General features: G+C 47.5%; 33 protein-coding genes and 1 pseudogene. 20 read left to right on the forward strand and 14 right to left on the reverse strand.

The window, feature by feature from the left end:
- Window positions 1-276: hypothetical protein (locus P8O70_01020; GenBank protein ID MDG2195465.1), on the forward strand; the 276-nt coding region annotated here is incomplete at its 5' end.
- A 134-nt stretch (window positions 277-410) separates the two neighbouring features.
- Here P8O70_01020 and P8O70_01025 read toward each other — a convergent pair.
- The 10 genes and pseudogenes from P8O70_01025 to P8O70_01070 all read right to left on the reverse strand — a co-directional run bounded on the left by P8O70_01025 (window position 411) and on the right by P8O70_01070 (window position 7093).
- Window positions 411-800, reverse strand: a complete 390-nt coding sequence (locus P8O70_01025; GenBank protein ID MDG2195466.1) for a carboxymuconolactone decarboxylase family protein — start codon at window positions 798-800, stop codon at window positions 411-413.
- Between the two features lie 321 nt (window positions 801-1121).
- The gene (locus tag P8O70_01030; protein ID MDG2195467.1) at window positions 1122-1286 is read right to left on the reverse strand and encodes a hypothetical protein; all 165 of its coding nucleotides are present in this window, start codon (window positions 1284-1286) and stop codon (window positions 1122-1124) included.
- A gap of 24 nt (window positions 1287-1310) precedes the next feature.
- Window positions 1311-1454 (reverse strand): hypothetical protein, encoded by a 144-nt coding sequence (locus tag P8O70_01035; GenBank protein MDG2195468.1) that lies wholly within the window; start codon window positions 1452-1454, stop codon window positions 1311-1313.
- Window positions 1455-1747: 293 nt separating this feature from the next.
- Window positions 1748-2338 (reverse strand): hypothetical protein, encoded by a 591-nt coding sequence (locus P8O70_01040; protein ID MDG2195469.1) that lies wholly within the window; start codon window positions 2336-2338, stop codon window positions 1748-1750.
- Between the two features lie 396 nt (window positions 2339-2734).
- Window positions 2735-3238, reverse strand: coding sequence for a hypothetical protein (locus P8O70_01045; GenBank protein MDG2195470.1), 504 nt, complete (start codon window positions 3236-3238; stop codon window positions 2735-2737).
- 56 nt (window positions 3239-3294) lie between these two features.
- Window positions 3295-3624 (reverse strand): hypothetical protein, encoded by a 330-nt coding sequence (locus P8O70_01050; protein ID MDG2195471.1) that lies wholly within the window; start codon window positions 3622-3624, stop codon window positions 3295-3297.
- Between the two features lie 423 nt (window positions 3625-4047).
- Window positions 4048-4503 carry a GFA family protein gene (locus P8O70_01055; protein MDG2195472.1) on the reverse strand — a complete coding sequence of 152 codons (456 nt, stop codon included), beginning with the start codon at window positions 4501-4503 and terminating at the stop codon, window positions 4048-4050.
- A gap of 205 nt (window positions 4504-4708) precedes the next feature.
- Window positions 4709-5011: an NIPSNAP family protein gene (locus P8O70_01060; GenBank protein ID MDG2195473.1), complete on the reverse strand. Its 303-nt coding sequence runs from the start codon at window positions 5009-5011 to the stop codon at window positions 4709-4711.
- Between the two features lie 328 nt (window positions 5012-5339).
- A pseudogene (locus tag P8O70_01065) lies at window positions 5340-5672 on the reverse strand (GFA family protein).
- A 506-nt stretch (window positions 5673-6178) separates the two neighbouring features.
- On the reverse strand, window positions 6179-7093 hold the full coding sequence (locus tag P8O70_01070; protein ID MDG2195474.1) for an aldose 1-epimerase: 915 nt from the start codon (window positions 7091-7093) through the stop codon (window positions 6179-6181).
- 341 nt (window positions 7094-7434) lie between these two features.
- Between P8O70_01070 and P8O70_01075 the strand changes: the two genes are divergently transcribed.
- The 4 genes from P8O70_01075 (at window position 7435) to P8O70_01090 (ending at window position 16213) form a co-directional block, all read left to right on the forward strand.
- Complete coding sequence (locus P8O70_01075; GenBank protein ID MDG2195475.1) at window positions 7435-7596, forward strand: hypothetical protein; 162 nt, start codon at window positions 7435-7437, stop codon at window positions 7594-7596.
- A 118-nt stretch (window positions 7597-7714) separates the two neighbouring features.
- Window positions 7715-7990 (forward strand): hypothetical protein, encoded by a 276-nt coding sequence (locus tag P8O70_01080; GenBank protein MDG2195476.1) that lies wholly within the window; start codon window positions 7715-7717, stop codon window positions 7988-7990.
- 2746 nt (window positions 7991-10736) lie between these two features.
- Window positions 10737-11603, forward strand: coding sequence for a bestrophin family protein (locus P8O70_01085; GenBank protein ID MDG2195477.1), 867 nt, complete (start codon window positions 10737-10739; stop codon window positions 11601-11603).
- A gap of 563 nt (window positions 11604-12166) precedes the next feature.
- Window positions 12167-16213 (forward strand): Calx-beta domain-containing protein, encoded by a 4047-nt coding sequence (locus tag P8O70_01090; protein ID MDG2195478.1) that lies wholly within the window; start codon window positions 12167-12169, stop codon window positions 16211-16213.
- A gap of 12 nt (window positions 16214-16225) precedes the next feature.
- Here P8O70_01090 and P8O70_01095 read toward each other — a convergent pair whose 3' ends face one another.
- Window positions 16226-16636 carry a fibronectin type III domain-containing protein gene (locus P8O70_01095; GenBank protein ID MDG2195479.1) on the reverse strand — a complete coding sequence of 137 codons (411 nt, stop codon included), beginning with the start codon at window positions 16634-16636 and terminating at the stop codon, window positions 16226-16228.
- 587 nt (window positions 16637-17223) lie between these two features.
- Between P8O70_01095 and P8O70_01100 the strand changes: the two genes are divergently transcribed.
- From P8O70_01100 to P8O70_01120, 5 genes are all read left to right on the forward strand, one after another.
- The gene (locus tag P8O70_01100; protein ID MDG2195480.1) at window positions 17224-18027 is read left to right on the forward strand and encodes a hypothetical protein; all 804 of its coding nucleotides are present in this window, start codon (window positions 17224-17226) and stop codon (window positions 18025-18027) included.
- Between the two features lie 99 nt (window positions 18028-18126).
- Entirely contained in the window at window positions 18127-19458 is a 1332-nt protein-coding gene (locus P8O70_01105) for an MFS transporter (GenBank protein MDG2195481.1), read from the forward strand.
- 221 nt (window positions 19459-19679) lie between these two features.
- Window positions 19680-20756, forward strand: a complete 1077-nt coding sequence (locus tag P8O70_01110) for a DUF1611 domain-containing protein (protein MDG2195482.1) — start codon at window positions 19680-19682, stop codon at window positions 20754-20756.
- Complete coding sequence (locus P8O70_01115) at window positions 20753-21814, forward strand: enolase C-terminal domain-like protein (GenBank protein ID MDG2195483.1); 1062 nt, start codon at window positions 20753-20755, stop codon at window positions 21812-21814. Before P8O70_01110 ends, P8O70_01115 begins: the two co-directional genes overlap by 4 nt.
- Before the next feature lie 297 nt (window positions 21815-22111).
- Entirely contained in the window at window positions 22112-23950 is a 1839-nt protein-coding gene (locus tag P8O70_01120; GenBank protein MDG2195484.1) for a DCC1-like thiol-disulfide oxidoreductase family protein, read from the forward strand.
- Window positions 23951-23968: 18 nt separating this feature from the next.
- Here P8O70_01120 and P8O70_01125 read toward each other — a convergent pair whose 3' ends face one another.
- Window positions 23969-24400, reverse strand: a complete 432-nt coding sequence (locus P8O70_01125; GenBank protein ID MDG2195485.1) for a hypothetical protein — start codon at window positions 24398-24400, stop codon at window positions 23969-23971.
- A gap of 94 nt (window positions 24401-24494) precedes the next feature.
- On the opposite strand from P8O70_01125, the gene ykgO reads away from it, so the two are divergent.
- Window positions 24495-24620: a type B 50S ribosomal protein L36 gene (ykgO, locus tag P8O70_01130; GenBank protein MDG2195486.1), complete on the forward strand. Its 126-nt coding sequence runs from the start codon at window positions 24495-24497 to the stop codon at window positions 24618-24620.
- A 64-nt stretch (window positions 24621-24684) separates the two neighbouring features.
- On the opposite strand, the gene P8O70_01135 is transcribed toward ykgO, so the two are convergent.
- Both P8O70_01135 and lptE read right to left on the reverse strand, forming a co-directional pair.
- A complete protein-coding gene (locus P8O70_01135; GenBank protein MDG2195487.1) occupies window positions 24685-25425 on the reverse strand; it encodes an ATP-binding cassette domain-containing protein in 741 nt (246 codons plus the stop codon).
- 5 nt (window positions 25426-25430) lie between these two features.
- Window positions 25431-25916: an LPS assembly lipoprotein LptE gene (gene lptE / locus P8O70_01140; protein ID MDG2195488.1), complete on the reverse strand. Its 486-nt coding sequence runs from the start codon at window positions 25914-25916 to the stop codon at window positions 25431-25433.
- Window positions 25917-26144: 228 nt separating this feature from the next.
- Here lptE and P8O70_01145 point away from each other — a divergent pair, with 228 nt between their 5' ends.
- The 9 genes from P8O70_01145 to P8O70_01185 form a co-directional block, all read left to right on the forward strand.
- Entirely contained in the window at window positions 26145-26642 is a 498-nt protein-coding gene (locus tag P8O70_01145) for an NAD(P)H-dependent oxidoreductase subunit E (GenBank protein ID MDG2195489.1), read from the forward strand.
- Entirely contained in the window at window positions 26635-27894 is a 1260-nt protein-coding gene (gene nuoF, locus P8O70_01150) for an NADH-quinone oxidoreductase subunit NuoF (GenBank protein MDG2195490.1), read from the forward strand. Before P8O70_01145 ends, nuoF begins: the two co-directional genes overlap by 8 nt.
- A 9-nt stretch (window positions 27895-27903) precedes the next feature.
- Window positions 27904-29532, forward strand: coding sequence for a molybdopterin-dependent oxidoreductase (locus P8O70_01155; GenBank protein ID MDG2195491.1), 1629 nt, complete (start codon window positions 27904-27906; stop codon window positions 29530-29532).
- Between the two features lie 22 nt (window positions 29533-29554).
- Window positions 29555-30070 (forward strand): NADH-quinone oxidoreductase subunit J, encoded by a 516-nt coding sequence (locus P8O70_01160; protein MDG2195492.1) that lies wholly within the window; start codon window positions 29555-29557, stop codon window positions 30068-30070.
- Entirely contained in the window at window positions 30070-30375 is a 306-nt protein-coding gene (gene nuoK, locus P8O70_01165; GenBank protein ID MDG2195493.1) for an NADH-quinone oxidoreductase subunit NuoK, read from the forward strand. The genes P8O70_01160 and nuoK overlap by 1 nt, the downstream gene beginning before the upstream one ends.
- Before the next feature lie 39 nt (window positions 30376-30414).
- Window positions 30415-32310, forward strand: a complete 1896-nt coding sequence (nuoL, locus tag P8O70_01170; GenBank protein ID MDG2195494.1) for an NADH-quinone oxidoreductase subunit L — start codon at window positions 30415-30417, stop codon at window positions 32308-32310.
- Between the two features lie 324 nt (window positions 32311-32634).
- Window positions 32635-36861 carry a DNA-directed RNA polymerase subunit beta gene (gene rpoB / locus P8O70_01175; GenBank protein MDG2195495.1) on the forward strand — a complete coding sequence of 1409 codons (4227 nt, stop codon included), beginning with the start codon at window positions 32635-32637 and terminating at the stop codon, window positions 36859-36861.
- Window positions 36862-36913: 52 nt separating this feature from the next.
- Window positions 36914-41020: a DNA-directed RNA polymerase subunit beta' gene (gene rpoC, locus P8O70_01180; protein ID MDG2195496.1), complete on the forward strand. Its 4107-nt coding sequence runs from the start codon at window positions 36914-36916 to the stop codon at window positions 41018-41020.
- 54 nt (window positions 41021-41074) lie between these two features.
- Window positions 41075-42664 (forward strand): transketolase (locus P8O70_01185; protein ID MDG2195497.1); only part of this gene is annotated, 1590 nt, incomplete at its 3' end.

Genomic DNA, 42664 nt, shown 5'->3' on the forward strand with positions numbered 1-42664 from the left:
CAGGATGAGCACAGTGATGACATTGCATCCTTAGATCTCCAAATCTTGGAGATTACTTCATTTGTCTTAACGACGCAACTGCGCCAACCCCAAAATGATGGTGTTTGTGTATTCAGAGTTTTTTCGAAGCACAATGATAGCCCAGTTAAACGCATTACAGCAATGGTTACAGGTCATCTTGAGGGTGGAAAACTTGCTCGTCATAAAATTGTCAGAGAAGTTTTGGACTACGATCCTGCAGAAAATCAGGACTGGGACTGGGAAGATTACGAGTGAACGAGACAGGGGACTCCCTTACCTTCCCAAAATTCTGCTGGTGGGGCGTAGTGGTTTGAGGAGTGCTGGGATGGAGTGTCGCATCACAGGAGCTTTGCACAGGGTGATGCGACCATGTGTGAGGAAAGAACTGGCTACTTGGAAAACATTTTTTTCAATTCTTCGATATCGTATTGGTTCGCGTAAAGCATCGTACTGTTGATGGCAATGAGTCCAGCCATCATCGCAACACTCTTGATCTCCTCATCGGTAGCGCCAGCCGCTTTTGCCATTGCTGTGTGAGCCAGAATACAATACTCACATTTCATCCCTGCAGATGCAGCCAAACTAATCAACTGGAACGTTTTTGCATCAAATCCAGAGCCTTTCTGGAAGTTTGCTTCATTCATCAACATTTCAGTGTATTTTCCCTCCATAGCCTTAGGCTCCAAGGGTGTCAGAATGGGGTGACCTTTAGAGTGTCCTCCCCCAAAAGCTACAGAAATTGGAAACAGCAGAAATAGAATGATTGTTAGCTTCTTCATGATGAATCTCCATGGATATTCAACTAGCACTATTGCCCTGTAGATCAAGGGATCTGTCAAACCTACCAATCGGCATATTCTTGTTAGTTTGCATAAGTATCAAGAAAAATCGCGAGTTGGTAAGACCATATCGTCTTACCTCTTGGATTAAATGGATACAGTTTTATTAGGCTTGAAGAATCTGAGTGGAATCAGGAAGTCTCATCACTGAGTCTGTGGTAATGGTGATGCGATCTTTTCAAGTTTGTAAAGATATGGGGAAAAGATTTAGCAGACAAAGATTTGCAATCTATTTTTCAGAAAGAGGCTCTTCCTAAAGTATTAGATAACGTGCTTTGCACCAATATTTTTTTCCATTTCCTTCATTTGAGGATGACTGGTGAAGAAATTCTTCATCTTATCCATATCAAAAACTTTACCGGTGACCACTGCTGTCTTGTCATCAATTTTTCCAACGGTGAAATCATTTCCATATGTTGAGCGCATTTCTGCACCCTCATTATGAGCTTTTTACCATTCATCGAAATTTAGCTTCCCCATCAAGACAACTACCATAACGTTGAACGACTCTAGTTTAGACACTTGACCACCGCTCAATGCTACAGATGGAAGCAGCAGACTACCTAGCAACAAAGGTAAGAGACTTTTTCTCATGGATTCTCCTGTTAGGATAGGGATTAAGATTTACTGAAAAAAAGATACAAAAATACCATTAAGTAGGAAACTAAAGATTATTTCTTAGCAATGTCTATGTAGAAAATTCACCTAGGCCTGTATGTCTGTGAAACCTAAGCATGAACTGACTGAAGTCCTCCTGGCAGAGGTTGTGAGACAAATTCTAAGTACATAGACAAGGGTAGGGATATCCGGTGTGGTGTTGTGTGAGGTCAGTGTTGAGGAATCACATCATGGAGGCTCTGCTCTTGGTAGTGCAGATTATTCAGAATTTAGAAGGCAAGCATTACCCCGAGATAAGGTATTGTTGCAGAGGCATTGTAGGTCCCTGATTTTGTGCCATTTGTTTTTACATCTGAGTCGCTGGCATCAATAACCCCCAAACCTCCTAACAAGAGCACTGGGCCCAGCAGGGGAGGTGTCACAAGCGAGACAGAGTAGGCTGTCAAGTTCGAATCCTCCACCTTTCTAGTGGAATCATCTGAGGTAAAAGCAACGGTGCCGACTCCAAGGCCAATTCCCATCCCAAACCCACCAAGTGGAATCCGGATCACTATCTCGTAAATGGTGTGTTTCTCAGTACCCTTAACGCTTGTATTTGTGCTTTCATCATAGTCTGCGGTGAAGTTTGAGTAAGCCAAAGCGACGGGAAGAAAGCTTGGAGAGATGAACAACTTATAACCGCCATATGAATCTGGATCTGCCATACTTCCAGATGCATTACTACCTGTTGAATCAAACCCTACTGGCAGTCCGAGTCCTAGGATCAAACCAGACCCGCCACCTTGGTGGTTTGCAAACCCTACTGGAGCAAATACAAAAAACTGCAGGGCCATTAGCACAATTAATTTACGAGTTTTCATGGTGGATCCTGGTCTAAAGAATTTTGGGAACCTTGCATTCTAAACCGAGATAATTATCTACTTACCAGTTGATGCAAATGATAGACAACAAATATCTCAATAAATTTAGTGGTTCACGGAAGCACTATAACGAACTCACCCAATGCATCCAACCTAAGTAAATGGATTGCCAAGTGAAACACTACTACACCCAGATGAAGACCTGCAAGGAAGCAAGGGTATATCTTGATACAAGATTATAGTCTGAGTCGGGAGAGTTCTGTTGCGCCGTGTGAGGCGTTGTGAAATTAGTCATGAGTGGAGAGTCGGATCGCAAGGCATTTGATCTCGATCTCAGAAATCGCAAGCACTGAGAATGTCAGGAGGCGAGTGAAATTAATTTGTCTAATGGCCTAATTACGGCTCGGGTTCATCCATGAAGACTCCTTCAAGTATGTACAAGTTTGGTCCTTCTTTTTCATCCGTTTCAACTGCATCTTTTTCATTGAAATTGAGTTCAAGAATCTTTCCTTCGAATTCCCCAAAGCCTTTAAACCACATTACACATGAGGTTGATCCACCTGTTAAATCACAACGTTGATGTCCTTTAAAGCCGGATAACGTGTCTTTTTCAGAAGTCCAAACACTGCGTGAAACAATTGATCCGTTGACATATTTGTCGAAGATAGAAAGTGCCCAGTCACTCTCTGCGTTACCCTTGAAGCCAAAACCTTCTCCATAAATGGTAACTTCAGCAGTTCCTTTTGCTGAGAAAAAATGGGTTCTTCTGCCTGAATCCCTCCACTTTTCACCAAACTCACTACCAGTAGATTTATACCACCCTTCTACGGGAATTTTTTCAGCAAAAATTGGTAAAGCAAAGAAGCTAACTGTGATCAGGCTTAAGATGGTTTTTTTCATGTGATTCTGGCTTATCATTGTTTTGAACTCAGATGTACAAAGCTTTGTTTTGGAAATTATTCGGTGCTGGGTTCATCCATCACAATGCCTTCAAGCATATACAGGTTTGGATTTTCATCCTTTTCGTTTTCAGCAGCATCTTTTTCGTTGAATGTCAGCTCCAAGATCTTTCCTGCATACTGATCATATCCCTTGAACCACATAACACAGGTTGTCGAGGCTGAAGTAAGCTCACAACTTGCGTGTCCTCTGAATTGAATAGTCGAATCCTTTTCCGTTGTCCAAGTTTCTTTTGTGACTATGCGACCATTCCCATAGTCATCAAGCATGGTGAGTCCCCAATCAGACTCAGCTTTCCCCTTAAAACCAAAGCCTTCACCATACAAAGTTATCTCACCAGTGGATTTAGCACTGACAAAGTGTTTTCTTCTGCCAGAATCTCTCCACATCTCTCCAACTTTGGTACTAGTGCCTTTAAATCATCCTTCGACTGGAATCTTTTGGGCAAAAGCTGGGGACGCTAACAAGCCAAAGCCAATCAGTACAGAAAGTATCTTTTTCATAGTGTTACTTATCTTTAAGAAATTGAACAACAAGTCAGCAAGAGTAGAACAGGTGCCAACTAAGTATTCGGTTCCAATTTTAATGATCACAAGTATCTGAAGTCAAGCCCGCGATCCTGCCAACATCACTGGTCAGGGCTCTTTGCAGATGTTGTGATTGATCAGGTATGGGGAGGCATTCCACAGAAGTTCTGCTTATAATGAGCAACCTACTGGACTTTGCAGGTGAAAATTGAGAGCAGTGGCTCACTCTCGTTGATCAAGATTTTCCATGAACATCTGTATTCTATCGAGAGTCCCATTGTCTACGAAGGTCTCAGCCACACAGTCGAACTTGCCAAGCCAAGAGGATTTATAATCTGTCCAGATTTCAACCTTGGGTTTGAAGGCTTCCCAGTCATCAAAATTCCCCAGATTCAGATAAACCATTCCTTCAATCAACTCCGGTCTTGTGAAGATTTGTGAGCCACATTGGCCACAAAACTCTTTCTCCATCTTCTTGCCGCTTGTCCCTTTGTATTCGAAGGATTGACGATCACCAGTTATCAGGATTTCGGATTCATAAAAGGCAGCAAAACTTGATAAATTGGCACCAGAAATTTTCTTACAGGTCCTACAGTGACAATTCATCACCAACATCGGGTCGAACTCTGTGGTGAATCTAACTTGATCACAATAACACCCACCTTGATGCTTGATCATAGGATCTCCAGGCTAGTCAGTTATTCAAGTAAGCGTTAGTAGAGTTGCTTCCTGCAAAATGGTAGGAGTGCTGACGTATCTTATCGCAGGAAATTGGAGTTAAGTTCTTCTCTCAGGTCCATCCATATGGTTGAGTGGTGCTGGTTCAGGCTCAGTGACTTCTCCAGCACCCTTCAACATATTGATGCTAAAAGACAAATCTACATTAATCCGTTTTGCTAATTTCCATCCATATTGCATCACCAACCGAACTACTTTCAATATGTGGCATAAGTTCAGAGACCATTTGATTCCACTCTTGATTTGCATCAAGCTTTGCTGCTCGAGCCATCTCTTCATCCATACTTTCAACTTCCCAAGACCACATCACCTGATTGAATGGGCCCAATACCCTAGCATAAAATTTCACATCCCCCACAAAGTCATCACCAAGAATTTTTTTTGCTAACTCTGGAAATTTTGTTCCCATCTCTACGACTGTGGGCATTGATCCCGGTTTAACATTCATCAGTCTGTCATACTTAATTGTCATAGCTTCCTTTCAGATAGTGATCATTGAAACTAAGGACTGTTTTATCAAAACAGCCCTTTTAGTTGGGTGACTAAGATTCAAGGAGGTCAATAGTAAAAGTCAAGAACACTTAGATACAATGACAAAGACCTGTATAGAAGCTAGGACCTACCTCACCAGGGCAATATTCAGAGCCTAGGCAAAGACAAGGGTGGTGTGCCGTGTGAGGCTTTGTGTGATTAGTTAGGTGGGGTTGCATCATGGAGCAATTGCTTAGGGTGATGCAAACTGTTAGGAGATCACAGGCAAAAATTAAACTTTCGGTCTAAGTATGTTGATCCAAATTTTCTATCAGGGCTTGCATACGTTCCATGATGGCAGTTTCTTCAAAGGACTCTTGAATACAGCCACTATCTCGTAGCCATTTCATTTTATAGTTTTTGAAAATTTCTCCCTTAGGTTCAAACTCAACAGAGTTATCAAAGGCACCCAAAACTATAGATATGATTCCATTAAATGCCTCAGGTTCTCTATAAATACTTGTTGAGCACGCTTGGCATGAATGCAAATAAACTGGCATTCCACTGCCACCATTGAAAGTGTATTCAACGGTTTCACCCATAATTTCAACTTCGTCTTTACCAAACACTGCCCCTAGACCAACTGCCCCAAAAAGCCTTCTACATCAGGCACAATGGCACTGCCCTACTAACAACAGGTCGTCCGTAGTAAATTTAACTTTTCCACAGTGACATCAACCTTGGTTCCCAATCATAAACACTCCATATGGATCTGTTTTTTTGAGCAACAGTAAAATTGCTTCCTATCAAATGATAGAAGTATTGACACATCTCATCGCAGATAATTGAAGTCAAGCCCCCCGTCAAGTAATCCAGTACCCCGTCCTGAGTACTACCAAGTGACCCTCACCTACCCCCTTCAACAGATCAACTGACAACACTTCCGAAATTTTGAGCAAAAACTGGACACTCAGAATCTTCGTCACACCTTTTTGCTCACTTAGTGTTGACCACGTTTTGTCAATTCTGTTTCTCCAATCTCTTTTGGTTTCTGGCTTTCAGGGCCTTCAGGTGTTCTTGGCGAAGTGATAACTTGTTCAGTAGAATCAATGCTGTCCGGGTGCGGGATGATTTGCAATCAACCTTATACTATTCTCGGCTGAATACAGCATTTCACAGAAATATATTCTCCTTTTTCCAACCACTTAGGACAGACAGTTCCTGGCTTGCCAACATTGTTCAAGGCATCAACAGTATGGTTGACAGGTTCAATGCAAACAAAATCTGCCACAGCAGCAGGGCTGAAGATCTGCAAGCAATTCAGGGGGTTTTCTGCCTTGACCTGCACGGATAATCCATGTTGAGGCCGGATCAAATCTGCAATTCCATCCCAGCCGGTGTAGGCATTGTTTAGCAAACCATCAGGGAAATCATGCTCTGTACTAAAATCTGTTGAGGAGCCAGAGCCCAGTGGAACATGTTCTGTCGGTAGATGCTCGAGATCTTCGAGCCAGCAACCAGTTGCATTGAATCGGAGTTGGCTATTTGCCTCTCGAGCAAGCCAAGGATGAAAACCCAGGCCGTAAGGTAGCGCTTCCTCCGCCCCATTGGTCACCTCCAACTCCATTTGAAATGACCCCAGCTTAAACACATAACGCAGCTGCGCTGAATATTGAAATCGACTGGGCCCATGGCTCTGTAAAGTTAAGCAGATCTCATGATCCTTGACTTGATTGACTTGCCAGGGGACTTGGAAACCATTGCCATGAATAGGGAAAGGCTCCCCAACCAGATTGGGAGAGAGTTGTAAAATTCCTTGAGGAGTCTCAAATCCGCCACCAGAGACGCGGTTTGCAAATGGTACGAGTACGTTGCAGCCCAGACTGAATGGACCAGATCGATGAAATGAATCCCCTGGCCGCAGGATTGGAATCGATCCTTGGCTCGTTTTGAAATCATAGCCGACCAAAGCCCCACCCATCAGGGGGTTGACAACCAACTTGCCTTGACTATCGCTGAGAACAATTTGTTTTTGATTTTGCATCTGTTTACCTGTCATCAATGGAGGGCTCCTCCGATACTCCCCATGGTTGATCAATGTAGTATTCTGTTTCGCTGCAGAAACAGTAAATCCTCTAACCCATTTGCCTGTGTCCCAATGAAGCCAAAGCCAATGATGCGAATTCTGCTGCTTCTCACCAGACAGTCTTTAATAGCAATTCCTAGTCGTCCATCCTATGATCGTAAGGGCTCAAAATGCTGATTAAATAAAGCCAAAAGGTATCAGCAAGTTCGTCCTATATCAATTTCAGCTGTGGTGCTACATTTTCACTATAGTTACGCCCGTGTCGATCCTTACGAGTTTTGCACACTCCGAAAATACCACTAAAGGTTCCTGTCATGTCTCTCTCCAATTTTAATGAGGTCGCAGCAGAATTGTTGAAACTGTCCAAGGAGATCGAGCAACTGCAAAAGCAATTGAATGAGGAGCAGCAACAGCGGTTGCAGATGGAGCAAACGATCCAGCAACTGTTGGACAAGCTAGGGCAGAAAAGGGAATAATTTCCAATGATCTGCAAAATCACTCGAGCATGTGGCAGCGCTTTTGACCTCACCAGGGCATTCACTATGCACTGTTATTCAGACAATTAGAGGATCACACAGCTATCGAGGACACAAAATGCCCATTACTGGATTCAACGAGCTAGTTGGGGAACTGAAACTGATGAGGGAGCAGTTCAAGGATCAGCAAGAGCGACAGGCAGTAGAACAATTGAAACGGGAGCAGTTGGAGTTGTGCATCGAAGATCTACAGCAGCAGATCTCAATGGAACAGCTCAAAAGGCAGCAATTAGAAACCTACATCAAAGAATTGCTCAGCAGACCCGGTAAGCTTCCTTTTGTGGATGAGTTGCCTGCTACAGCCACATTCTTCGAGGAGGTTTTTCAGAAGTAAAGCGATTGACCTCCCTTCTTCTCTACCGGTCTCACCAAGGATAATAGCTGATGCTGGCCTTAGTGTGTGCCCGATCTAGTCTGTTATCCGCTTCTGGATAAAAACAATGTTGATTTGCAGTTTAAGACGTTTGTCCTGTGTCAGGAGAGCGGAATTGCATCATGGAGACTTTGCTATCGACTTAAAGCCCTGCAGATACAGAGATCATCAGGATTCATTTCATAGCCTTTAAAAGTACATCATACAAATTGACCTCTTTCCCAAATGTTCTCTAGCTAGTTTGAAAAAAATTGTTTTTATATAAATTGCATGAAAATGCTCTCATTCAAATTCTTTGGAGATAATGACTCTATGCCCCGAATATTCTAGGAATTCCTGAGGTGTGAAGGTTGAAAAATTGGATTTATCAACTGATTGCAAAAAAAAGAATCAAATGAAACAATTATGAAATATCCAAAATTAGATTTTGTGACAATTAGTCTGAGATTTTGTACCAGCAAAAAAAAATAGATTGATCAGTGTCTTGTTGAGAATTGTTATCTTGCTGATTATGTCGGTATCTACAACTCAAGGAGCGGATCAAATCATAGTGTTTTCTTACAGTGAAGGGTTGGCGTTCAATAAAATTGATATGCTAGACTACGATACGAAATTTGAGAGCATAGATTCTGTGAATGACAATACGACAAATGAAGTAATACTGAAAAAAACAGCTATAAATTTTTTGCTGGATATCGGGTAAAGCCTGGTCCTCTACCAGAACTAGAAATTCGAGGTTTGATTGAGCACTATAATTTTCATGCTAAAAACGTGATTGATGCAAAATGTAAGTTTGGTCCTGGAATAGAAGCGATTTTAGGCGCGGGGGGGCTTTATCAATTTTCATGTGGGCTATACCTATTGCAAATCAGAGTTGAAGCAATCTGAGGTGTATATTTTAGACACAACATCACCCACGAGGAATCCGTATGAAAATTCAATGAATAAGTTCACTAGGGGACTTTCACTGACTCTAGAGGATCCTAGCACAAGAGATAAAAAATGGGGGTTTAGGTCTACATACAGTCTTGAAACAATCGAATTGAAAATCTATGGGGTTAACCGAGATAGTGATCCTGAACAGCCTACTTTTCAGATGTATGGTGCTGAGTTCTACACTTTTCTATGAATAATTAGCTTAACAAAAGGCCGTCAAACACCTTCTGACATCCCACCCCAAAAACTTCCTTTTCAGAATCTCTTAAAACTTAGGTCTATCTTCAAAGTCTGTTCTAAATAATGCGAGTTATGATTTAGAGTAAAAACACAATTCCCCCGGATATTGCAGAGGCCAAATCCCAAATGGATTTACTGGCTCGCAAGGAAGCGTTATTACATTAGATAGAAATGATGGAAGAAGGGATCGCTTTCACCGGTTTGCGTGAGCTGTATTTTCGCTTCATTGGTAATACTCAAAACACCTCCCTGGGAGAGCTGGAGCCTTTGGGCCAATCAAGCTAGTTGGAAGCTCATCCGAATTGTGCCAGGCAAACTTTTCCTTCATTCTCTGCGGATTTAGTTCAACAATCCTCGGGAGAACTACCTATGAATGAAGGTAGAAATTTCTTTGTGTGGCTCGTCTTCATGGTCGCAATATTTGTCACACTCGCGGTACTAGAAACACTTCTGGAGGTTCCAGATATTTCCTGAATAAATCCGCCGCAGATCCCAATCATTACCCTACCGGACTCGCTAAGAACCATAACTTGCCAGACTTCACAATGGGTTGTGGTTCTTCGGTTCACCAATACCTCACTTCCTGCTCATTTCACTTCTGTAGCTATTGCTCAAGTCTCCTGCTTTGAGAACACTGTGGCCCTGTTCATTGGTTTCACTACCCAGATAAGCAACTGACAAACCCAGTACTTCTGATAGCTGGTGTGCTCTACGAGCTTTTATATTTAATTGCTGCGTAGTCTTAAAGATTCAGTGAAATCAGCCAATGCAGCAGATTTTTATAAAACAATCACTTGACATTACTGACTAATAGGTTTCTATAAATTTTTACTTAATTAACCGTATTATAACTTCAAATCCAAGAGAGTAGGAGTCAGTTATAATGAATGACGGTAGAAACTTCTTTATCTGGCTCATCTTCATGGTGGCCATCTTCATTATTCTTGGTGTCCTCGAAACAGCCCTTGAAGTGCCAGACATCGGCTGAAGCAATTTGCTAACGGTTCTAGGCTGCTTATCATAATCAGATCCTTGTTTTGGATAAATCAGATCCAAAATCTTCAATAGCTCCCCAACTCATTTTTGTAGATTCTGGTATCGCCTGTGATCCGTTCGCTGCACCGGGCCATCCCCCTCTGCGCTTCTCTCCAAGGTTGAAGCATCTAGCCCTCCTGGCACTATGAAAAATTCAAGTACCCCACAGCAGTTCAGATTTTTTATTTTTGTGTCTAAAATCGTTGAGGCTCCTATCCTAGTATTCCAAAACTAGAAGTTGACAAGTAGATGGGTTCGTTCGAAAGATAATGAGAATATGTTTGTCGAAAAACTTTGATAAAGGCGAAAGTTTGAAAACGCCCTGAGTTTAAGGCCATTCTAAGGATCACAATTCAATTTGAGGTCAGCGTTCTTTATAGGATGAATCGGCCAAAATTTTGCTCATTGTGAAAAAATTATACTTACGTCAGTTGTACATGGAGTTAGATGGAGAAAGATTCTCACTGCCCTAGATGCTTACTTTGAGAGAAGTCCGATGATTAATTACCAGTCTGACAAGCGCCTGAAGATCATTTTCGCCTACACAGGTACGGTGCTTCCACGAGTGATGCCCTACGTCTTTGCAATGATGTTGTGGTCTCTGGCCTTAATTTTATTTTTTGAGTTCACAGGACTTAGGTTCGAAATGAGCTCCCAAGCTCACTCAATTGTCGGGGTCGCGCTCGGGTTGTTATTGGTCTTTAGAACAAACACCTCCTACGACCGCTACTGGGAGGGGAGAAAGCAACTAGGTTCACTGTGCATCGGAGCCCGCAACTTGATGAATCAAGCCAATGCAGTGATTCCAGAGGAGGAGAAGGAATACCGGCAGCAGATCGGTATGCTATTAGCCGCTTTCATGGGAGCAATGCGTGATGATTTGCGAGATGGAATCACCCTGAAATCGATGGGAAAGCTGACAGGACAGCTCCACCAGCGACTGAATCAGCACAGCAACAAGCTCAATGGTTTACTCAGCATGCTGAACACGGAACTGCGCTTAGGTGTTCGCAAGCGCTGGATGCATCCCTCGGAGTTTAACCCGATTGTTCAATCAATTGCTGATTTGCAAGCGGCTACACATGCCTTGAGAAGAATCCGTCAAACACCTTTGCCCTTCGCTTATGTGAACCAGCTCAAAGTGTTCATGGGGATTTATTTTGTCACTCTGCCCTTCGCCCTGATTCCCCAGTTTGGCTACATGACTTTAGTGATCATGGCCTTCTTCATCTATGCCTTGGTGGGTATCGAAGAGATCGGTCTCGAGATTGAAGATCCCTTTGGCGATGACCCCAACGACCTGCCCATCGTGCCGTTGACCAATGGTGTCATCAAGGACATCCAAGACGTTCTCGAACGCTAACTGCTGACTTAGATCTTTCAGAAGCCCAGGTTACCACTGGGGCTCTCCCTCAAACACAAAAGCTCCAATTGTTCTGGAGCAACTTTTCTGATAGCATTGTGTTCATTTGGCAACAGTTCGTCAATTGAGAGCTACCCCTCCATTCTGTCTTTGCTGGATGGAAGTCGTCTGAAAATTGATAATTAATTTTTCAGATAAACTTGGGTAGAAAAATTGCTTTTTGATGTCTATTTAAGAAGAAAGTTTTCAAAATCTTGTTTGTCCGTTGATGCAAAGAGAGTTTGTCAGAACCTGACAAAAAAGTTTTCCTTCCACATTCTAATTTCAGCCTAAGGGCTGGGAGTACCCCTCACTTGCCAAGTAGGGTAAGTGTCTTCTAGGCAATAAGTCTGTTAGAGATACCATTGATGGATTTCTCTCATGAATGAGCCTGTCCAGAAAAGATTTCTGATTTAAGCAAAAAATTCAGTAAGAAATGTTTGGGTGTCCTTAGCAAGACACCATGATGAACAGAACCACGTGTCGCTATTGGAAAAATATCCAATCAGAACTGGAGATAAACAATGTCTGGGTTCCGCAATCTAGCCCTCATATCCCTCGCATGTTCTCTATTGCTCAACTCCAGTTGTGCCCCCACAGAAGATGAGGTGATTACTGCTGACAATGTTCAGCGAGAAGGCTCACCAGGAATCTTCCTAGACAGTGCTGTAGGTGGTGTTGATTACACGACTACCAGTGGTCTGGGTGGTGTAACGGATTCCAGCGGTCGCTTCTATTATAACCCCGGGGACAAGGTGAGTTTCACGATTGGTGGCATTTCACTGGGAAGTGTGACGGGAGCTGCCAAACTGACTCCGGTAGAGGTGATGGGTGCTAGTGGGACGGCTGACCAAAAGGTAATCAATCTTAGTCGACTACTGCAAACCTTGGATGCGGATGGAGATCCAAGCAATGGGATCAGTATCAATGATTCTACGAAGACGACTTTGGCAGCAAAGTCAGTGAATTTTGATGTCTCGGTGGATACATTTGATAATGCAACGAAGTCGGTGACAGCTGCAGTTGGGAAGACAATGGTCACAGCAACAAGGGCAATCAAGCACCTGCATAGCACACTCAATGATCAGGGCTTGGGCGATAAGGCAGCGAGTGATACGGAATTGCGGAGTGTCAGTTCAGAGCTGGATAACTTCACTACTGTTGCAGCCAATTTTACGGTTAGTGAGAATGCGACTGCTTTAACAGAGGCAAGTGGCAGCTCACACACAGATAATTTTACAGTTGTGTTGGCCTCCGAGCCAGTTGGTAATGTGGTCTTTTCAGTGGTTCCCAGCGATGCAAGTGAAGTCTCTTCCTCTCCTTCCTCTCTGACGTTTAGTCCTGACAATTGGAGTACTGCCCAAACGGTCACTTTGACGGGAACAGACGACGAGATCAGTGATGGGGCCATTAGCAGTGCTGTCACAGTAGGAATCAATGAGAGTCAAACCAAAGACTCTGAATACGACAAGCTCACGAGTCATAGCATCTCGGCGACTACCAGTGATGACGAAGGAATTCCCTCTGTGACGCTGACTGCTGTGATAGTTAGCTTGGTGGAAAATGAGGAAACACTCACTTTGACAGTCAATATGAGTTTGGCCTCTGGTACAGATACCACTGTAGATTTCACTACCTCAGGGACTGCCAAACAAGATGTAGACTATTCAATAACTCCTGACCCATTGATCATTCCAAGTGGAAGCAAGCAAGGTACGGTTACGGTCAAGAGCATCAATGACAAAATTGATGACGATGCTGAGACGATCATCATAGGGGTTGGTGCAGGGTCAATTTCTAACAGCGTTGGAGCGACGAACAACATTCAAGATGTAACGCTGACAATTAGTGATGATGATACTGCTGGATTCCAACTCTCTAAGACGACAGCTGCTGTCACAGAAAGTGGAACTAAAGATACCTTCACAGTTGTACTGGATTCCAAGCCCACCCATGATGTGATCGTGTCACTTACTTCTGATGATACTGGCGAGGCAGCCGTTTCTCCTGATAACTTGACGTTTACCTCAGAAGATTGGAACACCGCTCAAACGGTCACAATTACAGGTGTGGCGGATGATCAAGTTGATAAGAATGCCACAAGCACAATCACAGTTTCTGTCAACAGCAGTGATACCAACTATGTTAGTAGCAAACTGTCAGCTAAAGAAGTAAAAGTAACTACTGCTGATGGGGATATAGCAGGCTTTAAACTCTCTGAAACTATAGTCACTGCAACAGAGGGGGGAGATAACGACACCTTCACGGTGGAACTGACTTCTAAACCAACTAGTGCAGTTACCATTGGAGTAGCTGGCTCCACAGAGGCTAGTATTTCACCAACTTCACTGAGCTTTGATGCATCGGATTGGAAAATCCCCAAAACGGTAACAGTGATTGCGGTCAATGATTCGGTGGATGATGATCAGCAAACTAGTACAATCACGGTCTCTGTCAGCAGTTCCAGTGATTCCAAATACGGGAGTGGCATTGCTAATCAAAGTGTGAAAGCTACCACTAAAGATGATGATACTGCTGGTTTTACGCTTTCAAAAAATACAGCTACTGTGACCGAGGGAGGAGATTCAGATAACTTCACAGTAGTGCTGAATTCTCAGCCGACACAGGATGTTCTCCTGACTCTGACTGCCAATGATTCGACAGAGGTAAGCCTCTCTTCTTCCTCTACGCTGACCTTTACAAGCTCTGACTGGAATACCACAAAAACAGTGATTATTGCTGCTGTAGATGAAAATTTGGACGATGACAATATTACTAGTGCCGTCACGGTAGCAGCCAGCAGTACAAATGATGAGAAATATGATAATATTACTAATCAGACAGTTACCGTGACAACAGTGGATGATGACACTACTCCCTTAGTGACCCTGACAGCGGATAACTCATCGATGCTTGAGACCGGTGGTACCGTTATCCTTACAGTGAGCATGAGCACGGCTGCGACTAGTGAAACCACGGTGGCTCTATATGCTTCAGGTACAGCTGCAATCAATACAGATTACGAACTATCAAGCACGACCCTGACTATCTATGCGGATAATACAACTGCCACTGCTACGCTGACAGGTATTTCAGATCAGTTTGTGGAAGGTTCAGAATCTATTGTGGTGGATATCAGCGGTGTCTCTGGTGGTAATGGTGCTAGAAAAAGTGGTACCCAGCAGCAGTTAATCACGATCACAGATGATGATAACGCGACAGTGACGATTGCAGATGTAATTGCGCTGGAGAGTGCTGGTACAGCAACAGTCACACTGAGCCTAAACAATGCAGTGGCTGGTGGTTTTAAAGTAGGAGTTGCCACTACCGATGGCACCGCAACAGCGGGCTCAGACTACACAGCCCTAAGCTCTACAGAGCCTTTTGCAGGCAGTGCTGGTGAGACTGTGCAGGTAAGCATCACCTTAGGTAGTGACTCCATAGTAGAAGACAATGAGACGATTACAATCAGCATGAGCAACGCCAGCAACACTGGGGTCATTGTTACAGATACGGCGACGTTGACGATCACAGATGATGACATGGCTGGCTTTAGTCTAGCCAATACAACAGCTTCGGTTTCAGAGACTGGTACGAGCAGTAGTACTTCAGTAGTTTTGACGAGTGAACCGACAGCGAATGTGACCTTGACGCTATCGGATAATGACACGAGCGAGGTGATCTATCCGACGAGTGTTGTTTTTGGTAGTGGGAACTGGTCGACTTCTCAGACAATTACGTTGACTGGCAAAGACGACAATGTGAGTGATGGTAGTCAGACGACGCTATTGACTCTGACACCGAGTGGAGGAGGCTACAGTGGATTGTCTTCCCAGACGTTGACGGTGACGACGGCAGACAACGACACGGTTGGCTTTAGTTTATCTGGTACAACAGCTTCGGTTTCAGAGACTGGTACGAGCAGTAGTATTTCGGTAGTTTTGACGAGTGAACCGACAGCGAATGTGACCTTGACGCTATCGGATAATGACACGAGCGAGGTGATCTATCCGATGAGTGTTGTTTTTGGTAGTGGGAACTGGTCGACTTCTCAGACAATTACGTTGACTGGCAAAGATGATGAAATCGTTGATGATAGCCAGATGACGCTATTGACTCTGACACCGAGTGGAGGAGACTACAGTGGACTGTCTTCCCAGACGTTGACGGTTACCACGACAGATAATGACACAGCCACAGTGAAGATTGACAATGTGAGCGTGAATGAAGGAGATAATGCAACGATTACGCTGAGTGTTGATCTGGAAGTAGTAGGTGGATTTACCGTTAATGTTTCAACAGCTAATGGAACCGCAACAGGAGGTGTAGATTACACGGCAGTCAGTTCCCAGCTGATAACTTTCACAGGGGGGACAGCTGGAGAGACCCAAACCTTAAATGTTGTGACAGCTTCAGATAATGATAACGAAGTTGCCGAAACGTTCTCGATCTCTATGAGCAACTCTAGTAAGAGTTCTGTTTTAGTGACGGATAACGCAACAGTAACGATTGTTAATATCAATGGTGGTGGTTCTGGTAGTGGTGGTTCTGGTGGTAGTGGTAAACCCTAATAGAAAATAGATTTAAGGAATTGCGGTACCAGGGGCTTCTGCAGAGAGTCCCTTCGAACCAGCTTGGTTGAAAGCGGCTACTCGGTAGTAGTACGTTGTCCCCGGTGTCAGGCCAGTATGAACATAAGGGTTGGTCACAACATCCTTAATTGTTTGAACTGTGATGCTGGTATTAGGGTCACCCTCTGCGTCTGTTATCTCTTTCAAATTCTCTGTGATTTCTTGAGTATTCCAGTAAATCCTATAGCTGCTCGCATTACTGACTGTACTCCAAGTGAGGGTGATCTGTTGAGAACCAGCGACGGCCTCCAGGTTGCCTGGAACAGCGGGGGGCATCTTTTCTTTGTAGGAAATCGTACCCTCATCCCCACAGCTGAAGAGCAAAGGCGAGAAGAGCAAGGCAGCTAGGATTCTAGTGGACATGAAGCCTCTAGTAGTATTGAAGTTCCGGAATTTATGATGAGATGTGATCAAAAGTTACATTCTTGTAGCACAGAGATTTCTGATGTGCAAAGCACAATCCGAGATTCAATAGGAGGGGTGAGCAAAACCTAAAATGACAAAAGATCCTGCTGAAGCAACCATGCCGATCTCCGTCCTCACTTGCCCTCAATGTCAGGTGTCATTCGTAGAGCAGATTCCTCCAGACCAGTGACTCCAGCGGATTCGTTGCCGTGCCTGCAACCAGGACCTTATCACTCCTTCGGGTCAATGCTGCGTATTTTGTGCCCACGGCTCGGTCGGTTGTGGCGTCAGTTGTGAGGCCATCCCCTCCTCAGATTGAATCGTTTCGAGCAGATTCCTGACTCACCCACATTCTTGCACCGAGACATTTTTTAAGCTCACTTGTCGATGGATGTAAAATCTATTGGGATGGGTCTTCCCCAGTTTTTTTGAAATCTGGAACAAAATTTTGTGCAGATGTAGGAAACGGGTTAGTTGGCACCTCCTTTGTAAGCCACAGATGAGATCAGTATTCGGATTCAAGAATAGGGTCGTGGACCCCCACTATGCCTGTCGGGAGAGAGTTTGTGATGAAAGGTGCTTGGAAATCAATCTGTTTGGCCATGGGCCTCTTGACGTTGGTTCCACAACTGTCACAGGCTCGTTTGAACGAATCATTGACCCAATGCCGTAGCCGCTACGGAGAGCCCAAACAGCTACTGGCAAATGCTGCGGGTCAGATCGTGGGAGGCGTCTTTGAAAGCCGAGACATTCGGATTGTCGTAGATCTCAACCGCGAACGCATGGTAACCGGAATTGAATACGAGATCCCCGCTTATTTTTTGCCAGGGGACCGGAAAGAATTTGTAGACCGGCTCGGTGAAATCTACAGGTTACCAAAGAGCCAGGAATTGCAACCACCAACTCCCTTTGCCTCATCCGCTTTTTTCAGTACGGTCAAGGGAAGAGAATACTTGGTGTTCAACGAGGACGTTCGCAACCAATTTGATTGCGCAGTCCAAGCTAAATTTTGCAATTACCAGCGCATCGTGGAACAGATTACGGCTTGTGAGCAGAACTTGGCTTCCACAGAGGCTAAGTACCGCCAGTTGACACAGACCAGTCGAGTACCGGTGGTTCAGGATCCTGTTACTCCGATTAATCCGCACCATGCTATCAGTCCTGATCTGAAGACGATCTATTTTCTGGAAGAGGACTTAACTACCGGAAGAGAGCGTCATCGCTTTGAGCCTCTGGATCCTCAAGCAGAGCTCAGCAAGGGACAGGTAGCCCTCCAGCAATGCCAAGACTTCACTACTCGCTACGTTCGAATCATTGAATCTGCTGCACCCGGCTTTGATAATTTCTAAGTAATTTTTCTAAAAACACTCCGATTTTCTCCTCTCCGAAAGCAACTTGTCAGACAAAGTGACTTGTGATTGCCAGTCACCAGAACTCTGTCATAATGAATGTTTGAGTTTGTAAGCAGTGGTCCCCCTCCTCCCGTTATTTTTCTTGTCCAATCGAAAGCACGTGTGAATCCTTCCCAATTAAGTGGCCTTGTCTGGCTGAAACGTCGTCTTGGCTTGCACGAAGAGGCTGAACGTAAGTACTGGGGCTTGCTGCTACCCTTGTTCCTGCTGACTCTTTTCTCATGGATCGACCACATGATCACAGTTCCGTTGAGCGCAGAGATTTCTGCAGCAACGGGACTTTCTCCAGTTCGTAGCGGTCTGCTGGTTTCTGTCTATCCTGCAGCGGCAGCGGTCTCAGCTTTTATTTTTGCTCCCTGGTCAGACCGATTGGGGCGCAAGCAACTACTGCTCTACCTAGGATCTGGTTTTGTGATCTCCACCTTTGGCTGTGCCCTCGCTCAAGGTGTGGAGAGCTTCTTTCTGTTCCGTGTTCTTTCAGGAGCTTTTGCTGGACCGATCATGCCGAATTGCCTAGCGTATGCGGGAGATGCGTTGCAAGGAAATCGAAGAAACCGAGCACTAACAAACATCATGCTGGGATTCACGCTGGCTTCGATCCTCGGTGTGCCTGTTGGAGCTGCCTTGGCAGAATGGGTCTCCTGGCGCTGGACATTCGGTGTGATTGGGCTGGGTGGTTTGCTCTCCTTGCTCTGGTTGACCAGCATTCCATCAATCACCACCGGTGCTGAACAGATTACGATCCGTCGTCAGTACCTCCAGATGTTTGGTCTCTGGAAACGTCAGGAAGTGCGTTGGGTGTTTGCCATGCAGTTCTTCATGCTGATCGGGCTGTTTGGTTTCATTCCGCATATGAGCATTTGGTTAACAACTAACTATGGACTCTCTGCTTCGGCAATTGGTCTTTTCTACATGCAGGGGGGAATTGGCAGTCTGATCGGAAACCAGCTTGCTGGTTGGCTGTTGCAGCGAGGATTGCGTTTTAGTCTGATCGGGATCGGTTCTGTCTTGATGGGGACCGTGCTGATGCTTTCCACTCAAGATCTACTACCAGGGCCGTGGATGGGTGCCATGTTCTTTGGCATCATGCTCGGTGGGTCCATGCGGATGCCTGGCCTGCAAACCATCCTGATTGAACTGACAGGCAAGGAAATCCGAGGGCGTCTGATGGCGATGAGTATGATCGTGTCCAATATGACGATGGGACTCGGAGGTTTTTGGAGTACAGGTTTGCTCTCCATGGAGAATGGCTATCTGCTGGGGATGGATCGGGTCGGGCTGGTTTCGATGTTGACCTTGCTGGTTGTTTTACCCCTGATCTGGTTGATTCAGCGACAGCAGCGTAGTACGCCACAGCCCACAATTTGAATCTTGTATGCTGCTGTGTGACAAATCATTTCGATTGCCCTGCTTGGGGATCTCCCTAAAGCACCATTCCGCTTGCCTCTCCAACAAACTGAGCCTAGTTTGGTCGCCTTTCTTGAATTCTGGATTTGTGCGTTAATAAAACACTCAAGAGTGATGTTCAAGAGTGAGCAGTGGGGCGCTCCGAGTAATCCAGAAAATGTTCCTCTGTGTAGACATGGATTATGACTAGTAAACAATCAGCGTTGGTTCTAGCCTCAGGTGGATTCAACGGTAAGCTTGCCAAAACAGCTTTTGGCCTGATTCGTAGTAGTGAACGCTTTCAGATCGTGGGAGTCCTTGATCCAGAAAAGGCAGGACTAGAAGCAGGACAAATTGTCGATGGAAAAGACCGTGGAATAGGAATTTATGCCAGTGTTGCTGACGCATATGCCCAAGCTCAAACGACACCAGAAGTGGCCATTATTGGAGTGGCGATTGCGGGTGGAAAGCTCGATGACGATCTCAGGGTTGCTGTGACTGATGCCCTGCATCAGGGTTTGAAGATTGTCAACGGTTTGCATAGTTGGCTTGCAGAAGATCCAGAGATGGTAGCCCTGGCACAGTATCATGGAGGAAGTCTGTTCGACTTGCGGAAGCCACGCCCACGGGAGCAGTTGAGCTTCTGGTGTGGGGAAATCCTCGATGTCAAGGCACCTCGTGTGGTGGTGATGGGGACCGACTGTGCCTTGGGGAAGCGCACCACAGCCCGCTGGTTACGAGATGCCTGTCAGGCAGAAGGCATAAAGACCGAATTGATCTACACCGGACAAACTGGCTGGATGCAGTCGGCCCATGACTATGGATTTATTCTGGATGCAACGCCCAATGACTTCGTCAGTGGTGAACTGGAAAGTGCCATCGTGCGCTGTGATCGTGAGCTTGTGCCTCAATTGATTCTGATTGAAGGACAATCCGCTCTACGCAATCCAAGTGGCCCTTGTGGAGCAGAGTTTCTCTCATCAGCCCAAGCCAAGGGAGTGATCCTGCAGCATGCTCCGGCTCGTGAACTTTACAAAACCACAGATCGGCCCTGGCCCATGGCCGACATTGCTGATGACATCAAGATCATTCAACTCTATGGATCCGAGGTGCTTGCTGTGACCCTCAACGGAGAGGGGATTGCGATGGAAGATCGGGAGGGTGTTCGGGTGCAATTGGAACAGTGCCTGGGGTTGCCGGTTTTTCTACCATTGGAGCAGGGCGTGTCCAATATTCTACCACTACTGCGTGACTTCGTTGCTCGGGAGGCCCAACCATGAAACTAACATCCTGCCGTGTTTTTCAAGAACACATTCTTTTGACTCAGCCCTTCACGATCTCCTATCACACGACAGAAGCGATTACACTTCACTTTGTTGAATGGCAAACGGACACAGGTCACCATGGTTGGGGTTCAGCCAGCCCAGGGCCCCAAGTGACAGGAGAAACGAATGAGGTCTGCAACGCAGCTCTTCAGGCTATGAGTGCTTTTCAAGGGGAAGACGTCCGTCATCTACCCCGTTTGCTGCGCCAACTGGAGATAGAGTTTCCCAAAGCTCCTGCAGCTCGAGCTGCTGCTGATATGGCTTTCCATGATCTGCTGGCTCGTCGACTGGATCTGCCCTTGACAGATATGCTGGGCCGTTGTCATGCGGCTTTGCCAACTTCGGTGACCTTGGGCCTGCGTTCCTTAGATGAAACGCTCGCTGAAGCAAAAGAGAAAGTTTCTCAGGGCTTTAGTGTCCTCAAAGTTAAGTTGGGTCAGAATTCTGAAGCAGATTTGGAACTGTTACGGCGACTGAGAGAAGAACTTCCTCAAGACATCCTCCTGAGAGTCGATCCAAATCAAGGCTATGATCTGCAAGCTTTACGGACCATCCTGACTAAATTTGATGAGTTGCGGCTGGAGTTTGTGGAGCAGCCAATGCCTGTTTCACAAACAGAGAAGCTAAGGTCACTACCAGCAGCACAGCGCCAGCACTTGGTGTTGGATGAAAGCCTGCAAAGCCCTGGGGATGCACTGCGTTACGGGTTTCAAGATCCACTTTGTGGAGGCTTTAATATCAAGCTGATGAAATGTGGTGGCTTAGGGCCTGCGCGTCAGATTGCCAACCTGTCTGAACAGACGGGTTGTACGCTGATGTGGGGATGTAATGACGAGAGTCGACTTAGTTTAGCAGCGGCTCTGCACCAAGCCTTGGCCTGCCCAACTACACGATATCTGGATCTGGATGGTGATCTTGATCTTGTTCGTGATCCAGCCCAAGGCGGCTATACCATTGAAAAGGGCATCATGATTCCTCTTGATCAGCCAGGGCTTGGAATCACGGTGCCATGAGGGATGCCTCCCTAGTGGTTCAACGGTGTTCAACAAAAAGGAATGCTTCCTGCTGTAAGTGGATTGTTCCCAGTGCTTGAACTGAGAACATTACAATTTCTTTGACGGAGGATTGGGCCGTCGGGGAAATGATCCTGATTCTGTGACAATCAGGATCCGGGAGTTCTACCGTGCTTGGCGGTCGGTGGAACTCCCATGCTTCCGCGCGCTGCTGCGAGACGTGTCCTCCCTCCTCTCAACTCATTTTGCTGAAGAAAACGCAGAACAGTTCATCATCTGAATCTTTTGTAAATTCCCTTGGTTTCCATTTTACAACTCTACAAAATGCGCTGGATTCTCCGCCCTCTGAGTCTTGATCTTCGTGGACTAGCTGTGCTCCGTGTATTGTTGGGTGTTTTGGTGATGTTGGATGCGTTGATTCGTAGCAGCGACTTGATTGCCCACTATGGAGATTCAGGGGTTCTACCCCGATATGTCCTGCTAACCGAATTCAGTAATCCCTACCATTTCTCTCTGCTATTTCTTAGTGGACAACCGCTGTGGGTTGGACTTTGCCTTCTGGTATATGGATGCGCTGGCCTGGCATTAGCCCTTGGTTGGCGTACTTGGTGGAGCACCCTAGTGGCTTGGGTGCTGATGTTGTCACTCCATAATCGAAATCCAGTCATCCTCAATGCTGGAGATGTCTATTTCAGAGTTTTGCTTTGCTGGAGTCTCTTTCTGCCATTAGCAGCTCGCTACTCACTTGATCGAGCCCGGAGTTTGGCAGGTTTCAAACCTGCTGCAAACCTGAGTGAACAGGAGATTCTGACAGGAGGTTCGGTTGGTTTGGTTTTGCAGGTGGTGCTGATGTATGTCTGTACAGCAGCACTCAAGACCTCAACAGAATGGTGGCCAGAGGGGACAGCGGTTTGGTATGCGATCACCTGGGAGCAATTTACTACACCACTGGGAGACCGGCTTCAAAATTTTCCTGAGTTACTGAAATGGCTGACGTGGGGAGTCTATGGAGTGGAGTGGGTTGCGCCGTTACTGCTGCTCTGGCCATTTTGGCATGTTTGGATGCGGACCATCGGTGTACTTTTACTCATTTCACTTCATCTGGGTCTGATCCTGACGATGGAGTTGGGTTTCTTCCCTTGGATCTGCATTGCGGTACTGCTTAGTTTGTTTCCCAAGGAAATCTGGGACTGGCTATCTTCCAGGAATTGGCTGCGCCAGGTTCCTGGCGAAAACCTGATCCTTTATTACGATCAGGACTGTGGTTTTTGCCGACGAATGGTTGGAGTGTTGCGCGAATTTGTTCTGTTTGGCAGAGCCGAAATTCGGCCGATTCAAGCCGATCCTGTGGTGCATGCGCTTTTCGATAATGAAGCTCCCAGCAGTTGGGTTGTGCAGCAGGGAGAACACTATGTGTTTGCTGGTGAGGGACTCTGGCTGGTGTTACGGCAATCTCCTTGGTCCGCATGGTCAACCCGTTTTTTGTCTGAAGTGAAAACCTTGGCTTCACTCGAGAGTCTGTATGCTTGGGTCGTACGCCATCGACCTCAGCTAGGTCGTTTGACTGCTTGGATCGGTTCGCGTCCATTTCCACCCAAAGCGGTTCCGAACCAAGACCTTTCAACGGTGGCCTTGGTCTTGGTCGTTTTGGTTGTGGGTTACAATCTGCGCTACAGCTTTTTCAAGGAAGTTCCTTTACCCTCATCGGTCAAGACGTTGTTTGCGGCGTTACGGTTGGATCAATACTGGAACATGTTTTCTCCTCAGCCTAGTAAAGATGATGGTTGGTTTGTGATGGAAGGAGAACTTCGTGACGGAATGCCCATTGATGTGTACCGACTGCAACTCGGAGAGGTCTCCTTTGAAAAACCAGATGATCCCTCTGCTTATTATCCAAATCAGCGCTGGCGTAAGTACCTGATGAATCTTTGGCTTAAAAAATACAAAGACTACCGTCTCCACTATGGCCGCTATCTCTGTCGTCAATGGAATAGCGGAGAAACGGAACGGGAGCGCAAGTTAACCGCCTTTCGGATCCACTTCATGCTGGAAAGACCAGGACTCCCCGGTCAGCCTGCAAAACCAACAGAGAAACGAACCATTTGGCGACACGAGTGCTTCAAAAAAGAAGGCTGAAGCACATTCTTGAAGTTATCAGTGAAGCTGTTGATGGAGAGCCCAGGCAAGCAGAAAACCCCTCACAGTCCAGGCTAGGGTACGAATCCAGTTTGTTTGTAACAATAGTTGTTGGGCATAGGAGTCGTAGCACTCTGAGAGACGCAGGTGCTGTGGAACCTGCAACCAAAATGTGGAAGCCCAAATGAGCACAAGCAGTCCCAGCGAGGTTCCCAATAGTGTCGATGACAAGCCAGTAGGAGGTGACCACCAGAGCAGTATTGCAGAAAACAACTCCAGCAACATGGGGCCAATCACCACCCAAGCCGTTCGGTGAGTATTCTGACGTTCATAGGCAGGAAAGACTTCAGCGGGGATGTTTGCAAAGAAAGGATAGTGAACAACTTGGATCAGCCAGATCAAGCCAACCATATACCAGGTCACAATCAGATTCAGCAGGAGCCAGGTCATCAATCTTCCTTATGGGTTTGATGGAATTTACTGGACATTCTTAGCCAGACAACTATATTGGTTAGTTTTTCTGATTTTTATTGGAGTATCCAAAATGAAAGTGCTTGCATCCCTCAAGTCAGCAAAGCAGCGTCATAAAGACTGTCAGATCGTTCGTCGACGTGGAAAGATTTTTGTGATCTGCAAGAGCAATCCTCGCTTCAAAGCACGCCAGAAGTGAGCTCGCTGAGCCCCACTCAACTGGGGGCTCGTTCTTTCTTCGCTAGTCCTTCCTCAGATTCGTTTCAAAACGGACCGTCCACTTTCCCGTTGATAAATTGCTGTAAAATTGGGTTCGAGTTTTCCCGAATTTCCTTCGGACTCCCTTCCGCAATGATTTTGCCCTGATAGAGCATCGCTAACTTGTCAGCAACCCGCATGGAGTTGGGAATGTGATGGGAAATGGAAATGCAGGTTTTGCCAAAGTTATCACGCATTTCCACCATTAAGTTGCCGACCGCCGTGGTTGTGATTGGGTCTAGACCGGATTCTGGTTCATCAAAGATCATAATCTTAGGCTCCATCATCAGCGCTCGCGCCACTCCTACACGCTTTTTCATTCCTCCAGAGAGTTCGGCGGGCATTTTGTCTTCCACATCGTAGAGACCTAGTCGATTGAGTGTAGAAGTGACTCTCTCAGCAATATCACTTTCCTTGAGCTGCTTTTGGTGTTCACGCAGAGCAAAGGCAACGTTTTCGAAGACATTCATCGAATCAAAGAGTGCGGAATACTGAAAGCACATTCCTGTTTTCTTGAGCACTTCTACGCGCTGCTGCTTGCTCATCTCCAAGACATTGGCCTCATCGACAATGATCTCTCCTAAGTCCGGAATAATGAAACCAAGGATCAACTTGACGATGGTGGATTTCCCATGGCCAGAACCCCCCATGATGACGGTAATCTTGTTGGCAGGAATTTTTAGGGAGAGATTGTCGATGACCTTATTACTACCGAAGGCCTTGGTGACTTGGATTAATTCAATCATGTCTCTCAGAAAGTGTAGAAGATCTGGCTGTAAATTTTTTCAGCAAAGTTTTCGGTCAGTTCCTGTATGCCGCGGCTGAGTCGCTGACCACTAAGGTCAGCACTGCTACTGCTATCGTTGCTGCTGGTAGAGACCTCAACTCTGAGATTTGAAACTTCCCAAAGCTGTTTGTTGGTCCGTTGATCCTCAAGAATAGCGCTTCCCACAAGGGTCAGCTGCTGAGCAACAGCCAAGGCTTCTGGCTCGTCCAAGTTCAGTCTGGTCAACTGAGCCAATCGCACTCGCAGCAGTAGATCACTACGTTCACTTCCACCACGAAGTCGAACAGCCGAATTACTGCGCAAACGGCTGCTGAGAGACTGCATCACGAAAGTTTCCAGATCTGATTCAAAGGTTTGATTTTCAATGGGCGCAATGCTCAGGGTCGCAGCTTCTGCTGGAAGGGGAGGATTGCCACCCTCAAACGTATACTGGCAACCAATGAGCAGCAACAGAAAACATGAACAGACAAATTTCTGGAGAGTTGAGTTGACTCTAAAAATTTTATTCACAGTAACAACTAAGGTCAGAGAGTCGGGGATAGCCCAAATTGTAAGCAGGGACGGGTCGTTTTTCGATTGCGTCTTCAATGGGCATTCGTTAAAAAATGAGGTTTTGAACTTTCCCCCATCCGTGTTCGCCAGACCGGTTTTCGTTCGGTCCACCGCAAAAGAGGTAGAGTGTTTTCTCCTGAAACGCAACAACAGGTTGACTGTCTTCTTTCCCGCTATCCGATTCGTCGTAACGCTCTCTTGCCTCTCCTGCATCTGGCTCAGAAAGAAAATCAAGGCTGGTTGGATAGCAAGTGGGTAAATCATGTAGCAGAACTGTGTGAGGTTTCGCCCACCCATGTGGAGGGAGTAGCGACTTTCTACACAATGTTTCGCTTTCGACCGCCGGGCAAGTATCATCTGCAAGTTTGCACCTGTGTGCCCTGCTGTCTGGTAGGAGGTCCAGAAATTCTGGAGCATCTTGAGCACAAATTAGGCATTCATACCGGTCATACCACGAAAGATGGTCTCTTCAGCATTGAGGAGATGGAGTGCATCGGAGCCTGTGCCTATGCGCCGGCAATGATTGTCAACGAGGACTATATAGAGCAGTTGACCCCTGAAAAAATCGATCAACTGCTGGACAGTCTCGCTACTACCCCGCAAGAGCAGGAAACACATGCTTGAGGAAACGCTCGTTCTCTTCCGTAACATCCGCACCCCCGGATATGATGGTACTTTAGACAGCTACCGCAAAGCCGGTGGTTACCAGTCTTTGCCAAAAGCCTTGACGATGCAACCTGAAGAGGTAATTGCCCTAGTCAAGGAAGCGGGTTTGCGCGGCCGGGGTGGGGCGGGATTCCCCACAGGCCTCAAGTGGAGCTTTATGGCCAAAAACACAGGCAAGCACAGTTACTTGGTCTGCAATGCAGATGAGTCCGAACCAGGGACCTGCAAAGATCGGGAATTGATGCTCAAGGATCCACATCTTTTCCTTGAAGGGATGATGATCGGTTGCTATGCCTTGGGTTGTCATCATGGCTACATCTACGTCCGAGGGGAGTATTTCCCAGCGATCAAGAGCTTGAACAAAGCGCTTGATGACTGCTATCGAGAAGGAATCCTTGGCCCAAAATTGTTGGGTGGAGACTATGCGCTGGATCTGACAGTGCACACTGGAGCGGGTGCCTATATTTGTGGTGAAGAATCAGCCCTGTTGGATTCACTCGAGGGCAAACGTGGCCATCCCCGTGTTAAACCACCATTTCCTGCAGTTGCTGGGTTCAATAGTTGTCCAACGAGTGTGAATAACGTTGAGACCCTGACCAATGTCACTGCTATATTGGAAATGGGGGCTGATGCCTACAAGAATTTGGGCAGTCCGAATAATGCAGGAACTCACTTGGTAAGCTTAAGTGGGCATGTCAACCGACCTGGTGTATACGAAGTAGCAATGGGGGTTGGCTTGCGAGATATCATTCAAGAACTTGGAGGAGGAGTGCGTGGAGGAAAGCAACTCAAGGGAGTGATTCCCGGAGGTTCCTCTTCTCCGGTGCTACGAGCAGATGAAATAGATATTGCTTATGACTTTGATTCAGTTGGTAAGGCCGGATCGATGATGGGCTCTTCGGCAATCATGGTCTTTGACGAAGACGCAGACGTGGTCAAGTTGCTGCACCGCATCTCGCGCTTTTACAATCACGAATCCTGCGGTCAATGCACTCCCTGCCGTGAAGGGACTCACTGGGCCCGACAGTTGCTCCGAGATTTTCTGCAGAACAACGGTAGTGAGCGCAAACTCAACCGATTGCAAAGAGTTGGGCGCAACATGGGAGGGACCACACTCTGTGCACTCGGAGACGCTGCTTCAATGCCGATTGTCAGCTTCCTTAAGAAATTCCCCGATGATTTTCGACAGTACTACGCAACCGCTTCCTGAGAAAAAGTGATGGAAGTCTTTTACATTGATGATCAACCGGTTCCCTTTGAGAAGGGCGAGAAGATTCTCTCGGCAGCGCTGCGAGCTGGCTTGGAAATTCCTCATTTCTGTTACCATCCTGCGCTCTCAGTGGTGGCCACTTGCCGTATGTGTCTAGTCGATGTGACAGATCTTGGCAACGGACGCCCAGCACCAAAGTTGATGACATCCTGTTCGACCGATGCCATGCCAAACATGCGGATCTCCACCAAGAATGAAAAAGTTCAGGAAGGTCGAGAACTGGTAATGGAGTACCTGTTGGTGAACCATCCACTGGACTGCCCAATTTGTGACCAGTCTGGGGAATGTACTCTGCAGGATCATTCCTATGCTCATGGTACTGGGCACTCCGAGATGGAATACAACAAGCGAGTTTATGGCTGGCGTGACATTGGTACTTTTGTACAGCTGGAGCGCAATCGTTGTATTCATTGTTCCCGCTGTGACCGCTTCACTCGTGAGATCACAGGAACAGACGAGTTTGGAATGTTTAATCGGGGGCATGAGCTAACGCTGGATACATTCTCAGATCGTGCGATGACGAATCACTTCCAGGGCAACATGGCTGACATTTGTCCAGTGGGCGCAATCACTGAGAAGGAGTTTCGATTCAAGCGAAGAGCCTGGAAACTACGTAAAGTTCCGTCGGTCTGTACTGGGTGCTCCACGGGTTGCAACATCACGATTGAACATGATCGCAACGAGGTACTTCGTCTGAAGCCCCGTGAGAATCAAGATGTCAACCAGTGGTGGATGTGTGATGAGGGTCGATTGACCTACCAACAAATGAATGAACGAGAGCAACGTCTTGCCAAACCGATGGGGCGGGTCAAAGGGAAGCTGTTACAGGTGACATGGCAGCAACTCTACGATGCTGTAGCCGACCGACTAGAAGCCTTGAACCCAAATGGGGAGCAGGTTGTCGCCTTTGTTGATACCCACTCCACCTTGGAAGAGATGTTCTTGCTGCGCCGCTTGCTCCAAGAAGTTTTCTCTTCTGATCAAGTCTTTTATTCACAGCAGGATTGGACGCAGCCAGAATCAGAATTTTTCATCGAAACAATGATCACTACGGACAAGGCTCCTAATCAGGCTGGAGCTCGATTACTGGGGCTCAAGGGATCCCAGGAGCACGATATCATTAGTGTAATGAAATCGGCCAAGTTGTTACTGGTCCTTGGCAACCCCTTCATTAATGAGCAATCACTGCTGGATTTGGCAGGAACAACAGAGTTGATGGTTCACATTGCTTCTCGTCAAAGCGAGTGGACTGATCGAGCAGATGCAATCTTCCCCGGGCAAAATTATGCTGAAAAAGAAGGAAGCTTCCTGAATAAACAGGGGTATTGGCAGCGTTTCTGGCCAGCTTTGCGGCCTTCCCGTCATGTTCGTCCTGAATGGCAAATTCTCAGCGAACTGCTACACATGGGAACAGCCACTCCAGTTCAGCAGACCCTTCAGTTCAGCCAGGTTTTCCAACAGATGACCTCTATTGAACACAAGTTGTTTGGGAACTTGGCCTTGGAAAAATTAGGAGAGAGTGGAATTTCTCTGGCAGATCTGTGTCAGCAATCAGATACCCTGGCTCAAACCGCTTGATCCTCTAACTTGAACCATCAGTATGATTCTCTTCTACTTATTTGCCCTGCTGAGCATACTTGGAGCACTTGGGGTTCTTTTTCTGCGCAACCCCATTCACGGTGCAATGAGTCTCGTGGGTAGCTTTTTTTCGCTGGCTGCAGTGTATGTGATGATGCAGGCTGAGTTTGTAGCTGTTATTCAGGTGCTGGTCTATGCCGGCGCCATCATGGTTTTGTTCCTTTTCGTACTGATGTTGTTGAGTTTACGGGACGAAGGACCCTCATTCATTCGTTGGTCTGTCGGCAAGGTGTTGGCTGTCGTGATTGCCTTTGGCATCTGGGCTCAATTAGCCTTGGTGCTCGGTCAGCATGATCCAGAGGCTCTGGTTCCACCGCTTGTGTCTTCTGGTGAAGAAGTCGATTCGATCAAGTTAATTGGGCAGTTGCTGTTTACGGAATACCTACTGCCCTTCGAGGCAATTTCCTTACTGTTGTTGGTCGCGGTGATCGGAGCAGTCGTGATTGCTAAGCGCCGTTATCCCGGATCATCCTCATGATGCAAATTCCACTGGGTCATATTCTGGTCCTAAGTTCACTGCTCTTCTCCATTGGGGTGCTGGGGGTCTTGCTGCGGCGTAATGCGATCGTGATCTTCATGAGCATTGAGTTGATGCTGAATGCGGTCAACCTCTCATTTGTTGGCTTTGCCCAATCAATGAATTCGCTCAATGGTGTGATGTTCATCTTCTTTATCATTGTTGTTGCAGCTGCAGAAGCAGTGGTTGGTCTCTCCATTATTCTGTCTCTCTACCGTTCACGCAGAACGCTCAACATCGATGAATTCAACCTATTGCGCTGGTAGCGTTCAACCAAGGCAATTTTTTCTCTGTCTCAAGGCCTCATGGCAACGCAACTCTGGCTGATTCCTCTCTTCCCGCTGTTGGGTTTTGTCCTCAATCTGTTGCTGGGTCGTACTCTAGGCCGAACCTTCACAACCTTGGTTGGACCACTGGCTGTACTGGCTGCATTGGGTCAATCTGTCTGGGCTTGTATTGCCCTGTGGAGTGGGAGTGCAGCAACAATTCAAGAGACGCTCTGGCGTTGGATTCACATTGGTGATTTGCAACTGGAGGTAGGCTTTCAAGTCGATCCTCTGACAGCTTTGTTCTTGCTGATCATCACAGGGATTGGATTCCTGATTCATGTCTACTCTGTCGGATACATGGCGGATGAGGAGCACTACGGACGATTCTTTGCCTTTTTGAATCTGTTCGTGTTCTTCATGCTAGTGTTGGTCTTAGCGGACAACCTGTTGCTGATGTTTGTTGGCTGGGAGGGAGTTGGCCTGTGCTCGTATTTGCTGATTGGCTTCTACCACGAAAAGATCTCTGCCGGAGAAGCAGCAAAGAAGGCCTTCCTTTTCAATCGAGTTGGTGACTTTGGGGTGCTCTCAGCAGTGATGATGCTCGTTGTCTATCTTGGTACTCTGCGCTTTGATGAAATCAATGCACAGGCCGGAGCCTTGGGCGAAGGTGGTTTGAGTGTTACCCTGATCACCTTACTGCTTTTCCTAGGAGCAACGGGTAAGTCGGCTCAGGTTCCTCTCTATGTTTGGTTGCCAGATGCGATGGAAGGCCCAACACCAGTTTCGGCTCTGATCCACGCAGCCACTATGGTCACAGCTGGATTGTACCTTGTAGCCAAACTGAGTTTCCTGTTCATCTTGGCACCTTTTACTCTTACAATCATTGCTGTGCTAGGGACCGTGACAGCTTTCTTAGGAGCGACGGTTGCCCTGACCCAGACCGATATCAAGAAGGTACTCGCCTACTCAACTGTTAGTCAGCTCGGCTATATGTTTCTGGCAATGGGTGTTGGGGCGTTTGGAGCTGGAATTTTCCATGTGCTGACCCATGCTTTTTTCAAGGCTTTGCTTTTCCTGGGAGCCGGTGCCGTTATTCATGCACTGCATCATGAACAAGATATGCGCCAGATGGGAGGGTTACGCCAGAGATTGCCCTGGACGTATGCAACAATGTTGATTGGTACTTTGGCCATCAGTGGCATTCCATTGTTCTCAGGGTTCTTTAGTAAAGATGAAATTCTCTGGAGTGCCTACAGTTCCCCATTTGGTAGTCCAGTACTCTGGCTCTTCGGTTTTCTCACCGCAGGTTTGACTAGCTTTTACATGTTCCGGATGATCTACCTGACTTTTCATGGCTCTTTCCGAGGAGCACATGAAGAGTCAATTCATGAACCTCCGATGAGTATGGTCTTGCCGCTTATCGTATTAGCGGTTCTGGCTGTGTTTGGGGGCTTTCTAGGTGTGCCGCACGCGCTACACTTCCTGCCAAACGGCATGGAAGCCTACTTCCACGGATCCTTTGCAGAGATCGAATTGCATGGCTCCGTGATTGAGGAATTGGGCCTGATGGTGATATCTGTGGTACTGGCGCTCATCGCTTGGGGACTTGCCAGTCGACGTTATCGCAACGGCTGGCCACGTGCCATTGATCCAGATTCTCTATTGGCGGGTGCAGAGAGTTTTTCCCTGCAGAACTGGAATGCAGATGCAGTCTACGCAACTATGGTTGTTCGGCCGTTCCACCATATCTCTCACAGTGTTCTTTGGAAGACCTTCGACCGTTACGCAATTGAAGGACTATTGCAGGGAGTTGCGAAGCTGCAACGAACTGGAGGATACTGGCTCCAGCAAATGCAAAACGGAAGTGTACAGCACTACGCCACCGTCTTTACTGTCAGTACCTTCCTATTGCTGCTATGGAGTCAACTCTGAAGAATAGAGTTGACTTCTCAAAAAGAATCAAAGATAAATAAAAGTTTACTTGCTAGCAGAACGGAAAACAAACCGTTACCCCCCACCAGTTCTTGCAGGTTCCTCAATCCTGCATTCTGCAACCAGTTCGCCCGTTAACAAGGAGGTCCAGCTGTGCAAAGCGCGGCCCGTGTCCAATTGTCTTCAACGCCTCCTCTATTCCATCGGACCCCATGCATAGTCTCTCCCAAATACAGCACCGACCTATCTACTCTGCTGGCCTGTGTTCCTTTTGCTGAAGTCACCTCTGTGACTCAGTCAACTCTTTAACCCAGGAAAAGCTTCATGTCTGTCACGCTGAGCAACCGACACCGTATCCGGCGTTCTTTTGGGCAGATCAATCCGCCCATTGAAATTCCAAATTTGCTGAAGATCCAACTGGATTCCTTCGAGCGTTTTCTACAGCGCAATGTTGCCCCTGAGCAACGAGACAAACGGCGCGGCCTCGAAGCGGTCTTCCGCTCGGTGTTCCCGATCTCTGACTACAGCAATTCTTCGACACTGGAATATGTCCAGTATCGTTTGGGCGAGCCCAAGCACACTGTGGAGGAGTGTCGGGTTCGGGGTGTGACCTATGCCTGTCCAATTCGGGTGGCTTTGCGCCTGATTGTCTGGGAGAAAGAAGAAGGTGCAGAGGAAGTTAAGCAGATCAGAGACATCAAGGAACAAGACATCTACCTAGGTGAAATTCCGCTGATGACCCCAACTGGATCCTTCATTATCAATGGGACAGAGCGTGTGATCGTCAGCCAAATGCACAAGAGTCCGGGGGTTTTCTTCGGACACGATAAAGGCAAAGGTCACTCAAGTGGTAAGTTGCTTTACAACGCTCGCTTGATTCCGCAGCGAGGCTCATGGTTAGACTTTGAATTTGATGCTAAGGATCTGCTCTATTCCCGCATCGACCGTCGCCGTAAGTTCCCTGCAACTGTGCTACTGCGAGCACTGGGCTACACTGACGAACAGCTACTGGAGTTGTTCTATCCCGCAGAGACTTTAGATCTCAGCGCCTGCGAAAACCTAGAAACTCCGGTTGAGGAACAAACCTTCTATCGTCTGGTTGACGAGCAGGTCACACTGGACCAAAAAGCAACACAGGACATTCTTAGTGAATCGGGTGAGGTTCTGGTTCGAGCGAACCAGCGTATTCATCGCCGCAACCTCAATCGGTTGATGAAAGCTGGAGTGAATCGATTGGAGACAAACTTCAACGAGATTCGTGGGCGGTTCCTAGCTCGTGATGTCTATGCTGATGATCAGAAAATTGCTGAATGCAACAGTATGGTAACCGGAGAGCTCATCAAACGTCTTCTGGAGAAGGACGTCCAGCAGGTTTCGCTGCTCTATATCTCACCACCAACTACAGCCGGTCCTAGCTTCCGAGATACTCTGGAACTGGATCGATCCATCTCTCCGGAGCAGTCACTGATTGAACTTTATAAGAAGATGAAGCCAGGAGACCCTCCGACTCTGGATGCAGCGCAAAATATGCTGCAGAATTTCTTCTTCAGCGAAGATCGCTACAGCCTTTCACCGGTTGGTCGACTCAAAATCAATGAGAAACTGAGAGTAGAAGAGCCTCTCGATAAGGTCGTCTTGACTCGCCAGGACATTCTGGAATCTGTGAAGTATCTATTGCTGCTTCGTGAAGGCAATGCCCGCACTTTAATTGATGACATTGACCACCTTGGTAACCGTCGGGTTCGCAGTGTTGGAGAATTGCTGGAGACCCAGTTCCGGATTGGACTGATCCGGATGGAGCGGACGATCAAGGAGCGAATGTCCCTGCAGGATGCCGAGACGATGATGTTGCACGATATTGTCAACGCTAAGCCAGTTGCCGGGGCCATTCACGAGTTCTTTGGTAGCAGTCAGCTATCGCAGTTCATGGACCAAACCAATCCTCTGTCGGAAATCACGCACAAGCGCCGACTCAGTGCACTGGGTCCAGGTGGTTTGACCCGTGAGCGTGCCGGTTTCGACGTGCGTGACGTGCACTCCTCCCACTACGGACGGATCTGCCCGATCGAAACACCAGAAGGGCCAAACATCGGGTTGATTGCATCTTTAGCCACCTATGCTCAGGTCAACTCCTATGGATTCCTGGAAACTCCTTATCGTAAAGTAGAGCAGGGTAAGATTACCGACAGCATTGAATACCTCTCAGCGACTGAGGAGGATCGCTACAAGATTGCCCAGGCAAATGCTGTGATTGATGAAGGGGGTAACTTGGTCAACGACTTTGTTACCGCCAGGGTTGGAAGTGAATTCAGTATGGTGCCCAAGGACCAGATTGACTACATCGATGTATCGCCGATCCAACTTGTGTCAGTAGCAGCTTCGCTGATTCCATTCCTCGAACATGATGATGCTAACCGAGCCCTGATGGGTTCGAACATGCAGCGTCAGGGAGTGCCGCTGGTAAAGCCTCAGGCTCCACTGGTTGGGACAGGTATGGAGCATCAAGGGGCACTGGACTCAGGGACCTGCACCATCGCAAGACGAACTGGTATTGTTGACAGTAGTGATGCTTCCCGCATCGTGATTCAAGCAGATGTGGATCTGTCAAGTGTCGATAGCATCGTGCCCAACAATGTCGATATCTATCACCTGATCAAATACCGACGTAGCAATCAAAACACCTGCATCAACCAGCGCCCACTCGTCAAGAAGGGTGATTACGTGAAAGCAGGTGACATCATTGCTGACGGAGCTTCCACAGAGAATGGTGAACTAGCACTAGGACAGAACATCCGGATCGCTTTCATGCCTTGGAATGGCTACAACTTTGAGGATTCCATTACTGTCTCACGGCGTTTATTGCACGAAGATGTCTACACTTCTGTGCATATTGATGTTCTCGATACGGTTGCTCGCGATACGAAGCTTGGCAAGGAGGAAATCACACGTGATATCCCCAACGTAAGCGAAGAGGCGCTGAGAAACCTGGATGAGAGTGGGATTATCCGAATCGGTACCTACGTTCGTCCAGGAGATATTCTAGTCGGCAAGGTCACTCCGAAGGGAGAAACCCAACTCAATCCTGAAGAAAAACTGCTTCGAGCAATTTTTGGTGAGAAGGCAGGTGATGTCCGAGATACCTCCTTGCGTGTGTCACAAAGTATGGAAGGTGTTGTCACGGATGTGATTGTCTTCAACCGTGAAGGTGTGGAACGAGATGAGCGGACGCGCCAGATTGAAAAGGACAGGCTGCGCCACTACGAGAAGGATCATCAGGATGAGGTTCGCATCATCCGCAAGAACTTGCTGGATCGAGTCTGCTCAATTGCCAGCGGACAAGCTCTAGGAGAAGATCTGCGCAACATGCAGGGTGAGGTTTTGGTTCCTGCAGGAACAGAACTCACTCGTGAAGCGATTGAGAAAGTTCCCTTTATGCGTGGAGCTATTGATGAGATGCAGATGGAAGACGCCTCAACCAACAACAAGGTTCAGACGCTGATCCACAATGCGTTGCAGCAGAAAGAAATGATGGACAACGTCTTTGAGGATCGTTGTGAAAAGTTGTCCAAGGGTGATGATCTGCCTCCGGGTGTGATTCGGATGGTCAAGGTCTATATTGCCACCAAGCGCAAGCTCTCTGTCGGTGACAAGATGGCTGGCCGGCACGGAAACAAGGGTGTTGTCTCCACAGTGCAGCCCATCGAAAACATGCCTTACATGGAAGATGGAACTTCAGTGGACATCGTACTCAACCCACTTGGGGTGCCATCCAGGATGAACATTGGCCAGGTCCTAGAGACACACCTAGGACGTGTGGCTTCAGGATTGGGTAGCAAAATCGAGGAAATGCTCGAGAAGCAGCAACCTGTCAAGAAGCTGCGTGAGTTCATCAATCAAATCTATGAGTCCAAAGTTGCTCAGGAGCACTTGGGAGCAATGAGTGATGATGACTTCCTCGAATTCATGAAGCGTTACAAATTAGGCGTTCATATGTCAACCCCCGTGTTTGATGGGGCGAAAGAGAATGATATTCAACGGATGGCTGATTTGGCGGAATTAAATCACTCTGGCCAAGTCTGGCTCCATGATGGATTAACCGGAGAGCGTTTCAGCCAGAAGGTAACAGTCGGTTATGCCTACATCATGAAGCTGCATCACTTGGTGGACGAGAAGATTCATGCTCGCTCAATTGGTCCATACTCACTGGTGACTCAGCAACCTCTGGGTGGTAAGGCGCAATTTGGTGGGCAGCGCTTTGGTGAGATGGAGGTCTGGGCCTTGGAAGCATATGGTGCAGCTCATACTCTGCAGGAATTGCTGACGGTCAAATCCGATGACGTCTATGGTCGTAACAAGATCTACGAAGCGATCGTCAAGGGACGTCACCAGGTTGAATCTGGCCTCCCTGAATCCTTCAAGGTTCTCATTAGCGAACTCAAGAGTCTTTGTCTGAATATCGAATTACTACAAGAAGTCGACTCAGACGAGGAAGAAGCAAATACGGAATCAGTCAGCCGCAGTGAGAAGGCTGCTGTCTCTGAAGAAATCTGAGCCGACCTGGTTTATCCGGTAATCGTAATCCCAACCCCCATCCGGAGGCAGAATGGCGTTTGGTAATATGTTTGAAATCGCGGAAGATCCCAAAAATTATTCCGCAGTCCGCATCAAGATCGCGACCAGTGAAGATGTGATTTCCTGGTCTTTTGGTGAAGTGAAGACCTCAGAGACCATCAACTACCGGACCTTCAAGCCGGAGCGTGATGGTTTGTTCTGTGGCAAGATCTTTGGTCCAATCCACGACTACGAGTGCATTTGCGGCAAGTACAAGCGGATGAAACACCGCGGTATCACCTGTGAAAAATGTGGAGTCGAGGTGATTGAGTCCAAGGTGCGCCGGGAGCGTATGGGCCACATCAAGCTGGCCACTCCTGTGTCTCACGTCTGGTTCCTTAAGGGTGTTCCCAGTCGAATTGCCACCTTGCTGGAAATGACACTACGGGACTTGGAGCGAGTCCTCTATTTTGATGCTTACATCGTCATGGACCCAGGTGGCTCGGAGATTGAGAAATTAAGCATCGTCGAAGAAGAACAAGCAATTGAGCTGAAGGATAAATTCCCAGAGTTGGAACTGGGAATGGGTGCAGAGTCAGTACGCATGCTGATGCGTGAAATGGATCTCGAGGAGTTGGACAATCAACTGCGCGAGGAACTCCGCTCCGTGAACTCGGAGACACGCCGCAAGCGCATTGCCAAGCGGCTGAATATTGTGAGTTCGCTACTGCATTCCGGTAACTCTGTGGATGCAATGATCGTTGATACTCTGCCGGTTCTTCCTCCAGAATTGCGACCATTGGTGCCACTGGAAGGTGGGCGGTTTGCGACAAGCGACCTCAATGATCTGTATCGTCGAGTGATTCATAGAAATAATCGCCTGAAGCGTCTGATCGAACTGCGTGCACCGAGCATTATCGTCAAAAATGAGAAGCGGATGCTTCAGGAATCAGTCGATGCGCTCTTTGACAATGGTCGTCGAGGACGTCCGATGGTTGGTTCCAACAAGCGTCCATTGAAATCCTTGAGTGACATGCTCAAGGGCAAGCAGGGCCGTTTCCGTCAGAACCTGCTTGGTAAGCGTGTTGACTACTCGGGCCGGACCGTAATTGTCGTAGGGCCGACCTTGAAGCTACATCAGTGTGGCCTGCCCAAGGTAATGGCGCGAGAGCTGTTTAAACCGTTTATTTTCCACAAGCTGATCGACTATCAGGAAATTCACACAATCAAGATGGCCAAGAAGAAGCTGGAGGAGAATAGTCCTCGGGTCTGGGCCATTCTGGAAGAAGCGGTCCGCGAGCATCCGGTACTGCTCAACCGCGCACCGACCCTCCACCGGCTAGGAATTCAGGCTTTTGAGCCAGTACTGATTGAAGGCAAGGCGATTCAACTGCACCCGTTAGTCTGTACGGCATTCAACGCAGACTTTGACGGAGACCAGATGGCGGTACACGTCCCGCTGTCTGTGGAAGCACAGTTGGAAGCCAAGATTCTAATGATGTCCACTAACAATGTCCTCTCTCCTTCAAACGGCAAACCGTTGATGACACCAACGCAGGACATGGTGCTTGGACTCTACTGGATTACGCGTGAGACAGAAGGTGTCCGAGGAGAGAACAAAATTTTCTCAAATCGGCAGGAAGTGGTCACAGCTTATGATCACGGTAAGGTTGACCTGCATGCCAAGATTCATGTGCGTCTGAATCCGGGTGAGGCCTTAGTAGAAACGACAGTTGGACGAGCCACCCTCTCATTGATTGTGCCGGAAGAAGTTCCCTACTCTGCGATCAATCGGCAGTTGAAGAAGAAGCAAATGGCCGAGTTGATTGACACGGCATATCGAACGGCTGGGAACATCAAGACTGTTCGCATGCTAGACGAAATGAAGAACTTAGGCTATCGCTTTGCGACCAGAGCCGGTTTCTCAATCAGCATGATGGACATGGTGATTCCTGAGGAAAAGCAGGATCTGCTCTCCCGTGCCCAATTGGAGATTAACCGAATCCATACTGAATATCAGGAAGGAGCGATCACTGATGGTGAACGCTACAATCAGGTCATCGATGTCTGGGCTAAGACGACAGAAAAAATCGCGGAGAAGATGCTAGGTGGTCTCTCAAAGGGAATGGTCGACACAGAGGATCAGACCGAGAAGGTCAACTCCATTTTCATGATGGCAGATTCAGGAGCCCGTGGTAGCAACCAGCAGATGAAACAGTTGGCGGGTATGCGTGGATTGATGGCGAAGCCTTCGGGTGAAATTATTGAGACACCGATCCTCGCAAACTTCCGGGAAGGCCTGAACGTCTTGGAATACTTCATTTCCACCCACGGTGCCCGCAAAGGATTGGCAGATACAGCCCTGAAGACAGCGAACTCAGGTTATTTGACCAGACGACTAGTGGATGTGGCGCAGGATACAGTCATCACTCAGCACGACTGTGGTACGTTGGATGGAATCGATATGACTGCCTTGATCGAGTCTGGTGAGATCATCGAAGGGCTCGGAGATCGTGTGCTTGGTCGTGTAGCTTTAGAAGACGTGATTGATCCGCTGGATGAGAACAACGTGATTGTCGAAGCTGGACAGGAACTCACGGAAGCTGAAGTCAAGCTGATCGAAGAGGCAGGTATTGAAAAAGTTCGTGTACGTTCAATTCTAACCTGTATTGCTGCTCATGGTGCTTGTCGGCTTTGTTATGGACGTGACTTGGCCCATGGTCATTTGGTCAACATGGGTGAATCTGTTGGGGTAATTGCTGCTCAAAGTATCGGTGAGCCAGGTACACAGTTGACAATGCGAACTTTCCACATTGGTGGAACTGCAAGTCGACGAGCAGAGCAGAACACTTGGGATGCACGCTTCAGCGGAATTCTTCGTTTCGAAGATCTCAAGGAAGTACGTGACAGAGACAACAACCTGATCGTCCTTGGGCGGCGTGGTGAAGCCGTTATCGTCGATCAGCAGGGTCGGGAAAAAGAGCGACGTCCTTTGCCTTTAGGGGCCAAGCTACGCAAAACTGCTGGGGATGAGGTGGCTCAAGGTGATACGATTGCTGAGTGGGATCCCTTCTCCATTCCGATCATCACGGATGTGAGTGGCTTCGTCAAATTTGTTGATCTGGAAGAAGGAGAGACCTTCAGGGAGCAGGTAGATGAAGTGACAAACCTGTCCCGTCGGGTGGTTAAAGAATCACCCAATCACGAGAAACGCCCAAGAATTCTGATCATGGATGCTGATGGCAATACTGTGATGAGAGACAACGAGACACAAGCAGAATTCTCCTTGCCAATCAAATCAGAATTGGCAGTAGAGCATGGACGTGAAGTCCATGCTGGAGAAACTCTTGCGAAGATTCCTCGTGAATTGGCGAAGAACAAAGATATCACTGGAGGACTACCACGAGTTGCCGAACTATTCGAAGCACGCGTCCCTAAGGATCAGGCGATCATCAGCGAGATTGATGGAATCGTGGAATACGGTGCTGACATGAAGAAAAAGCAGCGCCTGGTCATTCGTCCGGAAGATAGCAAGGGTGAGGAGAAAGAGTATCTGGTTCCTCGAGGACGTCACGTTACCGTGCATGTTGGCGAATTTGTGCGTGCTGGTGATCCATTGATTGACGGCTCTCCAAACCCACATGATATTCTTGCGGTCAAGGGAACCAAGGCTCTGCAGAATTACTTGGTGAACGAGGTGCAGCAAGTCTACCGACTGCAAGGGGTTACCATCAATGACAAGCACATTGAAGTAATTGTGCGCCAAATGCTGCGCCAGGTTTATGTTGAAGATGCAGGTGAATCGACCTTCCTGATTGGAGAAATCATCTCGAAGAATGAATTCAACAAACAGAATCAGAAGTTGTTGGAAGAAGGACGAGCGCCTGCCCGTTCCAAGCCGATCCTCCAAGGGATCACTAAGGCTTCTTTAAGTACGGATTCCTTCATTTCAGCAGCATCTTTCCAAGAGACAACCAAAGTCCTGACAGACGCTGCGCTCTCTGGGAAGCATGATCTCTTCCGTGGACTCAAGGAGAACGTGATCCTTGGCCGATTGATCCCTGCGGGTACCGGCTACAACATGTTCCGCAATATGGAATATGAAGTTGATGGTGAAATGGCTCAGACACCTCCTCAGGTTTCAGAAACTGCTCTTTAAGCTTGATCGGGCCGAATAGGCCTGATCCCTGACTTGTTACACTGGAGACTCTGCATGCAAGCCCAACTTCGGGAACAGTGCGCAAACACCATCCGGCTCTTGGCTGCAGATATGGTACAGTCCGCCAACAGCGGTCACCCCGGTGCACCGATGGGCTTGGCGGATATTACCCTGGCGTTATGGACGGAGTTTCTGCGCTATAATCCTGATCAGCCAGATTGGGTGAATCGAGATCGGTTTGTCCTTTCTGCAGGTCATGCCTCGGCTTTGCTTTACGTGATGCTGCACTTGGCTGGCTATGATTTGCCAATGGAGGAACTGAAGCGGTTTCGCCAGTGGGACAGTCGGACACCTGGACATCCAGAGTTTCGACTGACAGATGGTGTAGAATGCACAACGGGGCCACTGGGTGCAGGGTTTAGCAATGGAGTGGGGATGGCGTTAGCTGCCAAGATGCATGCTGCCCGCTACAACGATCAAGACTTCCCTCTTATCACAGCTAACATCTATGTCCTGTGTAGCGATGGAGACCTGCAGGAGGGTGTGTCTGCAGAATCTGCTGCCTTGGCAGGGCACTTGGGTCTGGGGAACCTGATTGTGATTTATGACAGCAATCAGATCACCATCGCGGGAAATGCCCGCTTAGCAATGAGTGAAAATGTTGGACAGCGCTTTGAAGCCTATGGATGGCACGTTCAGCACTGTAATGGACACGATCACGACCAAATTGTGCAGGCTGTCGAAGCTGCGCGAGTTGAGGGGAGTAAGCCTTCTCTAATTATTGCTAAAACTACAATCGGCAAAGGCTCTCCAAACAAGCAAGGGACGTCTGATATTCATGGGTCCCCACTGGGTGATGAAGAACTGGCTGCTACAAGAGAGGCATTTGGCTGGGAGCATAGTGAACAATTCTATGTGCCAGATGAGGTTCGAGAAGTTTTCGCTAACCGAAAGGCGAAAAACATTGAAGAATACGAGCACTGGCAGGAACTCTTTAGTCAGTGGCAATCCGCTCATCCAGAAAAAGCTAAAATCTGGAACCAACACTGGGAGCCTCCTTACGGCGAAGATCAATTACTCGAAGAATTGATTCCTGCAGTAGCTGACAGAGTAGATGCCACAAGGTCCCTTTCTGGGTTGGTGATTCAACAGGCAGCCAAGTTGCTTCCTGGTCTAGTTGGAGGTTCTGCAGATCTTGAACCCAGTACCAAGACACTAATTAAGAATGCTCAGAGCATTGTGCCAGCTTCCCTGGACAGTCAAGTGTTGCCAGATCCTTCCTTCTCTGGACGGAACATCCACTTTGGCATCCGTGAGCACGCGATGGGTTCCATAGTTAATGGAATTTCCCTGTTCGGAGGATTTCAGGTTTTCGGTTCTACCTTTCTGGTCTTCTCTGACTACATGCGCCCTTCACTACGCTTAGCAGCGCTCTCCAGAATTTCCTCGATTTTTGTGTTCACTCACGACTCGTACGCAGTTGGGGAAGATGGACCAACGCACCAACCAATTGAGCATGCTTGGGCACTGCGTTTGATTCCTGAATTAGAAGTTTGGCGTCCATCAGATGCGCTGGAGACTGCTGCAGCTTGGGCCTACGTGCTTGGCCGTGATCATGTTTTTACTCCTGCTGCAATCCTGCTG

It is taken from the genome of SAR324 cluster bacterium, from assembly GCA_029245725.1.
Classification (GTDB): Bacteria; SAR324; SAR324; order SAR324; family NAC60-12; genus JCVI-SCAAA005.

Coding starts and splice junctions, on each gene's coding strand:
- P8O70_01080 (MDG2195476.1), top strand. CDS start 7,715: ATGCCCATTACTGGATTCAACGAGCTAGTTGGGGAACTGAAACTGATG.
- P8O70_01045 (MDG2195470.1), bottom strand. CDS start 3,238: ATGAAAAAAACCATCTTAAGCCTGATCACAGTTAGCTTCTTTGCTTTA.
- P8O70_01110 (MDG2195482.1), top strand. CDS start 19,680: ATGACTAGTAAACAATCAGCGTTGGTTCTAGCCTCAGGTGGATTCAAC.
- P8O70_01025 (MDG2195466.1), bottom strand. CDS start 800: ATGAAGAAGCTAACAATCATTCTATTTCTGCTGTTTCCAATTTCTGTA.
- P8O70_01155 (MDG2195491.1), top strand. CDS start 27,904: ATGGAAGTCTTTTACATTGATGATCAACCGGTTCCCTTTGAGAAGGGC.
- P8O70_01100 (MDG2195480.1), top strand. CDS start 17,224: ATGCCTGTCGGGAGAGAGTTTGTGATGAAAGGTGCTTGGAAATCAATC.
- P8O70_01095 (MDG2195479.1), bottom strand. CDS start 16,636: ATGTCCACTAGAATCCTAGCTGCCTTGCTCTTCTCGCCTTTGCTCTTC.
- P8O70_01125 (MDG2195485.1), bottom strand. CDS start 24,400: ATGACCTGGCTCCTGCTGAATCTGATTGTGACCTGGTATATGGTTGGC.
- P8O70_01060 (MDG2195473.1), bottom strand. CDS start 5,011: ATGAATGTTAAACCGGGATCAATGCCCACAGTCGTAGAGATGGGAACA.
- P8O70_01030 (MDG2195467.1), bottom strand. CDS start 1,286: ATGCGCTCAACATATGGAAATGATTTCACCGTTGGAAAAATTGATGAC.
- P8O70_01090 (MDG2195478.1), top strand. CDS start 12,167: ATGTCTGGGTTCCGCAATCTAGCCCTCATATCCCTCGCATGTTCTCTA.
- ykgO (MDG2195486.1), top strand. CDS start 24,495: ATGAAAGTGCTTGCATCCCTCAAGTCAGCAAAGCAGCGTCATAAAGAC.
- P8O70_01115 (MDG2195483.1), top strand. CDS start 20,753: ATGAAACTAACATCCTGCCGTGTTTTTCAAGAACACATTCTTTTGACT.
- nuoK (MDG2195493.1), top strand. CDS start 30,070: ATGCAAATTCCACTGGGTCATATTCTGGTCCTAAGTTCACTGCTCTTC.
- rpoC (MDG2195496.1), top strand. CDS start 36,914: ATGGCGTTTGGTAATATGTTTGAAATCGCGGAAGATCCCAAAAATTAT.
- P8O70_01160 (MDG2195492.1), top strand. CDS start 29,555: ATGATTCTCTTCTACTTATTTGCCCTGCTGAGCATACTTGGAGCACTT.
- P8O70_01070 (MDG2195474.1), bottom strand. CDS start 7,093: ATGACAGGTAAACAGATGCAAAATCAAAAACAAATTGTTCTCAGCGAT.
- P8O70_01085 (MDG2195477.1), top strand. CDS start 10,737: ATGATTAATTACCAGTCTGACAAGCGCCTGAAGATCATTTTCGCCTAC.
- P8O70_01075 (MDG2195475.1), top strand. CDS start 7,435: ATGTCTCTCTCCAATTTTAATGAGGTCGCAGCAGAATTGTTGAAACTG.
- rpoB (MDG2195495.1), top strand. CDS start 32,635: ATGTCTGTCACGCTGAGCAACCGACACCGTATCCGGCGTTCTTTTGGG.
- P8O70_01035 (MDG2195468.1), bottom strand. CDS start 1,454: ATGAGAAAAAGTCTCTTACCTTTGTTGCTAGGTAGTCTGCTGCTTCCA.
- P8O70_01135 (MDG2195487.1), bottom strand. CDS start 25,425: ATGATTGAATTAATCCAAGTCACCAAGGCCTTCGGTAGTAATAAGGTC.
- nuoL (MDG2195494.1), top strand. CDS start 30,415: ATGGCAACGCAACTCTGGCTGATTCCTCTCTTCCCGCTGTTGGGTTTT.
- P8O70_01105 (MDG2195481.1), top strand. CDS start 18,127: ATGTTTGAGTTTGTAAGCAGTGGTCCCCCTCCTCCCGTTATTTTTCTT.
- P8O70_01055 (MDG2195472.1), bottom strand. CDS start 4,503: ATGATCAAGCATCAAGGTGGGTGTTATTGTGATCAAGTTAGATTCACC.
- nuoF (MDG2195490.1), top strand. CDS start 26,635: ATGCTTGAGGAAACGCTCGTTCTCTTCCGTAACATCCGCACCCCCGGA.
- P8O70_01040 (MDG2195469.1), bottom strand. CDS start 2,338: ATGAAAACTCGTAAATTAATTGTGCTAATGGCCCTGCAGTTTTTTGTA.